The sequence below is a fragment of the Vibrio sp. Vb1127 genome, assembly GCF_033338735.1.
GTDB lineage: Bacteria > Pseudomonadota > Gammaproteobacteria > Enterobacterales > Vibrionaceae > Vibrio > Vibrio alginolyticus.
On record NZ_JAWOTF010000003.1, the window covers coordinates 331550 to 386184 of the forward strand.

Genomic DNA, 54635 nt, shown 5'->3' on the forward strand with positions numbered 1-54635 from the left:
GACTTGGTTTATCAACCGAGAACGTCGTTTTGGCTGTACAGGTGAACAAATAAAGGCATTGATGGCAGCTCAATAAGGACTAGTTAGTTTGAAACAGAGAATAATAACAGCACTAATTTTAGCTCCCCTGGTTATTTTAGGCATTTTTAAATTACCGCTAATGGGCTTTATTGCCGCTTTAACTGCAATAACGCTATTAGGTTTTTGGGAGTGGACTCAGTTTACAGGAAGCAACTCTCGCATTGCTGCCCTTGTGCCGGCAATCATTATTACCGGACTTAGTTTTCTATACATCTCGCCTGATGCATATAGCCTCAATCACTTAACGACACCTCATTATGTCGTCTTGGGTATTGGTTTTGTTTGGTGGATTATTGCTAGCTTAATGGCGATTACTTACCCCAAAACGACGAAATCTTGGCAAAGTAATTTTGTTTTACGTCATGTATTTGGTTTTCTGACATTAATCCCATTCCTTTGGAGTGTGATTATTCTCAGAGCGTATGACATCACTGTAGATCCATACCACGGCGCAAAGCTTGTGTTGTACGTTTGTTTCTTGGTATGGGCTGCAGATAGCGGCGCCTACTTTGCAGGCAAAAGCTTAGGCAAACGTAAGATGGCTCCTCATGTAAGCCCCAATAAAACTATTGAAGGGCTAATTGGTGGCATTATCACGGCATTAATCGTAGCGTGGGCATTTGCTGATTGGTTCGACATCCAGTTCACTAGCCCTGTCCATATGGTGCTGATTACGCTGGTTACTGTCGTTATTTCAGTGCTTGGTGATCTGGTTGAAAGTATGTTCAAACGTGTCTCAGGCATTAAAGACAGCAGTAACATTATCCCAGGGCACGGTGGTGTGCTAGATCGTATCGACAGCCTAACCGCAGCATTCCCAGTTTTTGCTCTTCTTTACTACGTATTCTAATTTATCAGGAGCGGCGTCGTCGCTCCTGAGCTTTCTAACGGTCTTACAACATGCAAAAGTTAACGATTCTTGGTGCTACTGGATCAATTGGTGCAAGCACGCTTAAAGTGGTCGAACAAAACCCAGATCTGTTTTCTGTCGTTGCCTTAGCGGCAAGCACTAACGTTGAAAAGATGATCGGTCTATGTCGTCAGTGGCAACCTAAATATGCGGTCATGGCAGATAAAGCTGCGGCGTCTCAACTTCAAGCTGAGCTACACTCGGTTTCGCCAGGTACCGAAGTGCTAGGTGGTACTGATGCGCTATGTCATATAGCTTCGCTGGACGAGGTCGACAGTGTAATGGCTGCTATTGTAGGAGCCGCTGGCTTATTGCCTACCATGGCTGCCGTGAAAGCAGGTAAGCGAGTCTTGTTGGCAAATAAAGAAGCACTTGTAATGTCAGGCCAGCTATTTATTGATGCTGTAGAAGAATTTGGCGCAGAGCTACTTCCCGTCGACAGTGAACACAACGCCATTTTCCAATGTTTACCACAGCAAGTGCAAACCAATCTAGGTCGTTGCAATTTACAAGAACATGGCATTTCTCATATTTTGTTGACTGGATCTGGTGGTCCTTTCCGTTACACTGACATCGCAGAACTGGAGCAGGTGACACCCGCGCAGGCGATTGCTCATCCAAACTGGTCGATGGGGCCAAAAATTTCTGTTGATTCTGCCACGATGATGAATAAAGGCCTTGAGTATATCGAAGCTAAGTGGCTATTTAATGCTGCTCGCGAACAACTGAAGGTGGTTATTCATCCTCAATCGGTAATTCATTCTATGGTTCAGTATCGTGATGGTTCGGTCTTGGCACAAATGGGAGAAGCGGATATGGCGACGCCAATTGCGCTCACCATGTCATACCCGTCAAGAGTGGAAGCTGGGGTTAAGCCGCTAGACTTCACGAAAGTTGGTGAGCTGACGTTTTTGCAGCCTGATTTTGCTCGTTACCCATGTTTAAAGCTCGCAATTGATGCCTGTTATGAAGGTCAACACGCAACAACAGCATTGAATGCAGCTAATGAAGTCGCTGTTGATGCATTTTTAAATAACAGACTAGGTTTTACCGATATTGCTCGCATCAATGAGTCTGTGTTGAATAAAATCAACGCAAGCTGCAAAGCTGAGAATGCGAATAGCTTGGAAAGCTTGCTCGAGCTAGATAGAATGGCACGAACTATTGCCCTAGAAACCATACGCGAGCGTAGCTGATGACTGGTATATTGTGGAATCTCATTTCTTTTATCGTCGCACTGGGCATTCTTGTTGCCGTGCACGAATTTGGGCATTTTTGGGTTGCTCGCCGTTGCGGCGTTAAAGTTGAAAAGTTTTCAATCGGTTTCGGCAAGTCTATTTGGAGTAAAGTAGGCAAAGACGGAACGGAGTACAGCATCTCAATGATCCCTCTCGGCGGCTATGTGAAAATGGTTGATAGCCGTGTCGATGAGGTGCCAGAACATGAGAAGCACCTAGCGTTTGATAAGAAGCCGTTATGGAAACGAACCTCTATTGTTGCGGCTGGCCCCATCTTTAATTTTCTTTTCGCAATTTTTGCCTATTGGCTGGTATTTCTAATTGGTATCCCAGCAGTTAAGCCTGTAATTGGTGAAGTTACGCCCAATTCGATTGTTGCGGAAGCTGGAATTGAATCTGGAATGGAACTTAAATCGATATCTGGTATCAAAACTCCGGATTGGGAATCAGTAAATATGGGATTGATTTCTCATATTGGCGATGATTTGATGACGGTAACACTAACGTCAGCGAATGAAGTTGGTTCAGAAGTAACGAAAACGCTCGATTTACGTGAGTGGAAGTTCGACCCAGAAACTCAGTCAGCGATGCAGTCGTTAGGTTTTGCTCCGTATACACCGGAGGTGTATCGAGTTATCGAGCAGGTCTCGCAAGGTGGAGCGGCGGAAAAAGCCGGTGTGCTTCCAGGTGATGAGGTTGTCGCAATTGGTCAACAACGCGTAACCGAATGGAAGCAAGTGGTTGAGGCGGTTCGTTCTAATCCTGATACACCGCTTGAATTGACAGTGTTACGTCAGGGTTATGAGCAAACATTGACGCTGACGCCCGGTAGCCGTGAGCTAGCTAACAAAGAAGTCGTTGGTTTTGCAGGTATTGCACCTAAAGTCGCAGAATGGCCAGAAAGTTATCGCTTCGATCTTCAGTTTGGTGTATTCGAGTCAATAGGTAAAGCAGTAGACAAAACTGGCCAAGTCATTGGTTTGACAATCAGCATGCTTAAGAAGCTGATTGTTGGAGACGTTGGTCTGAATAATCTGAGTGGACCAATATCAATAGCCAAAGGCGCAGGCGCGACAGCAGATTATGGTTTGGTCTACTTTTTAGGTTTTCTCGCTCTAATTAGTGTTAACCTAGGTATTATTAACCTCGTTCCTTTACCAATGTTGGATGGCGGTCATTTGTTGTTTTTTGCAATTGAAGCAGTCATTCGACGTCCTGTTCCTGAGAAAGTGCAGGAAATGGGCTTTAGAATTGGTGGTGCGATCATCTTCTCGCTCATGGCGTTAGCGCTATTTAATGATTTTACTCGTCTGTGATAGTTCAGAGACAAAAGCAGTAGCAAGGAATAATTAGAACAAGTATGGCGATTAAGCGAATTCTATTTGCAAGTTTACTGGCGACCAGTGTATCTGCAAATGGAGCAGAGAACTTCGTAGTTCAAGATATTGAAATCGATGGATTGCAGCGTGTAGCACTGGGTGCTGCATTGTTGAAAATGCCTGTACGTGTCGGTGATACCATTGGCCAAGGCGATGTTGCAGAAATTATCCGCGCCCTGTATGCATCTGGTAACTTTGAAGATGTGAAAGTGTTGCGTGACGGTGGTGTTCTGATGGTTCAAGTCAAAGAACGTCCTACCATTGCAAGCATCTCTTTTTCAGGTAACAAAGCAATCAAGGACGAGCAGCTACAAGAAAACCTGAACGCGTCTGGCGTTCGTGAAGGTGAAGCGCTTGACCGCACCACGCTAAGCAACATTGAAAAAGGCTTAGAAGACTTTTACTACAGCGTAGGTAAATACAACGCAACAGTAAAAGCGGTGGTGACTCCACTACCACGTAATCGTTCTGATCTTAAGTTTGTCTTTACTGAAGGTGTGTCGGCAAAAATTCAGCAAATCAACTTTATCGGTAATGAAGTGTTCAGTGATGAAGAACTGCTTTCGCGCTTTAACTTAAATGTTGATGTGCCGTGGTGGAATTTCCTTTCTGATGAAAAGTATCAAAAGCAAGTTCTTGCAGGCGATATTGAAGCACTCAAATCATTCTACCTGGATCGTGGTTACTTAAAATTTAACGTTGATTCGACACAAGTTGCAATCTCTCCTGACAAGAAAGGGGTATACATTACTCTTGGTCTAGAAGAGGGCGAGGTTTACACCGTTAAGGACGTGAAGTTCCGTGGTGATTTGATTGGCGAGGAAGCGACGTTCGAAAGACTTGTGCCATTTGAAGACAATGAGACATACAACGGCTCGTTGGTTACTTCAATGGAAGAAGGGATTAAGCGTGTGCTTGGTGAGTCCGGTTATGCTTATCCTCAAGTGAATACCATTCCAGAGTTTGACGACGAGAATCAAGAAGTTTCTTTGGTCGTTAACGTAGACCCGGGTAACCGAATTTATGTTCGTGATATTCGCTTCACGGGTAATAACTCAACCAAAGATGAAGTCCTTCGTCGTGAAATGCGTCAGATGGAAGGCAGTTGGTTGAACTCGAAATCGATTGAAACGGGTAAAACTCGTCTAAATCGTTTGGGCTACTTTGAAAATGTTGAAGTACAGACGGTTCGAGTTCCTGGTAGTGATGATCAAGTTGACCTAGTTTACTCTGTCAAAGAAGCGAACTCTGGTAGCGTTAACTTCGGTGTTGGCTACGGTACAGAATCGGGTGTGAGCTTCCAGGTTGGCCTGCAACAAGATAACTTTATTGGTAGTGGTAACCGTGTTGGTATCAACGCGATGATGAATGACTACCAGAAAAACATCAGTCTAGATTACCGTGATCCGTACTGGAACTTAGACGGTGTAAGCTTAGGTGGTAAGGTTTTCTATAACGAATTTGAAGCGAAAGAAGCCAATATCGTTGACTATACCAACGAAAGCTATGGCGCGAGCTTAACGTGGGGTTTCCCATTCGATGAGTTGAACCGTTTTGAATTCGGTGTCGGTTATACGCACAACAAGATCGGTAACTTATCGCCTTACTTACAGGTAGAGCAGTTCTTACGAGCACAAGCAGACAACATTGATTCTAGTGGAGCGTTGAACACAAACGATTTCGACTTCAATATCTCTTGGACACGTAATAACTTAAACCGTGGCTACTTCCCTACGGCAGGTAACCATCAGCGTGCATTCTATAAAATGACCGTACCTGGCTCTGACGTTCAATACTTCAAAATGCAGTACGATGTTCGTCAGTATGTGCCATTGACTAAAAAGCACGAGTTTACCCTCTTGTTCCGTGGCCGCTTAGGTTACGGTAATGGTTACGGTCAAACGGATGGCAACGATAACTTGTTCCCATTCTACGAAAACTACTACGCAGGTGGCTTTACATCGCTTCGTGGCTTTGGCTCAAACTCTGTTGGTCCTAAAGCGGTTTACCGTGATACATCTGGTTCAAACAATGGCGCAGATACAGCAACAGATGACTCTGTTGGTGGTAACGCCGTAGCGCTAGCAAGTGTTGAGTTGATTGTCCCAACACCATTTGCATCAGAAGAAGTACAAAACCAAATTCGTACCAGTATCTTCTTTGATATGGCAAGTGTTTGGGATACGGAGTTTGACTACCGCGATTCAGGTGCGGAATATGGTGACCGTTACTACTACGATTACTCAGATCCAACCAACTACCGCTCTTCTTACGGTGCGGCGTTGCAGTGGATGTCTCCAATGGGGCCACTAGTATTCTCACTAGCGAAACCAATTAAGAAATTTGATGGCGATGATGAAGAGTTCTTCACATTCACTATCGGTAGAACTTTCTAAAGAGGAAAATATTTTGAATAAAATGATCAAAGCGGCTGGGATTGGCCTTCTTGTACTGAGCTCTTCAATGTTTGCAAATGCGGCAGAAGCTGCACAGAAAATTGCTTACGTAAATACAGCTCAAGTTTTTCAAGCTCTTCCTCAACGTGAAGTTGTACTACAAAAAATGCAGAAAGACTTCAAAAGCAAAGCTGATGAACTGAAGTCAATCCAAGCACAAGCTAAAACAAAGATTGAGAAGCTACAACGTGACGGCGAGCTTTTGGGTCAAGACGAAGTTGAAAAGCTACGTATCGATATCGCGAAGCTCGACAGCGAGTACAAAGTGAAAGCACAAGCACTTGAAAAAGCAAGTGCGCGTCGTGAAGCTGAAGAAAAAGCGAAGCTTTTCAAAACGATTCAAGATGCAGTTAAGAAAGTCGCAGACAAAAATGGTTACGATCTTGTGATTGATATCTCTGCTTTGCAGTACGGCAAGCCAGAATACAATATCTCTGAAGACGTAATTAAAGCTCTAAAATAAGAAGTTATGAAGACATTAACATTAGCCGAATTGGCGACAATTACCGGGGGTGAGCTGTTTGGTGACGAGTCTCTCGTTGTAAGCCGTGTTGCTCCAATGGATAAAGCACAAGAAGGTGACGTAACCTTCTTGTCTAACCCAAAATACGCAAAACACCTTTCTGAGTGCCAAGCTACCGTTGTTATGGTAAAGGCTGAGCATAAAGATCAATGCGTTGGAAATGCGCTAGTGGTTTCAGACCCTTATGTCGCATTTGCTCGTGTGGTCCAAGCGATGGATACCACACCAAAACCGGCAGACGATATTGCACCAAGTGCTGTGATTGCCGCTGACGTTAAGATGGGTGAGAACGTTACAATCGGCGCTAACGCTGTGATTGAAACGGGCGTGGAACTCGGCGACAACGTAAGTGTTGGTGCTGGTTGTTTTATCGGTAAGAACGCCAAGCTAGGGAATAACACCAAGCTTTGGGCTAATGTCACTATCTACCATGAAGTGTCATTGGGTGATGACTGTCTCGTTCAATCGGGTACCGTCATTGGCTCTGATGGCTTCGGTTATGCGAATGACAAAGGCGAGTGGATTAAAATTCCTCAGCTTGGTTCAGTGCGTATCGGTAACCGCGTTGAGATTGGTGCTTGTACTACGATTGACCGCGGTGCACTCGAAGATACTATCATTGAAGACAATGTCATTCTGGATAACCAACTTCAAATCGCGCACAACGTGCAGATCGGATATGGTACCGTGATGCCTGGTGGTACTATTGTCGCGGGCAGTACAAAAATTGGTAAGTACTGCCAGATTGGCGGCGCGTCTGTTCTGAATGGCCATATCACTATCGCAGATGGTGTGGCTATTACAGGTATGGGCATGGTAATGCGCAGTATCGAAGAAAAAGGCCTTTACTCATCAGGTATCCCACTACAAACGAACAGAGAGTGGCGTAAGACCGCGACTCGAGTTCACCGTATTGATGAGATGAATAAGCGCCTAAAAGCGGTTGAAAAACAGCTGGAACAGAAAGAAGAAATTTAGAACAAGTTATCTTTCGCTCTGTATTTAATACGAAGGCTAACAAGCTCTAGTTCCATATTCTGTAAGAAGACTCGCGAAATGCGGGTCTTTTTCTTCTATAATGACGCGCTCTAAGTAGATTTAACTCCAAGATGGTGCGTATTTTGCTAGTATATTGCAAAGCGATTCGGCTTTACGACCTGTTGCCACGTTTGCCATCTTGGCGGCAAAAAATTGATATAGGAAGACGACTTTGACTACTGAAAAGAAAACGATGAACATCTCTGAAATTCAAGAGCTACTACCTCATCGCTACCCATTCTTATTGATCGACCGAGTGATAGACTTCCAAGAAGAGAAGTACCTTCACGCGATTAAAAACGTGTCGGTTAACGAACCTCAGTTCACAGGTCACTTTCCTCAACTACCAGTATTCCCAGGTGTTTTGATTTTAGAAGCAATGGCTCAGGCAACAGGCTTACTTGCATTTAAATCATTTGGTGCACCAACAGAAAATGAACTGTACTACTTTGCAAGCGTAGACGGCGCGAAATTCCGTAAACCAGTGGTTCCGGGCGACCAATTGGTTATTGAGGTAGAATTTCTGAAAGAACGTCGCGGCATTGCTGCATTTAGCGGTGTAGCAAAAGTTGACGGTGAAGTGGTATGTTCTGCAGAACTGAAGTGTGCTCGTCGAGAGTTTTAATATGATTCATGAAACCGCTAAAATCCACCCGGCAGCGGTGGTAGAAGAGGGCGCCAAAATTGGTGCTAACGTAACAGTAGGTCCTTTTACGTACATCACCTCTACGGTTGAAATTGGTGAAGGCACAGAAGTGATGTCTCACGTTGTGATCAAAGGTCACACAACTATTGGCAAAGATAACCGTATTTTCCCACATGCTGTCATTGGTGAAGAAAACCAAGACAAAAAATACGGTGGTGAAGACACAACTGTGGTTATCGGTGACCGTAACGTCATTCGTGAAGCGGTCCAAGTTCACCGCGGCACAGTGCAAGACAAAGCAACCACGATCATTGGTGATGACAACTTATTGTGTGTGAATGCACACGTTGCGCATGATGTTGTTATTGGTAACCACACTCATATCGGTAATAACTCGATTCTTGGTGGTCACGTTACTGTTGATGATTATGCCGGTGTGATGGCACTGTCTGCGATTCATCCGTTTTGTACAGTGGGCGCTTACGCATACATTGGCGGCTGTTCAGCTGTGGTGCAAGATGTCCCAGCTTATGTACTCGCGCAAGGTAACCACGCTACTCCATTCGGCTTGAACCTTGTTGGCTTGAAGCGTAATGGCTTTGAGAAACCAGAGATTCGTGCGCTACAAAAAGCGTATAAAGAAATCTACCGTTCAGGTAAGACGCTAGAAGAAGTGAAGCCTATTCTGGCTGAAATGGCTCAAGAGTGGCCGGCTGTGAAGCGTTTCTCAGATATTCTGGAAACGACGGAACGTGGCATTATTCGTTAATTGGCGAATGAACCAATAAATAAAAAGATCGTGACCAAATTTGAGGTTACGATCTTTTTGTGTTTTATGGATAAGGCAAACCGTTATCCATAGCGCACAGGAAAAATAGCGAAGTAGATATGGAAAGACCATTACGTATTGGCATCATTGCCGGAGAATTGTCTGGCGATACGCTAGGTGAAGGCTTTATCAAAGCAGTAAAGCAACAATATCCAGACGCAGAGTTCGTAGGCATTGGTGGTCCGAAAATGATAGCCCAAGGTTGCGAGTCTCTGTTTGATATGGAAGAGCTTGCGGTGATGGGATTAGTCGAGGTTTTAGGCCGCTTACCGAGACTTCTTAAAGTGAAAGCTGAGCTCGTTCAGTATTTTACTCAGAATCCGCCTGATGTTTTCATCGGGATCGATGCTCCTGACTTCAACTTACGCCTGGAGCTTGACCTCAAGCAAGCGGGCATTAAAACCGTTCATTACGTGAGTCCGTCTGTTTGGGCTTGGCGTCAGAAGCGCATCTTTAAAATAGAAGCGGCAACGAACTTGGTGCTAGCATTTCTTCCGTTTGAGAAAGCGTTCTACGACAAATTTAATGTACCTTGCGAGTTCATTGGTCATACCTTGGCTGATGCCATCCCACTAGAATCAGAACAAGCGCCTGCACGTGAGTTGCTTGGTTTAGAACAAGATAAAAAGTGGCTTGCTGTCCTGCCAGGCAGTCGTGGTAGCGAGTTAAAAATGCTCTCAGAGCCATTTATTGAAACCTGCAAGTTACTCCATAACAAATTTCCAGAACTGGGGTTTGTTGTCGCGCTTGTTAATCAAAAACGCCGTGAGCAGTTTGAACAAGCATGGAAAGAGCTAGCGCCAGAGTTGGACTTCAAGTTAGTTGATGACACCGCACGCAACGTCATCACCGCATCCGATGCCGTGATGTTGGCCTCCGGTACCGTAGCGTTGGAGTGTATGCTTCTCAAGCGTCCAATGGTGGTGGGTTATCGTGTGAATGCATTTACTGCTTTTTTAGCTAAACGTCTATTGAAAACGAAGTATGTGTCATTGCCGAATATCTTGGCGGATGATGAGCTCGTCAAAGAATATCTACAAGATGAGTGCACACCAGACAATTTGTTTACTGAGGTTTCTCGCTTATTGGAAAGCGACAATAAACCGATGTTAGATAAGTTTACGGAAATGCATCATTGGATTCGTAAAGATGCGGACCAACAAGCCGCAAACGCGGTTCTAAAACTGATTGAGAAATAGAGATTTATCATGGCTGTTAAACCAAAAGCGACCAAAACCAAAGTTGAACTCCCTCCGTTTGAATATCCGCAAGGTTATCAGCTTGTGGCCGGAGTCGACGAGGTCGGACGTGGCCCTTTGGTAGGAGACGTCGTCACCGCTGCGGTTATCCTTGATCCTAACAATCCTATTGAAGGGTTGAACGATTCGAAAAAATTGACCGAAAAGAAACGCATGGCGCTGCTTCCTGAAATCAAAGAAAAAGCATTGGCGTGGGCGGTCGGGCGTTGTTCTCCTGAAGAAATCGATCAACTGAATATTTTACAGGCGACTATGGTTGCGATGCAGCGTGCAGTGGCGGGGTTACAGGTTCAACCTGATTTGGTGTTGATTGATGGTAACCGGTGTCCGGAGCTGCCAATGGATGCTCAAGCTGTAGTAAAAGGCGATCTACGTGTTGCTGAAATCAGTGCGGCTTCAATTATTGCCAAAGTCGTGCGTGACCAAGAGATGGAAGAGTTGGATAAACTTCATCCACAATTTGGCTTCGCGAAGCACAAAGGTTACCCAACTAAAGTGCACTTTGAAGCGATTGAGCAACACGGAGTGATCAGTGAACACCGCAAGAGTTTCAAGCCAGTAAAAAAAGCGTTAGGCATAGAATAATCAAACGATCTAATTGGTGTTATAAACCCAACCTCTTTAGGTTAGAATCCCCAACAAAATAGAGTTACACGGTACCTGTTAATGTCAGATCCCAAATTCATCCACCTGCGTGTTCATAGTGACTTCTCGATGGTGGATGGCCTCAACAAAGTTCCGCCAATCGTAAAGAAAGTTGCTGAGCTCGGTATGCCCGCAATGGCGTTGACCGACTTTACCAACCTATGTGGTTTGGTGAAGTTTTACGGTACGGCGCATGGCAGTGGTGTTAAACCGATCATTGGTGCTGACTTTAAAATGCAGTCGGACGAGTTTGGTGAAGAGCTGACACAAGTGACTTTGCTTGCGGCGGATAATGTAGGTTATAAGAACCTGACGTTATTGATATCAAAAGCGTACTTACGTGGACATGTCCAACACCACCCAGTGATTGACAAAGCCTGGTTGGCTGAAATGTCTGAAGGCCTGATTGTATTATCCGGCGGTAAAAGCGGGGAAATTGGTCGCGGCCTTTTGAAAGGCAACCGTCAAATAGTGCAAGGGTGTGTTGATTTCTATAAACAGCATTTTCCAGATCGCTTTTATCTTGAGCTACTTCGTACCGGTCGTCCAGATGAAGAAACTTATCTTCACTTTGCGGTTGAATTGGCAGAGCAGCAAGACTTGCCAGTAGTGGCGACCAATGAAGTTGTATTCCTGAGTCCAGACCTATTTGATGCTCATGAAATACGCGTAGCGATTCACGATGGTTACACATTAGAAGATCCGCGCAGGCCAAAAAACTACAGTCCGCAGCAATATCTTCGTACAGAAGAAGAAATGTGCGAGCTGTTTGCTGATATTCCTGAAGCGTTAGAAAACAGTGTCGAGATAGCGAAGCGTTGTAACGTGACTGTGCGCTTAGGGGAGTACTTCCTACCAGCCTTCCCAACCGAAGGGATGAAAGAGACTGAGTTCCTAGTCATGAAATCCCGAGAGGGGTTGGAAGAGCGTTTAGAGTTCCTATTTCCAGATGAGGAAGAGAGAAAACGTCGCCGCCCTGAATATGATGAACGTCTTCAGATAGAGCTAGATGTTATCAACCAAATGGGATTTCCTGGTTACTTCTTGATCGTAATGGAGTTCATCCAGTGGTCAAAAGATAATGGAATTCCTGTCGGTCCTGGACGTGGTTCCGGTGCTGGTTCTTTGGTGGCTTACGCACTAAAAATCACCGATCTGGATCCACTAGAATACGACTTGCTGTTCGAACGTTTCTTGAACCCAGAACGTGTTTCGATGCCCGATTTCGACGTCGATTTCTGTATGGATAAACGTGACCAGGTTATTGACCACGTTGCGGAAATGTACGGTCGCGACGCGGTATCTCAGATCATCACGTTTGGTACCATGGCGGCAAAAGCGGTAATCCGTGACGTTGGCCGCGTATTGGGCCACCCATTTGGTTTTGTTGATCGTATTTCAAAGCTGATCCCGCCCGATCCAGGCATGACGCTAGATAAAGCGTTTAAAGCTGAACCTGCACTACCTGAATTGTATGAGGCCGATGAGGAAGTTAAAGAACTCATCGACATGTGTCATATTTTGGAAGGCTGTACGCGAAACGCCGGTAAACACGCTGGTGGTGTTGTAATTTCACCTACAACAATTACCGATTTTGCGCCAATTTATGCAGACGCTGAAGGTCACTTTCCGGTTACTCAATTTGATAAAAACGATGTTGAGACCGCTGGCCTAGTTAAGTTTGACTTCTTAGGTTTACGTACCTTAACCATTATTGACTGGGCGTTAGGGCTGATTAACCCACGCCTAGAGCGAGAAGGTAAAGAACCGGTTCAAATTGAATCCATACCGTTAGAAGACCCCGCCTCTTTCCGTTTGTTGCAAAACTCTGAAACGACAGCAGTATTCCAGCTTGAATCTCGAGGCATGAAAGAGCTGATCAAACGACTTCAGCCAGACTGTTTCGAAGACATCATCGCATTGGTAGCACTCTTCCGTCCGGGTCCTTTGCAATCGGGCATGGTAGATAACTTTATCGACCGTAAACATGGTCGAGAAGCGATCTCTTATCCAGATGAAAAGTGGCAACACGAGTCGCTAAAAGAGACGCTAGATCCAACCTACGGCATCATCCTGTACCAAGAGCAGGTAATGCAGATTGCGCAGATCTTAGCAGGTTACACGCTAGGTGGTGCGGACATGCTTCGTCGTGCAATGGGTAAGAAAAAGCCAGAAGAGATGGCAAAACAACGTGCTATCTTTGAAGAAGGTGCGATAAAGAACGGTATCGATGGCGAGTTGGCGATGAAAATCTTCGACTTGGTAGAGAAGTTCGCCGGTTATGGTTTTAACAAATCGCACTCTGCTGCTTATGCATTGGTTTCTTATCAGACTCTTTGGCTGAAAACACATTACCCTGCCGAATTTATGGCTGCGGTAATGACAGCCGATATGGATAACACGGAAAAAGTCGTTGGCTTGGTCGATGAGTGTTTCCGTATGAAGCTTACCGTGCTGCCACCAGACATCAACTCTGGCCTATATCGCTTTAATGTTGATGAAAATGGCGCAATTGTTTACGGTATTGGTGCGATAAAAGGGGTTGGTGAGGGTCCTATCGATGCGATTCTTGAGGCGAGAAATAAAGGTGGTCACTTTAAAGACCTATTTGATTTCTGTGCTCGAGTTGATCTAAAACGCGTCAATAAACGAGTGATAGAGAAGCTGATTTACGCGGGCGCGTTGGATCGACTAGGCCCACACCGTGCGGCGATGATGGCGTCACTCAATGATGCGGTAAAAGCAGCAAGTCAACATCACCAAGCTGAGGCGTTTGGTCAAACGGATATGTTTGGTGTGCTAACGGATGCACCTGAAGAAGTAGAGCATAAGTATACGCAGGTTCCGCCTTGGCCAGAAAAAGTGTGGTTAGAGGGCGAGCGTGATACCCTAGGTCTATATTTGACAGGGCACCCAATTAACGCCTACGTAAAGGAACTAAACAAATACACCAGTTGTCGACTAAAAGACGCAACGCCCACTCGCCGCGATCAATCTGTCACGGTAGCCGGCCTGGTTATTGCCGCTCGTGTAATGACGACCAAGCGTGGTACACGAATTGGTATTATGACACTGGATGACCGAAGTGGTCGTATGGAAGTGATGTTGTTCTCCGATGCGCTGGATCGATACGCTGAACTTCTCGAAAAAGACAGAATTTTGGTCGTTTCTGGACAGGTCAGCTTTGATGACTTCAACGGTGGCCTTAAAATGTCGGCGCGTGAAGTTATGGATCTCGGCAGTGCGCGCGAGAAATACGCTCGTGGTTTGTCGGTATCGATAGATGCAAATCAGATCAACGATCAGTTTTTTGAGCAGTTCAGCCGTATTTTAGAACCGCACAAAGCCGGAACCGTACCCGTCAATGTATACTACCAGCGTGCCGACGCCAGAGCGCGGTTAACATTGGGCACCGAGTGGCGAGTTACGCCAAGTGATACATTACTCGACGATTTAAAACAGTTGCTTGGCAAAAGCCAGGTAGAACTCGAATTTAACTAAAAATTCAGCGCAATATGTTAGACGCTGAGTAAACAAGGATTCATAGATGAGCCTAAACTTTCTTGAATTTGAAAAGCCAATTGCAGAACTAGAAGCGAAAATTGAAGCATTACGTGATGTCTCTCGTCACGGTGGTGATTCTGCGATTGACCTGGATAAAGAAATCGAACAGCTTGAGAAGAAAAGCTTAGAGCTGAAGAAAAAAACCTTCAGTGACCTAGGTGCATGGGAAACAGCTCAACTGGCTCGTCACCCACTACGTCCTTACACGCTGGATTACATCCAACACGCTTTTGAGGAGTTTGATGAATTAGCGGGTGACCGCGCGTTTGCAGACGACAAAGCGATTGTGGGTGGCATGGCTCGCCTTGAAGGCCGCCCTGTGATGATCATTGGTCACCAAAAAGGTCGTGAGACCAAAGAAAAGGTGAAACGTAACTTTGGTATGCCGAAACCAGAAGGTTACCGTAAAGCGCTACGTTTGATGGAAATGGCAGAGCGTTTCAACATGCCGATTATCACATTTATCGACACGGCTGGCGCGTATCCAGGTGTGGGCGCAGAAGAGCGTGGTCAATCTGAAGCTATCGCGAAAAACCTAAAAGTGATGTCTGGTCTTAAAGTGCCAGTAATCTGTAACGTTGTTGGTGAAGGCGGTTCTGGTGGTGCACTAGCAATCGGTGTAGGCGACTACGTGAACATGCTTCAGTACTCTACGTACTCAGTAATTTCTCCTGAGGGTTGTGCTTCAATCTTATGGCGTGATTCAGACAAAGCGCCACAAGCGGCAGAGGCAATGGGTCTAACTGCTCCGCGTCTTAAAGAGCTTGAACTGATCGACGAAATCATTGAAGAGCCACTAGGCGGCGCTCATCGCGATCATGTTCAAATGGCAGCGAATATGAAAGCGACACTACTTCGTCAGCTAGAAGATCTAGAACAATTGGATGAAGAGACGCTACGTGAGCGTCGTTACCAGCGTCTAATGAGCTACGGTTACTGTTAATTTCGGTGATTGCTATTAAGCGTTAGCTGATATCTCAAGTGATAACAGTTAAAATAGAAAGGGTTGGATGAGAGTCCAGCCCTTTTTTTGTACCTATCGGATCGCTTATGGAATCGCTTTACCCGCATTTTGCTCAAGTTCTCGGCCGCTACTATCAATTAGGCACTAAGGTTGTCTTGGCGTTTAGCGGAGGAGTGGATTCACGTCTTTTACTCGAATTACTCAGTCGCTACCAACAAGCGCACTCTGTAGAGTGTCACGCTGTGTATGTGCACCATGGTTTAAGCTCGAATGCCGATAATTGGGCCGATAAATGCTTACTTTGGGCACAACAAGTGGGGATATCGTGCTCGATCGAGCGAGTGAGCTTAGACATCAGCAATGGTGAAAGTATTGAACTTCTTGCTCGTGAAGCTCGCTACCAAGCCTTAACTAAGTACATTCAAGAAGGCGATATACTGTTGACTGGTCAACATGCCGACGATCAAATAGAGACTTTTCTCCTTGCGCTTAAGCGCGGCAGCGGGCCTAAAGGGTTATCTTCGATGGCGGAGAGTATGCCGTTTTCTTGCGGATCTCTAGTTCGACCATTGCTTACTATCAAGCGGAAGACCATCGAAGAAGCCGCTACTAAATTAGGCTTGGAGTGGGTGGAAGACGAAAGCAATCAAGATACCCGTTATGATCGTAACTTTCTTCGTCATTGTGTTATTCCTGAATTGTCTGGTCGCTGGCCGAGTATCCATCAAGCGGTTCAGCGCAGTGCAAGTTTATGTGCTCAACAAGAAGCGCTATTGGATGAACTATTGAGCGCGGTGTTTGAACGCGCTTTACAAACGGATCTTAGTTTGAGTATTGAAGAACTGGCTAAGCACAGTGGATTAGCGCGTGCGCGCTTGATTCGTATGTGGCTGGCTAAGCTTAATACTAGTATGCCGACTCAGGTACAACTCAATCTTATCTGGAATGAAGTCGCATTAGCTCAGCAAGATGCCAACCCCAAACTACAACTTAAACAAGGTGAAGTGCGCCGTTTTCGAAATCGTCTCTATTGGGTAACGGAAATGGCTGATGTCACTGAGTGGCAAAGTACGATTCAAGTTGATGCGACTTTGTCGCTGCCTGAGCGGCTAGGGGAGCTGATCTTAACGACGAGTTCTAGCAACGCAACGATTGCGCTACCGAGTCAGCCAGAGTTGCTTCGCGTGACCTTCAATCCGGAAGGCTTATCAGCGCATCCAACCACGCGTAATCACAGTCGAAAACTGAAGAAGTTATTCCAAGAATACAATGTGCCAAGCTGGCTGCGTCGTCAAATTCCGATTTTAATGTGCCAAGACCGAGTCGTTGCTGTGGCAGATCTGTTCGTTGATCAGGCGTTTAATGGTCAAGATTGTGAACTTATTTGGCGCAGGTAATGAAAATTCATGCCACAATGTCGATTATAAAATATAAAAATCCTTAAATAATAATTGATTAGGTGAAGCAATGAAGAAAACAATCATGGGTGCAATGGTGGCGTTAACCATGTTTAGTGGGCAAGCTCTAGCTGCGGGAGATGCTACAGCAGGTCAAGCAAAGTCGGGAGTATGCGCGGCGTGTCATGGCGCTGATGGTATTGCTGTCATTCCGGGTTACCCAAATCTGAAAGGGCAAAATGAGCAATATATTATCAGTTCAATTAAAGCTTATAAAAATAAAGAGCGAACAGGTGGGCTTGCTGCTGTGATGCAAGCTCAAGCTTCATTGTTGTCTGATGAAGATATCGCTAACCTAGCGGCTTACTACGCAAGTTTGAAGTAAACGCGAGTCTGAAAAAGCTTGGACGATTGGGCATTGAGCAGTCCTCACTGGGGTTTTATCAACTCACGATATTCGCTATGTTAATTTGCTCAATCTGGATTTTCGCTGGTGGATCAGAGACAAACATTGAATGTTGCGAAACGCTAAACGATAATAAGCGCAATCGATTGAAGCTTAAGGGATGAACATGAAAAAAATTGAAGCGATTATCAAGCCATTTAAACTGGATGATGTTCGAGAAGCGCTAGCTGAAGTTGGCATTACAGGGATGACCGTCTCTGAAGTGAAAGGTTTTGGTCGCCAAAAAGGTCACACAGAGCTTTACCGTGGTGCAGAGTATATGGTGGACTTTCTACCTAAAGTGAAGCTCGAAATCGTTGTAACGGAAGATGTGGCTGATAAATGCGTAGAGACAATCATTGAAACCGCGCAAACTGGTAAGATTGGTGATGGTAAAATATTCGTCACTGATATTGAGCGTGTGGTTCGTATTCGTACTGGTGAAGAAGACGAAGACGCGATCTAAGGTTTCTTGTCACCTGTTTCGTATTTATTATGCTAAAAGGGAGCCAAGTGGCTCCTTTTTTGTTGTTTGCTTATTAGTGAAATCATTTAACCCGAGATTGGTTGTTCTAGATTTCGGGTGCCTACATTCAGGTTTGTCGTATGTTCAAGCGTTTTTTTCTGGCGTTAGCTTTTCTTATTATGGCGGTATTGGTCGGCTTCCAGGTTATTTTCACCGTACCAGATCAGCCGCAAATCATTACTCAAAGAGGCTCAGAGTTGACGCAGGATATTAGGTGTATCGAATTTAGCGGCTCAAAAGCTCTGGATCAGGGCGGTGAAATCAATGTACTTGTCTGGAATATCTACAAACAGAACCGAACGAATTGGCAAAGTGCACTCAATGAATTCTCTGCTGATAAGCAGCTGCTGTTATTGCAAGAAGCCAGCATGACACCATCATTTAAACAGTGGTTGGTGGATGGTCGCTGGGTTAGTAATCAAGTGAGTGCTTTTAAGGCGCTGGGTAGCGGTGCCGGTGTAATTAGTATTGCTCAAGGGCAACCAGAAAAAGCCTGCGCTTACACCTCTAAAGAGCCGTGGCTTCGCTTACCTAAGTCTGCATTATATAGCCAGTATCACTTGAGTAATGGCGAGAAACTCGCAGTGGTGAATGTACATGCGATTAACTTCACCGTAGGTACAAAAGAGTATATATCTCAGTTAACGGCGCTTGAAATGCTTTTAAAGCATCATGTGGGGCCAATTCTATTTGCTGGAGACTTCAATAGCTGGAGTAAATCTCGCGTTAATGCGATGAGGCAGGCCTTAAAGGCTGCGGACTTACAAGAGGTGACGTTCTTGCCGGATCATCGAGTCCAATTTATAACAGGGTTACCACTGGACCATGTGTTTTACCGAGGTCTGACGCTTAAGTACGCAAAAGCGCCGCAGAGCGACGCTTCCGATCATAACCCATTGTTATTGTCATTTACGTTAAATGACTAGCTTAGGTTACCACAATATAAAGTGCCCAAATAACGTAGAAGAATACCCATGGCAGGCTTGCAATCACCAAAGCTTGGCCACGTTCAAACTCCGTCCACGTCAGTACAACGCCGTAGCCGAGCACAATGTACCAAGGCAGAAGCAAAGGTAACGAGCTAGCGAAATGAGACCATTCGTTAGTAAGAGGCAGCTTTAATAGACCATTGAGGCTATTTAAATCGGCAGCGTAAGTCATTACCTGACCATGCTTGAGTAGCAAGCTCGCGTAACTTGCTACATCGCCCAATACTGCTGGGAATAAGATAACACACGATGCGGCAAACCATTTCCAGTAACCGTATTGTTGTTTGCTTGCCTTTGTTGCAAGAAAGAACCAAAGCGCGAGCAATAGTAAGGTGGCAAAGCGGTTGAATACATCATTGATGATCGCGCTTGCCATTAGCGTGTTTGGTTCTAATAGCTCAATCTGCTTCGGGTCGATTTGCTGAAATTGCGCAGCAAGTTGGTCACTGAGCCACGTGAAATCGACATTCGAAAAGTAAGCACCCCAGAATAAAAACGGACTAAGCATCAGGAAGATGAACGGTTGCCATCCCCATCCACCGCGTTGATAAAGCGCGAGAAAACAAGATGTTGGAGAACGAAAAATGTCCAACAGCATCACAAGTGGATTGCTTGATGGGTTCATACACTTACCTTCGTTACGTCAACGTACAACTTAAGCTTTTGACCTGGTTGTAAGTATTTTTTCTTGTGTAGCGAGTTCCATTTCACGATGTCGTTCGTTTTTACTTTGAACTTGCTTGCAATGCCGCTAATGGTGTCGCCAGAGCGAACGTTGTAGAAAACGGTACGGATCACAGAACCTTTGTCTGAGTCCTTCCATATCACTAGCTTTTGACCCACACGCAATGGATCTTTAGGGCTCATACCATTCCATTTAGCTAACGATTTATACGACACTTTATTGTTACGTGCGATTGACCACAAACTTTCTCCAGACTGAACGACATGGGTGAGCTTGAGTTGACCACGAGCACTAGATTGAGTCTTGTTTAATCGGTTTTGTGCCGTTAATGCGTATTTTGCATCGTCTTTTGTTGATGTCGGAATCAACAGGTATTGACCAATACGAATATTGTTATTCGATAGGCCGTTGGCACGTCGAATGACTTTCGTGGTTGTGCCGTATTTATTAGCTAGCACGCTTAAAGAGTCGCCAGATTTCACCTTGTAGCGAGCGACCTTCATCCCTTTACCGCGATTTTTCTCCACCTTGGTGAGAAAAGTCTCTTTTTTCTCTACGGGAATCAAAAGTTGGTGCGGCCCCTCAGGCGCTGTCGACCACTGGTTGTATGCTGGGTTGTAACTCTGCAACTCTTTTACGCTAATGCCGGCATAATCTGCGGCAATAGCCAGATCTAACTGCTCTTCTGGATCAACAAGCGTTAGAACAGGCTTGTTTGGAATTGCAGGAATATTAAGTCCGTACTTGTCTTGGTTTGCGATAACGTCAGCCAAGGCCAATAGCTTAGGAACGTAACTACTGGTCTCTTTTGGTAAGTCTAATGAGAAGAAATCGATAGGTTTACCGAGCTTTTTATTCTTACGAATTGCGCTAGAAACACGGCCACCACCGCTGTTATAAGCGGCGATTGCATGTTCCCAGTTACCATCAAAACGCTCGTTTAGTTGTACTAGGTAGTCCAGCGCTGCATCCGTTGCTGCTGCCACATCTCTGCGACCGTCATACCAGTAGTTTTGCTCTAGTCCCATCATTTTTCCGGTGCCAGGGACAAATTGCCACAACCCAGCCGCGCTACCATGTGAGTAGGCAAAGGCATCGAATGAACTTTCCACTACAGGAAGTAATGCAAGCTCCATTGGGAGTCCGCGCTCTTCGATACGTTTTGTGATCATGTATAGAAAAGGGGTAGCACGCTTAGATACCGTGTAAAGGTGATTTGGGTGCTTTAAATACCACGTACGGTAGTAGTCCACTTTCTTGTGGTTTGGGATATCCATGTCCAGCTGCATGGCGATACGTTGCCACACATCTTCTTGTTCTTGGGGGGAGAGAACTTTAGGCGCGTCGTTAGCGGATTTTTTTGCTAGTGACGATTTATTGCCCGGTTGAGCTTTTACTGCATTTTGCTTTGCAGTCTGCTCAGATTTATTGGTTTCTGGTGTAGAAGACGTTGAATCTGACTGAGTCAATTGACAGCCAGATAATAACAACGCCAACGCCCAAGTATACTTCAAACGCATGGATTCAGCCTATTTAGGGCCTGTTTATCTTCACCTGCCTGTCGCGCAACGTAATGTGCGTGGCAGTCGCAAGATAATAGACATCTTTTAAACACTAACTAATTTATAGAGGCAAAGAGCTTCTAATTATGCAATGGGGAGAAATTCAAATAGATTTATATCAACCCCAAACGTAAGAGAAGCGCCAGTGGCGCTTCTCGAAAAATCAGTCCCTGATAATACTGGGGTCTTGCAAACTTACAAGCAGAAAATGGTTAAAATTCGTTCTTCCACTCGCGTAAAGCAGTAAAAACCGAGCATGGATCGCTATTTTTAATGCGACTAGCAACAGATTGAACCACGTCAGGGTTAGAGGTTCGCAAGAACGGATTAATCCACTTTTCTTTGCGTATTGTTGTTGGAAGTGTCGGAATGTTGAGTGCTCGCAGTCGGTTTACATCGTCGCGATATTGGCGAAGTTGCTCATTGTCAGGTTCAACCGCTAGAGCAAACGCCACGTTACTCGCCGTGTATTCATGTGCGCAGAAGACTTGAGTTTCTTCTGGTAGAGACGTTAGTTTGCTCAGTGATTCAAACATTTGCTCAGGCGTACCTTCAAAAATACGACCGCAGCCAGCAGAAAAGAGCACATCACCGCAAAACAGTTTTCCGTCCCCAACGTAACCGATATGGCCCAAAGTATGACCGGGTAACCCAAGTACTAAGAAAATCTCACCAAACAACTCTAGCTTGTCGCCTTCTTCCATTGGTGTCGTTAGGGTTGGAATTGGCTCTGATTTTGGGCCCACAACGGCGACGTTAGGAAATGCACGCACTAAGTCTGGAACGCCACCAATGTGATCGTTGTGGTGGTGCGTAATTAAAATCGCTTCTAAAGTTAATTCGTTAGCCTGCAGAAATTCTAATACTGGCTTCGCATCGCCCGGATCAACGACTGCGCAGCGCTTATCGCTATTTTGTATCAGCCAGATGTAATTATCATTAAATGCGGGTATGCTTTTGATCTCTAACACGATTCGTTCTCCGTCACCCATTTTAGTCAGGTGGTTAATGAAACCAGCACTCAGCAACAAAACTATACCACACCCGTCGACTTGGTCAGCAATGAACAACGGTCCGTGGGTGCTTGAGTCAATCCAGACCCGACTTGATGAATGGTGCCCGAAACTCTTCGGCTACCATATGCTCAAACTGGGCGGGTTGAGCTGTGAGCTAACCAGCTGTAATTGTAACATTCAACACCAAGTCAACGTAGATATCCAGAACCCGTTGCATAATGTGATTGCAGATGGTTACGAATTACCCTTTTTGGAAAAAAGCTTTGATGTTGTGATACTCGCTCATCAGCTCGACTATGCAAGCGATCCACACCGTTTGTTGCGTGAAGTCGATAGAGTGATGATGGATGATGGCTATGTAATTATTACTGGATTCAACCCATTAAGCTTGACTGGATTAGCGAGTTTGCTTCCATGGCGTAAACATAATTTGCCTTGGAGTGGACGAATGTTTACGTCGAGCCGCATCAAAGATTGGTTAGGGTTACTTAATTATCAAGTGATTCATTGTGATCGTTATGCGCTGTTTCCGATGAAACGTTACCGTACGATGTGGACATGGTTGGAAAATAGTCTTGGTGATTGGGCATCACCCGCTGGGAGTTTGTATTACATAGTCGCGCGGAAACGGACATACCCTCTCAAGCCTATCAAACCGCATTGGCGCTTGAAGAAAAAGCTCACACCACTTGGGGTGATGAATCGAGAGGGTAACACTATGAGGAAAGAATCTCGCTAAGAGGGTTGGTAACCTGTATCTTCCTCAGTTGGGTTTTCTGCAGCAGTACGGGCTAGCTCATCACACATTTCGTTCTCACGATGGCCTGCGTGGCCTTTTACCCAATGCCATTCAACTTGATGGCGTGCGGTTTCTTTGTCTAGAGCTTGCCATAAATCGGCATTCTTCACGGGTTTTTTATCCGCTGTTTTCCAACCACGCTTCTTCCAGTTATGGATCCACTGAGTAATACCTTGGCGCACATATTGGCTGTCAGTCGTTAAAGTGACTTTACAAGGTTGTTTTAACGTCTGTAGCGCGACGACAGCCGCCAACATTTCCATGCGGTTGTTGGTAGTTAACGTATAGCCTTTGGAAAGTGTCTTTTCTACGTCTTTGTAACGCAATACTATGCCGTAACCACCTGGTCCTGGGTTACCTAAACAAGAACCGTCAGTGAAAATCTCAACGTGTTTGGTCATATTTTTTGGTACTATTAGCCGAAACATTTAATAAAGCATAGTCTGACATACATAACCTTATGAATACCAGCAGCAATTCTGAATATAACCGCATTGTCGTTCTCGATACCGAAACCACAGGTATGAACCGCGAGGGTGGTCCTCACTACATGGGACACCGCATTATTGAAATCGGTGCCGTGGAGATCATCAACCGTAAGCTGACTGGTCGTCACTTCCACGTTTATTTAAAACCCGATCGTGAAATCCAACCAGAAGCGGTTGAAGTTCACGGTATTACGGATGAATTCTTGGTTGATAAACCGGAATACGCGAGCGTGCACCAAGAGTTTCTTGAGTTTATTAAAGGCGCAGAACTTGTTGCCCACAACGCGCCCTTCGATACCGGATTTATGGATTACGAGTTTGGCATGCTCGATTCTAACATCGGCAAAACGGACGACTACTGCAAGGTGACCGACACCCTTGCAATGGCGAAGAAAATCTTCCCTGGCAAGCGAAACAACCTTGATATCTTATGTGAACGTTACGGTATTGATAACTCGCACCGTACACTCCACGGAGCTTTGCTCGATGCGGAGATTCTAGCCGACGTTTACCTCTTTATGACGGGTGGTCAAACGAGTCTAGAATTTAACGCGAATAAACAAGAGGGTGGAGTAGAAACCATTCGTCGTATTGAAGGAAGAAAAGCGCTAAAGGTTTTGCGCGCAAGTGCCGATGAACTAGAAGCTCACCAAAAAAGATTAGAGTTGGTGAACGACTGTATTTGGCATCAATAGGAGAAGCTATGTTGAGGGCTTTGTTGGTCGCGTTTTTAGCGATATGGAGTAGTCTCTCGAGTGCTGCGAGTGAATCTACAATGTCTTTGTTAGACAATCGCTTTCGAGTTGATCCAACCATCGAGCAGATCACGTTTTTGGTTTATCGTGAGCAAAGTTCTCAGCCAGTTGTTTTAGTCCGTCCTGACGGTAAAAAATACTATGCTTGGGGCTCTTACGACAATGTACGTTGGTATCAAGAAGCCTCACTCGATATTATTTCCGTTGATAACCCTATGCCAGGTCCATGGCAGGCTGTGGGGAAAGTTACGCCTAAAAATAACATCCGCTTAATTTCTCACCTAAAGCTCAGTACGGATCTGTTCCCAAACCGATTATATAATGGGGAAGCGCTTAAGTTTACAGCTCGCCTGACCTCCGACGGCAAACCTCTTGTACTGCGCGACTTCCTTGATCGCGTGAATCTGCGCGTGACATTTACCAAGTTTGTCGAAAATGAAGATGAGCTGATCAAAGAAGCACGTCCAGTGCCGATGGTTGTGGGTGAGTTTTCTGATGACGGCCGAGGCTTGGATGAAAAAGCAGGGGATGGTGTGTTTACGGTTCAGCTCCCAATAGACGTTGAGCCTGGTAAGTACCGCGCGCGCATCACGTCTGGCAATGGCGTATTCTTACGAGCGCAAGAACAAGTCATCTTGGTTTATCCGAACCCAATCTCTCGTACTTTTATTCAGGCTCGTAATCCCGATAAGCCACACCAATTAGTGGTGAGTGGCGAGCAAGGTATGATTGCACCAGGCTCTATTGCAGTCACAGTGAAAAAGGACGCTCCCGATGGTTTCATTAGTTACCGCCAAGGACAGGTCTCTAAAGATGGAATGAGAGTTACGTTGAACCTCAATAACGATGCTGAGCTTGGTAAGTACGCATGGCGCGGCGAGATCTTTGCCACTGATTTTGCAACCCAGCGTCCGTTGGTGTTTCCTATTCCAGAGCAAACCTTCAGTGTTGTTGATGAAGTTGATCTAGAAGCTGCTCGAATTGCAAAAGAAGCTGAATTAGCCGAGCAGCGCCGTATTGAAATGGAAAAGCAAATTATCGCTGAGCGGGAGGCTGAGCGTAAGCGCAGCATGATTATTATCGCGGTGGGTAACGTGATAATGCTGCTGATTGTGATCATTGGATGGATAGTCTGGCGCAAAATTAAAGCGAAGCGCGATGCCATGCCAGAGATGCAATTAGAAGTACCAAAGAAATAGTAGTAACACACACATAAAGCGAGAAACGGAGCCAATCGGCTCCGTTTTTTTCAAGTTACCAAATTGGAAGAAGAAAAATGGATAAATTATGAATATTTAAGTTTACTGTACTCAAATATATGTTTGGGATTTTATATAAATAATATATCATTTTTACTTTCTAAATTGGTTGCATTTTTAATGTGACTAACTTTCAAAATAATCAATTAAAGATAAAGAAATAATGAATAAAATTTTAGCTTTTTTTTGTGCAGTGATAATTGTAGGTTGCTCTTCTATTGGTAATGGTATTAATAATCCAGATGCGGGAAGTAATAATTTAAAATCACTTGATACCTTCACTTTTGATCCCTTAAGTAAAATCCAAAAAGTAGAAATACCAACTTATTATGATGGCTTGTTTGATACAGCAAGACCCTATTTAGATGAAAAGTACCCTTACACTTATGTCAGTAAACCTCAAGCATACATAATTGATGACGAGATTATTTCTTTTGCTCCCTGGTTTCCTGTCGAAGGAAGGTTTACGGTTTTTCCGACCGCTCACTATATAGTTATAACTCAAGAAACCGAGAGTGGCTTAGTCTCCGCACGATTTAATCATGAACAAGTAATTAAGCTGTTAAGTGAAGAGTATAAAATTACTGAGCATACAAGTCCGTTTTTTCATTATGTTCTAGAGGTTTCTCCAAGTGAACAAGCCAATTTTGTAGAAGATATCCATAAAAAATTGAGTAGACTTCCTTCAGAATAAGGATTGCTGGTTGAATTTTGATCAATAAAGTCAGGGATTCTGGCTTTATTGATTGCATGGAGTTCTATTTATATTGATTTGGGCTTTGTAATAGGTAGTACGCCATAATAACAAGAGCCGATCTTGTAGGGTTTCTGGATAAATATTCAGCTGTGCGTGATAAATAAGAATAAGTAAACGCGAGGTCTCTGATGAAATACAAAAAGCGTCAGAAGTATAAATACACTCTCCATTCTGAAGAAAAGATTGAGACTCACATTTCAGTGAGTAACGCGTATGACAGCCCTTTTCTTAGTTTGTCCAAACAAGGCGTGTTAACGATTAAAAAGGGCTATGCATGGGATGGAGCGAGTGGGCCAGCGTTAGACACAAAAAACATTATGAAAGCTTCTTTAGTGCATGATGCTCTTTACCAACTCATGAGGGAAGAGGTGTTGCCACAAAGTGCTCGAAAGCATGCGGATACGTTGTTGAGAGAAACATGTTTAGAAAAAGGAATGTCTAGCTTCAGAGCAACTTATATCTATTATGGCGTCAGAGTTGTCGGTAGCTTCTTTTCTAGACCTGATACTTTGTGTGCTTAATGGGAACATCTTTCCAACGTTTAACTGTTTATTCATACAGTTTAGTTATGTAAGCTCCAAGGTGATACAAAGGAGTAGTACATAATGACAATAAGATATGAAGAGCATGTGCCAAGCCCGAAAGAATACTGTGATATGCGTATCAAAGCCGGGCTATCACCCAAATCGTTGAAAGCTGCTGAAATTGGTCTACCCAATTCGTTATATGGCGTATCTGTTCGGGATGAAGGAAAGCTCATTGCAATGGGTCGGGTTGTTGGTGACGGGGCGTGTAACTTCGAAATTGTCGACGTTGCCGTTGATTCTGATTATCAAGGCAACGGTTTAGGTAGAAAAGTCATGGAATACATCGACGGTTATCTTTCATCTGTTGCACTTGAAGGCTCTTACGTTTCTATGATTGCTGATGAACCGGTCTTTTACGAAAAGCTTGGTTATAGGCTGGTGGCTCCTAAAAGCCAAGGGATGACAAAAAAGTTTAAGCCAAAGGCGTAACACGTATTCAGCTGTGAAGATAAGCACTAGAAAACAGGAGTTTAATTTCCTGTTTTCTATATTAAATTTGTATTTAAGCCACTTCTGGAATTGGTTTGGGTGGCTGCTCTAAATCAGGCTCTTTTTGAACAGTAGGAATTTGTCCCTCACCCACAGCACTGATGTAACAGCCACTAAGTTTAATGGCAAGGTACATATCAGCTCGCAGTAAGATGCCTCCTTCACTGGTGCTGATACCAGTAAGCTCACACCATTGACGAAGACGTCGTTTCCTTCCTGCGAGGATTAAGCGTACACCTCTCTTTTTCAAAGTATTGTGAATATCTGCCAGTGTTGCCATCACACTGAGATCCAAGTGAGTAAAGCTCGATACGGCGTCGATGACAACGCAACTTGCGTCTTTGTGATGCTCTGCCTGCTCTAACACTCTACGTTTAAAGTAAGGAGCATTGAAGTAAGTTAGCGGTGAGTTAAAGCGGTAAATCACCATTCCAGGAATAGGCGAAGCTTTTCCTGAGTCGTCGATGGTCCGAATGGTACCTTTTTCATCCAAGCCAAGTAGCTGATCACTCGGTCGCATGACAATCCGTAAAAATTGAAACAGCCCTAGCAATACCGCCAAAGTGATCCCCGGTATTACACCCACGATCAACACAGAAATAAAAGTAATGATGGCCAGATAAAATGCATCTTTGTCACGAGATTTTAATTTCCAAATTGCTTTAAGATCGAGCAGCGATAGGGACGCAATGATCAATACAACACCAAGTGAAGAGATAGGGATGAACTGCAAAGGCTCGTAAATAAATACCGCAATAATGGCAATGGTGATTGCGGCGACAATCGAAACTAATTGAGATTTACCGCCATTTGCATCATTGACGGCTGTGCGTGAGTCAGCGCCGCTTATCGCGAAACCTTGCGAAAACGCTGAGGCAATGTTGGCAAAACCCAACGCCTGAAACTCTTTATTAGCATCAATATCATAACCGTTTTTAGCAGCGAAACTGCGGGCGGTGAGCATCATGCTAACAAAACTGACAATCGCAAGGTTGAGAGCCGGGACCACTAGTTCACGAACTTCACCTAGCTCAAACTCCGGTGTTTGAAACTGAGGGAAGCCACCTTGAGTGAGTCCGACAACCGATACGCCCATCTCTTGTAAATGGAAAAACCAAACTGACGCAGTAGTTACGAGGATCGCCAGCATGGCAGCAGGCCAAGTTGGTCGGTAGCGTTTGGTGAGCAAATAAACGACAACTGTCACGATACTCAGAGTTACAGTAGGCCAATGAAGATCGGTTAATCGTTGTGGAGCTTCCCATAAACGTTCCAGTAAATAACGTTGCTCGTATTTCAAACCGACTACTTTCGCAAACTGACCAACGATAATTGTGAGAGCAACACCGTTGAGTAGACCCAAAAGAATCGGACGAGAAAGGAAATCTGCAAATACCCCTAGCTTGAAACGACTTGCCAGTACACACCAAATCCCCGTCATCGCTGTCATGGTCATAACCAACTGCCAATGTTTTGTGGGGTCACCTGCGGCAAGTGGTGTCACAACAGCAGCAATCACTGCACAGGTTGCTGCATCGGGTCCGACAATGAGTTGTCGAGATGTGCCCATCATGGCGTAAACCAACATTGGCAGTACACACGAATACAGACCGACAATTGCGGATACACCAGTTAACTGTGCGTAAGCTATGGCAACTGGCAGTGCAACCGCGACAACAGAAAAGGCGGCTCTAAAGTCGTTAACAAACCATTCTTTTTGATAATGCTTAAGCTGAACAAGCCCTGGGAACCACTGTGCGAGTAATATTTTAGCCAACGGATTTACCATATATGTGAGTGAGTTACTTAAAGTATACACCGCTTAGTTGGAACGTCTGTGAGTTAGTTATCACTGGAAATCGGGAGAAAGATTGGAGTGCGAGGATTTTATTGCGCAGGGGGGCTTTGTAGTGTGAGGTGTTATGAATCCGATTCTGGAAGCAATAAAAAACGGGAGCTGATACTCCCGTTTGTGGTCTCAGATTCTAGAGTTACGCGACACTATCCATCTGAGGGTATAGCGGCTTTGCGGCAAGCAGTTCCGGCTCAAAATCGTCAACGTTGATTGTATCTAGACGATGCTGCTCCGCTTCTCTGAGTAGATCGGCTTCTTCTTGCGTGATAAAGCCTTGCTCTAGCCCTTCCTGAGCAATCATATCCAAACGTAAGAATGGGCGACGCTTACCTTGCGCTTTACATACTTTGTCAAACACAGGTTCAGCTTGAAGAATGACTGACAGCGCAAGCTCAATCTTACCTGCTGCGTTGTGCTCGGTTGGTTCAAGGTATTGACCGCGACCAATGCGTGAGCGCGTTGCACTTGGCGTTTGTAGAATGCGCGCCACTTTACTGTCTAGTTTATCGCTTGGTGCTTTGCGTACGCGACCAAATGGCATGATTAATACGCGTAGCGCACGGCCAATTACTTTGTTCGGGAAGTTTGCTAAGAATTCATCTACTGCCACTTCCGCTTGTTTCAAACTGTCTTGTAGACCCCAGTGTACTAATGGTAAATCTTCGACTGGACGGCCATCTTGCTCAAAACGTTTCAACGTCGCAGAGCTCAAATATAGCTGGCTTAGAATGTCACCAAGACGTGCTGATAGACGCTCTTTACGCTTCAAAGAGCCACCTAGCACTGCCATTGAGATATCCGATAGCAGAGCAAGGTTTGCACTGTAACGGTTCAATTGTTGATAGTAACGCTTGGTTGCATCTTTGGTTGGTGATGAAGAGCCCAGACCGTCGCTCAAACCAAACCAGATACTGCGCACTAGGTTACTCATTGTAAAGCTCACGTGACCAGCAAGCGCTTTATCAAATTTCTCGACAGCATTACTTGCTTCAGAATACGCCGCGTTCATTTCTTCAAGAACGTACGGATGGCAACGGATTGCGCCTTGGCCAAAGATGATCATTGAGCGTGTTAGAATGTTAGCACCCTCAACCGTTACTGCGATTGGCGCACCTTGGTAACCACGAGCTAGGAAGTTAGAAGGTCCCATACAGATACCTTTACCGCCTACGATGTCCATTGCATCGATGATGCTTTGCTGGCCGCGGTGCGTACAGTGATACTTCACGATAGCTGAGATTACTGATGGCTTTTCACCTAAGTCGATACCCGCAACGGTTAAGTTGCTTGCTGCATCCATCACGTAAGCATTACCACCCAAGCGTGCTAATGGTTCTTCAACTCCTTCCATATGGCCGATCGGCTGTTTGAACTGACGGCGAATACGTGAGTAAGCACCGGTTGCCATTGCCGCAGTTTTGATGCCACCTGTTGAGTTTGAAGGTAGCGTGATACCACGTCCAACCGACAGACACTCAACCAGCATACGCCAACCTTGGCCCGCCATTTTTTCGCCACCGATAATGAAATCGATAGGAACAAAGATGTCTTTACCGCGCGTTGGACCATTTTGGAATGGCACATTGAGTGGGAAGTGTCGGTTACCAATCTCAACACCTTTGACATCAGTTGGGATAAGCGCACAAGTGATGCCAAGATCTTCTTTGTCGCCTAGCAAACCTTCAGGATCGCGAAGTTTAAATGCTAAGCCTAGTACCGTTGCGACTGGCGCTAGGGTGATGTAGCGCTTGTTCCAAGTCAGGCGCATACCCAGTACTTCTTTTCCTTCCCATTCGCCTTTACAGACCACACCGTAATCTGGAATAGATCCAGCGTCAGAACCCGCTTCTGGACTTGTTAGGGCGAAACAAGGGATTTCCTTACCTTCAGCTAGACGCGGTAAGTAATGATTTTTCTGATCTTCAGTACCGTAGTGTTGCAGTAGCTCACCTGGGCCCAAAGAGTTAGGAACACCAACGGTAGACGATAGAACGCCAGAAACACCCGTTAATTTTTGTAGTACCAAAGATTGCGCGTATGCTGAGAATTCCAGACCACCGTACTTTTTCTTAATGATCATGGCGAAGAACTTATGATCTTTCAGGTATTGCCAAACTTCTGGCGGTAAGTCCGCGAGTTCATGGGTCACTTGGAAATCACTCACCATGGCGCACACTTCATTCACAGGGCCGTCTAAAAAGGCTTGTTCTTCCGCACTTAACTTAGGTGCTTGAATCGCGTGTAGCTTTTGCCACTCTGGTTTGCCTTTAAATAGTTCGGCTTCCCACCAGACGGTACCTGCGTCTAACGCTTCTTTTTCGGTTTGAGACATAGCTGGCAGCACTTTCTTGAAAAGCACTAACGCTTTGCGGCTAATTAAAGACTGACGTACGCCAGGAACCGCTAGCACAGCTGCGGCGAGAACGTAAATCGCCCAACCAATAACGCCGACAGTACCAGCTACTGTAAGAGCCAGCATGGCTGCGGTGAGTAAGCTAATAGATTTCACGAGAGACATGCGGTGGTAGAGCGTAATGCCTAGCACGATCGCCATCGTGATGATTGAGAGCAAGATGTCCATATGTATTTTCCTTTTCAGACTTTATAAGTTTTGTACGTCTGTATGTTAGGTAAGAGGTCTAACCAGTTGGTTTAAGTGTAATCAAAATATTAAGGAAATGTAAAACATAAGATTGGATAAAAAGTGATCTAAGTAGAGTTAAAATTCTAAAGTTGAGATTTGAGTGATGGTTTCATGAGCAAGTTGACAAGTTTATTACCATCACTAATCTAAATCTGTTGGTTCACTATCGACACTAATTCTCGTTTGTGGGTAAACTCAGAGTAATCAAACCCGAGTTCAGGTTTATGAAATGTCCGATACCAAATTGGTATCAGAACAATTTGCTCAGTGAGTCAAGAGCTGACTGAAGCCGAAATAATAAAGAGAACGTCTTATGTACCATGATCTGATTAGAAGTGAATTAAACGAAGCTGCTGAAGTGCTCAACAAATTTTTAAGCGATGACCATAACATTGCGCAAATCGAAGCAGCGGCGAAAATGATTGCTGACTCATTCAAGCAAGATGGTAAAGTATTGTCGTGTGGTAACGGTGGTTCTCACTGTGATTCAATGCACTTTGCCGAAGAGCTAACAGGCCGTTACCGAGAAAATCGTCCTGGCTATGCTGGTATTGCTATTTCAGATCCAAGCCACCTTTCTTGTGTGAGTAATGACTTTGGTTATGACTTCGTGTTTTCACGCTATGTAGAAGCGGTTGGTCGAAAAGGTGACGTACTGTTTGGTCTGTCGACGTCAGGTAACTCAGGTAACATCCTGAAAGCGATTGAAGCAGCACAAGCGAAAGGCATGAAGACGATTGCGCTAACAGGTAAAGATGGCGGCAAAATGGCAGGCCTTGCAGATATTGAAATCCGCGTGCCACACTTTGGTTATGCAGACCGCATTCAGGAAATTCATATTAAGATTATTCATATCATCATTCAGTTGATCGAAAAAGAGATGGAATAATCGTTTACGGCCACCGTTTCGAGCTGTGTTGTTAGGGAGTTTTTTAAACCATGTGTGAATTGCTCGGTATGAGCGCTAATGTTCCAACGGATATTTGTTTCAGTTTTACTGGGCTCATGCAGCGTGGAGGTCGAACCGGCCCACACCGTGACGGATGGGGGATCACCTTCTACGAAGGGAAGGGCTTTCGAACCTTCAAAGATCCCAAGCCAAGTTGTGAGTCTAAAATTGCAGAGTTGGTACAAAATTATCCCATCAAAAGTCGTGCGGTCGTTAGTCATATCCGACAGGCGAATCGTGGTGGTGTTAATTTAGAAAATACTCATCCCTTTACACGTGAGCTGTGGGGTAGGTATTGGACGTTTGCGCATAACGGTCAGCTTTCTGGCTATCAAGACTTGCATACAGGTCGACATCGACCTGTCGGTGAAACAGATAGTGAACTGGCATTTTGCTGGTTATTGAAGCAAATGGAAGATCGATATCCTGAGCCACCAAAGGATATGGAGTCGGTATTCTTATATGTTGCTAAATGTTGTGATGAGCTAAGAGAGAAGGGTGTATTTAACATGCTTCTGAGTGATGGTGAGTATGTAATGACGTATTGCACCAATCATTTGTATTGGATCACAAGACGCGCACCGTTTGGAAAAGCCGCGTTGCTTGATGAAGATGTGGAAATTAACTTCCAAGAAGAAACAACGCCACACGATATCGTTTCTGTGATCGCAACTCAACCTTTGACGGGCAACGAAGCTTGGCAGCGTATGAAACCTGGCGAATACGGCTTGTTTCACCTAGGTGAACTAGTCAAAAATAATGCCTCTGAACTGGTAAATGTGCCGTTTGCGGCGGCTAAGCCGGGCAATCAAGCGCCAACCGAACCGTTAGAGTGATGGTCTCTTACTCTGAATATAAAAATAAAGCTCGCGATTAAGCGAGCTTTATTTTTATGCGTTTTAAACCGAGGGCGGATACGGATGAGCATTCTTACTTTCTAGAGTGCTGGTAGTAGAGTCCTAGTCTCGCTAAGGCTTGCTGTAAAGACGTAACTGATAGAAATTTCTCATAAAACACCTCGTCAGTCTGAACGGTGAAGAACGAACCAGATTCAGAATCTACTTTCCGAGTGTTATGTTACTCAAGTGGTTATGGGATTTTTTAGAATGTTGGGTTTTAGGTTTCTAGTCTCACCATGGTTTTCTTGAATCAAGTTTATAAGTATTAAAACAACCAAGAGCAGCCCTCAGGCTGCTCTTTTGTGCCTGGAGTTTATTATTCAGGGCTACTCATCTGAGGCGTACCCATGTACGCCAAGCTCTGCGCCATCTAAATAGGCTTTACCATCCTTCATGATCAACCGCTCGTCTACCAGCCACTTAGCCACCATAGGGTAGATTCGGTGCTCCTGCGCCTGAACACGTGCCGCAAGTACACTAGCATCATCGTCTTCGAACACAGGAACTTTTGCTTGCAGTATGACAGGGCCACCATCAAGCTCTTCCGTTACAAAGTGCACACTCGTACCATGTTCTTTATCGCCAGCATCAATTGCTCTCTGGTGTGTGTGTAGCCCAGGATATTTTGGTAGAAGAGAAGGGTGGATATTGATCATCTTACCCATGTAATGAGAAACAAATGCGCTGCTCAGAATGCGCATGTAACCAGCAAGAATAATCACGTCTGGTTGGTATTCATCTATTTGACTCATTAGCTCTGCATCAAAGCTTTCACGCGAGCTGAATGCTTTAGGGTCGACAAAGTGACCGTCTACATCAAACTTTTTTGCACGTTCTAAACCAAAAGCATCTGCTTTGTTAGAGAACACGGCTGCCACTCGTGCGTTTGGCATGCTGTCTTCGCAAGCTTCCAAGATAGCTTGCAGGTTACTTCCGTTACCCGAGATGAGGACCACAAAGTTTTTTAGGGTATGGTTTTTCATGATGTCGAGAGCGCCTTGGTATTGTAGGTTGGAGTTATGTAGCTTCTAAACTACCTACTAATAGAATGGTTTTTAGTGTTCTAGATAGCAAAATGAGGACCTAGTCATCTAGTGTCCTCATTCTTCTTATCTTTTGAGCTCGATTTGCAAATTATTGGATTTCAACTTGCTCTTCGTTCGCGTCTGCTTGTGCGACTTGACCAATCACCCACGCGTTTTCGCCTTCTTCTTTAAGAAGAGCAACTGCTGCGTCTGCCTGGTCTTTCGGTAGTGCGACGATTAGACCTACACCACAGTTGAATGTGCGGTACATTTCGTGTGTGTCGACGTTGCCTTTCTCTTGTAGCCACTTGAAGATAACTGGCCATTCCCAACTGTTACCATCGATAACTGCTTTCGTGCCTTCAGGCAGTACGCGTGGGATGTTTTCCCAGAAACCACCACCAGTGATATGAGAAATCGCATGGATGTCGTGTTTCTCAATCATCTTAAGTGCTGACTTGATGTAAATTTTTGTTGGTTCTAGTAGGTGCTCACCAATAGTGCGGCCTGCTAGCTCTTCGCTCTTATCTGCACCAGATACTTCTAGGATCTTACGGATAAGGGAGTAACCGTTTGAGTGTGGGCCGCTTGAGCCAACAGCGATAAGTGCATCACCAGCAGCGACTTTCGTGCCGTCAATCACGTCTTCTTTTTCTACTACGCCAACACAGAAACCAGCTACGTCGTAGTCTTCGCCTTCATACATGCCCGGCATCTCCGCAGTTTCGCCACCAATTAGGGCACAACCTGCTTGAACACACCCTTCTGCGATACCTGAAACAACATCCGCTGCGGTATCAACGTCTAGTTTGCCTGTTGCATAGTAATCTAGGAAAAACAGTGGCTCTGCCCCTTGCACGATAAGATCATTTACACACATTGCCACTAGGTCGATGCCAATCGTGTCGTGCTTATTCATATCCAGTGCTAGGCGAAGTTTGGTGCCAACGCCATCAGTACCAGAAACCAGTACAGGTTGTTTGTATTTAGTTGGCAATTCGCATAGCGCGCCAAAACCACCGATACCACCCATAACTTCAGGGCGACGAGTACGTTTTACCGCACCCTTAATACGATCCACAAGCGCGTTGCCTGCATCAATATCTACACCAGCGTCTTTATAGCTAAGAGAAGAGTTGTTACCACTCACAGGGAAGTCCTCGGTATTAAGTTGGATATGAAAACGGCGCTATTCTAACAGTGCTTAAACATAGATAGCAAACGTTTGCGTCTGTTTTTTTCTTTAGTGATTTATCCTGATATCCCTGTGAAAATCATGTATAATCTGAAGGTTTGTTTAAATATTGCCAACTATAGCCGGAGATGGACATGAAAGTTGTTGAAGTAAAGCACCCTCTAGTAAAACATAAAATTGGTCTAATGAGAGAAGGTGACATCAGCACAAAACGTTTTCGTGAGTTAGCGACTGAGGTCGGTAGCCTACTTACTTACGAAGCAACGTCAGACTTTGAAACAGAAAAAGTGACCATTGATGGTTGGAACGGTCCGGTAGAAGTAGACCAGATTAAAGGTAAAAAAGTAACCGTAGTGCCAATCCTACGTGCAGGTCTAGGCATGATGGATGGAGTTCTTGAGCACATGCCAAGCGCACGTATCAGTGTTGTGGGTATTTACCGTGATGAAGAAACGCTTGAGCCAGTTCCTTACTTCAACAAGCTTGCTTCAAACATCGAGGAGCGTATTGCGCTTGTTGTTGACCCAATGCTTGCAACAGGTGGTTCTATGATTGCTACGATCGATCTCCTAAAAGAGAAAGGTTGTAACCAAATCAAAGTGCTGGTACTTGTTGCTGCACCAGAAGGTATTGAAGCGCTAGAAAAAGCACACCCAGATGTTGAGCTATACACTGCGGCAATCGATGAGAAGCTTAATGACAAAGGCTACATCGTTCCGGGTCTAGGCGATGCAGGTGATAAGATCTTCGGTACTAAGTAATTCTTTGATGTATTACTATGACTGAACAGAAAAAGGCTTGGTGAAAACCAAGCCTTTTTTGTATCTACAAGAGGAGAAGAGTAAGACACGCCAACTAATAAAGCGGCGCAAACGAACTATTTCGCGCTTTCTTCTTCCATTTGTGCGTTATCCACAACGTGGTTTTCACCTAAATCGTTTGGTAGCACAAGGTTAAGAATAATTGCCACGATACCGCATAGGCTCACACCCTGTAGACTGAACTCACCAATACCGAAAGCCATACCACCAATGCCAAACACAAGTGTTACGGCAACAATCACTAGGTTACGAGACTTATGTAAATCAACGTTATTCTTGATCAGTGTGTTGAGGCCTACCGTTGCGATGGAGCCGAACAGCAGAATCATGATGCCGCCCATGACAGGAACTGGAATCGTTTGAAGAACCGCACCTAGCTTACCTACCAATGCAAGTACGATTGCGGTGATTGCTGCCCAAGTCATGATCACAGGGTTAAATGCTTTGGTTAGCATTACCGCTCCTGTTACTTCACTGTAAGTGGTGTTTGGTGGAGCACCCACCATCGAAGCTGCGATAGTTGCCACCCCGTCACCTGCGATTGTGCGATGAAGGCCTGGTTTTTTCAGGTAGTTTTTACCTGTAACGTTTGAGATGGCAAGCATGTCACCTACGTGCTCAACCGCAGGTGCGATAGCGACAGGAATCATGAACAAAATTGCGTTGATATTGAACTCTGGCGCGGTGAAGTTTGGCATGGCTAGCCAAGCCGCTTGTTCTACGGGAGTGAAATCAACCACCCCGTAGAATAGAGAAACAGAGTAACCAGCAAGAATACCACCAACAATAGGAACGAGCTTCAAAAAGCCTTTTGCAAAAACGCTGAGTACAATGGTTGTGAGCAGTGAGACCGCCGAGATAATGATCGCAGCATCACCATTAACTAGCTGTGCAGCTCCATCACCAGTTTTACCTACCGCCATGTTCACTGCTGTTGGGGCAAGGCCAAGGCCGATAACCATGATCACAGGGCCAACGACAACGGGCGGGAGAATTTTATGGATAAATCCAACACCACGCACTTTGATCATCGCCCCTAGAGCCACATAAACTAAGCCAGCTGCCATCAAGCCGCCCATCGTTGCACCGATACCCCAAGTTTGGATACCGAACATAATAGGAGCAATAAACGCAAAAGAAGAGGCAAGGAAGATGGGAACAGAACGTTTAGTCATTAATTGGAAGAGGAGGGTACCGACACCGGCACCAAAGAGGGCTACGTTTGGATCAAGGCCAGTTAGGAGCGGCACAAGCACCAAAGCACCAAAAGCGACAAAGAGCATTTGAGCGCCTTGTAACGCGTTTTTCATAATAATTCCCTATTTTCAAGATACGCAGACAAATCCGGCGAATACTATCATCCTGCAATCGTTTGCAATGTTGCATAGATCAAACTTTCGATTGAATTTTTCCCATAAATAGCACTTTTGAGAGTTGCTTGCTTGCAAATTGTCCTCTTTTACGTGTCTTGCGTGAAGATGAAAAATGGACAGCCTAACTTGTTGAGATAGCTTAATAAGCAATGAGTTTATTATAAAAAATAGCACTGAAGTGCTGGTTGAGGCCCGAGTTAACAAAGCTGGTCATAATACAGACAATTTACTCAGTACTTACCTTGCTCAAGATTTGATAGTTGCTTATTATTCGGGTTCTTGTTCAGAGGATTATAAAAACTATGCGCTATTTAGCTCTCTTACTGATAGGTTGGTTGTCCCTACCAGTACATGCATTAACTCAGGTGGATATCTATCGTGCCGAAGTGGTTATCGACAGTGAGCAGAACGACGGTGAGTCTTTGGCTCGTCAACAAGGTATGCAGGATGTGATTGTTCGAGCGACCGGTTCTCAATCCTCTTTAAGCAATCCAGTGATTAAAAAGGCACTCAGCTCAAGTGCGCGTTACATTTCTCAACTGAGCTATGGGCAGGTTGATGGAAAAGCGAGCCTAAAAATGTTGTTTAACAACGACCAAATCAGCTCTCTTTTAACACAAGCACAATTGCCATCTTGGTCGCCAAATCGTGCCAATATTTTAGTTTGGATGGTTGAAGAACAGGGTTACGATCGTAACATCGCGTGGGAGCATTCTGAATCTTCAAATGTTGCAGCACTTCGTAGCGCAGCGAAATTAAGAGGCCTACCAATCACTATCCCGGTTGGGGATTTTGATGATGTGACCGGTGTTAATGTCTCTGATCTTTGGGGCGGCTTTATTGAGCCAATTGGTCAAGCCAGCCAGCGTTACCCAGCTGACGCCGTTTTGGTTGTACGCGCTCAAGGTGAACAAATTCGTTGGACACTCTACGACCAGTCGCCAACGAGAATTGTAGAAGCGCAACGTTCTCCGCGTAGCGGTTCTGCATCAGGTGCTAATGCTATTGCAGAAATGGTGGATGGCATCGCAGACTACTATGCAAGTAAGAGTGCAGTTGTGGTTTCAGGAAAGTCTTCAAAAGCGCTAGCAGTGAAAGTCCTTAATGTAACCTCTGCCACGGACTTCTTCCGTTTAGAGAATGCGTTAAAACAACTTAATTCGGTTGCGGGTACAGAGATTAAGCGTGTTCAAGGGGACGAGTTAACGCTCAACATCCACCTTTTGGCATCACAACAAGCTTTTGAGAAAGAAGCTTCTTCTATTTCTCAGTTAATGGTTTTTGAAGATCCTTTAGGTGAAGTTGATGCCCCAGCTTCAACTCAAGAAGAAGAGCCATTGGTTCAGAGTAATGAAGCAAAAGACGCCGCGACGCCAAAAGAAGCGCAGCCTGAAGTACCAGTAGATATTGTGGCAGAAGCAAGTGACGAAACACAGCCAACTCAGCCGATGATTGTGGAGCCTGTCCGAGAACAGTATGACTTGATCTACGAGTGGCGCTCGGCATCGTAATCTCCTTGGTAGCGTTCCAGGCGTGAAACGCAAGGATCAAAGACCAATGTGGTAAGCATAAAAAAGAGTCGCAATAGCGACTCTTTTTGTTTTCTAAATTCGTATTCGAACCAATGATCAGTGATTGACTGCGATTGGCGTTATTTATTGAATTTCGCTTTTTCTTCTTTTTCTACTTGAGAGAGGCGTTTCAACTTAAGACCTAGCTCTTTGCCTCTCGCTCTAGCAAACAAAATATTACCAGCGAAACCGAGTGAAGTCAGTATCAGTTCCACTGCCGCAAGCCAGCGTTCACCCCCATCCACATAAAGGATGGTCAGCGCATGCAAGAAATACAGCATAAGAACAAAGTTAGCCCAAGCATGAGTGTAAGGCTTACCAGCTAAAATACCAGGCAACGGAAGTAGTAGCGGAATACACCAAGCAATAGCAAGTGTTGTGCTGCTGAGGTGAGGGTGAGGGGATAACGCAAGCTGCCAAATAGCGACCCAGGCTAATAAGGCTAAGTTGCCAAATAAAGCCAGGTAACGATAGGTTTTAGCCTGTGTACCGAGTGGTGTTTGGTCTAAAGAGTCAGACATCGATTAACTATCCTTGATTTTACTAACAGACTTTTAGTTTTAACGCTGCAGTTGCCAGCCTTTTGCCTAATTGTTGTGCCAGGCGAATCTCTTCACTGCTCAGGGTCGCCTCATGGCCTACACTGCTGGCGCCATACGGAGTGCCTCCGGACTGCGTAGTGTGTAACTCTGGCTCGGAATAAGGAATGCCCAAAACCATCATCCCGTGATGCAATAAAGGGGTCATCATGCTTTGTAACGTTGTTTCTTGACCACCATGCATCGAGGACGAAGAGGTAAAGACACAAGCAGGCTTATCGATTAAGTCACCACTGACCCATAAAGATGTAGTCTGATCCCAGAAGTGCTTTAAAGGCGCAGCCATGTTGCCAAACCAGACGGGGCTGCCAAACGCTAGACCGTCGCACGTTTTCAGTTCCTCTAGAGTAACAATTGGATCAGAAGGGGAGTGTGAGTGAGGTGACAATTCTTCAACTGTACGCAAAATTGCTTGGCATTGAGGAGTCGATTCGACTCCTCTTGCTATTTGTCTTGCCAGTTGTTTTGTCGAGCCATGACGGCTGAAATACAAAATAAGGATCTGGCAATCCATTTATAAAATATCCAACACTTGCTCTGGTGGGCGACCAATTTTTGCTTTGCCGTTAGCAACGACTACCGGACGCTCAAACAACTTTGGATTTTTCGCCATTGCTTCGAATAATTGCTCATCGCTGACGGAGTCTTCGCCTAAGCCAAGCTCTTTATATTCACTTTCTTTAGTGCGCATCATTTCACGTACAGATGAAAAGCCAAGCTGGGCGTACAGCGCTTTTAGTTCATCCACGTTAAGTGGTGTGTCTAGGTATTTGACGACTTCCGGTGTAACACCATTTTGCTCAAGCAGTTCAAGTGTTTGACGGCTCTTTGAGCAACGAGGGTTGTGATAAATCACGACTGACATGGTTTTCTCCATTTCGTTATTGTAATGCCATGAATCGATCTCTTTGGATCATGAGTTGGTCGATACGGGCATCGTATCGCGCTTGCTCTAAGCTGCCCAACTTGGCCATTTTACTTGCTTCACTATAATATTGAATCGCTTTATTCCAATTTGCTCGCAATGCCAAAATTTCTGCTCGAGCAGCCAACTCTTCATCGCTACGCCCCAGCGCGTGGTAGCTCTTCGATATTAGGTGCCAGCCATTTGTATCTTCAGGATAGTCATGAGTGTATCTTTGAAGAACTCGCGTGGCTTGATCGTTTTTATTGTCCTCAAGTAGCGCATTGGCGTAGTTAATGGTCAATACTTTATTTTGAGGGTTACGAGATAACGCTTTGCGGAGCATCTCGGTTGCTTTTTCTGGCTGCTTCTTCTCGATGTATAAATCCGTCATAGCGTCCAAGTAAAACGGGTTACTTGGGTCTTGTTCCAGTAACTTTTTCAAAATTGGTTCCGCTTGAGATAAGCGTTTATTGTCTAAATGCACGAGTGCTCGACCATAATCAAAAGCAGGTGTAATGTCCGCAGAGGCTTTCTTTTGGGTTCTCTCAAACCAGCTCAGGGCGGCTTGTCCATCAATGCCAGCGTAACGAGCCACAATGCGCGCGCGAGCTAGATGATAGTCTATTGAAGGCACAACACGCATTGGAGGATAGGTTCTTGCTCGCGCACGGCTATCGGTAATTCGATCTTCAGGCAAAGGGTGAGTCAGGAGCATTGGTGGCGGTTTACTCGCATAACGATACTCATCAGCAAGACGGCCAAAAAACCTTGGCATTGCTTGAACATCAAAGCCGGCTTTTGCTAGTGTCGAAATACCAAAGCGATCCGCTTCTTTTTCGTTTGCACGAGTGTAGTTGATTTGACTTTGCATGTTGCCCGCGGTTGCTGCTGTAATTGCAGCCATCCCCGCTTCGGGTGAGGCAATTGAAAGTAGTAGTGCCCCCGCAAGTGCGGCTAATGTGGCCGGAGAGCGACGCGCTTGTTCTTCCATACTCCGAGCAAGGTGACGTTGTGTGACGTGCGCTATCTCGTGAGCGACAACAGAGGCCAGCTCACTTTCTGAACGAGCATGAAGAAACAACCCAGAATGCAGCGCTACATAGCCACCAAAAAACGCGAATGCGTTGATATTACGGTCGCGAATCATAAAGAAGTGGAACGGCGTTTTTACATCATTCGCATTGGCCACTAATTTGTGCCCAAGAGAGTCAATATATTCATTGATGACAGGGTCATTAACGATAGGTTTACTGGCTCTGAGCATACGCATATAGGCGTCGCCATAAATCAACTCTTGGTCTATTGAAAGCGTGCCACCAGCAGCTGTGCCAATGTCTGGCAAATCAATGCTATTGGCATAAGTTGTCGGCGAACTGATGGCAGCAGCAAGACATAAGCAAACTAGCGAGCGAGTGCGTTTTAACATACGTTTACAAGGTTCTCCAAAATACATAAGCATGTGGTTACAGGTCGAGAGCCTATTAACAGCGCCACATACGTTTTGGTTATCCGTGAGGATATAAGCTAACAGTAAGACCGGAAATAAATGAATTGGTTTCGTAAATTATTTTATATCCGAGCTATTTCAGCATGTGGTTAAATCATGTCAGAAGTGCTAGCACCAGCTCAAAAAGCCGTTACAATACAACCCTATCATAAGTGCAGAGCAATACAATGGAATCCATGTTACTTGATTTGCGTGAGCAACGTTGTCCTATGGCACTGTTACTTGCAAAGCGTCATGCTGCTGAGGTCTTTCAAGGAGAAGCAAAGCAGTATCATCAACTTGTCATTCAAGTGGTGGACAACAGCTCTAAACGAGACATTGTGAACTATCTTAGTGCCCAAGGGTACTCAGTTGATTGCCAATCTACATCAGAGCACTACACATTGACTGTCTTCAATAAGGAATCCGCATAAGATGTTTGAAATGGTTAGTCGTTGGTATAAACGACGTTTCTCTGACCCTCACGCAGTAAGTCTCGTCGCGATCTTGCTGTTTGGCTTTATCACCATTTACTTCTTTGGACACTTGATTGCGCCATTACTTGTCGCGATCGTTTTGGCTTATCTACTTGAATGGCCAGTTGTCAAAATGTGTCGTATAGGCGTGCCGCGCACCTTGTCGGTTATTATCGTTATCTTGGTCTTTGTCGGGTTGATGTTAATTGCGTTGTTTGGCTTGGTTCCGACGATTTGGACTCAGGTCGGTAATCTAATTAACGATATTCCGAACATGTACAACGGGCTACAAAAGTTTATTGTCACATTGCCAGAGCGCCATCCTGAACTAGCCAATTTAGAAATAGTAGAAACCGTGGTGACGAACGCCAAAAACCAAGCACTGGGGCTGGGTGAAAGTGTCGTCAAAGGGTCGCTTGCTTCATTAGTTAGCATTGCAACGCTAGCGGTATATTTGATCTTAGTGCCACTCCTTATCTTCTTTTTGCTTAAAGACAAAGAAGAAATGCTGCGAATCGCAAGCGGTATTCTGCCGAAAAACCGTAAATTGGCGAATAAAGTTTGGCATGAAATGAACGAGCAGATATCAAATTACATTCGCGGTAAAGTGTTAGAGATTTTAATCGTGGGCGGTGTGAGCTACGTGACTTTTGCCCTTTTAGATCTTCGTTACTCGGCGTTGCTTGCCGTAGCCGTTGGTCTGTCGGTTTTGATTCCTTATATCGGTGCGGCGGCTGTTACTGTACCTGTTGCTATCGTTGGTTTGTTCCAATGGGGTTTAACGCCTCCGTTTTATTGGTTGTTGCTTGCTTACGGTATTATCCAGGCGCTGGATGGTAATGTGTTGGTTCCTGTTCTGTTTTCCGAGGCAGTAAACTTACACCCAGTTGCTATCATTGTGGCTGTATTAGTCTTTGGTGGGCTGTGGGGTTTTTGGGGGGTGTTCTTCGCCATTCCTTTAGCGACATTAGTCAAAGCCGTATGGCATGCATTACCAAGCACGGAAGAAAACGAACCTGTCGAACAAGAGTAGTTGTTACCAAAGGTACGATGGTTAAAAGAAAGCCCAGCAGTTTGCTGGGCTTTTTGTTTGTAGAAAAACAATAGCGTTTAAGCGTTTTCGTTTAAGTAGTTTAATACGACTTCGTGGTGATCTTTGGTTTTGAACTTGTTGAACACATGTTCGATCACGCCTTCTTCATTGATCAGAAAGCTAATGCGGTGAAGACCGTCGTATACTTTGCCCATGAATTTCTTTTCGCCCCAAACGCCGAACTGGTCAGCAACGGCATGGTCTTCATCAGAAAGCAGAGTGAAGTTTAAATCATCGCGCTCGATGAACTTGCCTAGGCGCTTTACAGGGTCGATGCTTACGCCGAGTACCACCACGTTATGTGCATCGAGTTCAGCTTTGATGTCACGAAGGCCTTTTGCTTGTGTAGTACAACCCGGCGTCATCGCCTTAGGGTAAAAGTAGAAAAGTACTTTCTTGCCTTTAAAGTCTTCAAGAGAAACGGTATTTCCGTCTTGGTCGAGCAAAGAGAAGGCTGGCGCTGGCGAGCCTGCTGTCAGCGTATTCATTTTGATTTCCTTTACTTTATAGTGTGTTTTTAATGAAATTCAGAGAACCTTGTACGTTGAGCGACTTACAAAGTTCATCGAAGTCTTCTTGTAACTGCATCAAATTAAAATCCGCGCTTACAGATGCAGTAATCGCAATGTGAAACTGGTCAGAATCGAGTTGAATTTTCGACTTGCTGATGGTTTGCGCGCTAAGAGAGTCTAAACCAATCTGCTGATCAGCGAAGAACTTAGTAAATTTTTCAGTTAACCCAGGGCGGTCTTCAGACTCAATAAACACTTCCATGGTGTAGCTGTTATCGAGCAGTTCGTGCGCCGCTGTGCGTTTCATGATCGTAATAAGGTCATGTTCTTGGCCAAGCAGGGGCAATTGCGTTTCAACTCGAGTCACGCTGCTGGCGTTCCCAGTCAGGAGCATGATCAGCGTAAATTCGCTGCCAAAGATAGCGATACGGCTATCGACTATGTTACAACCAGCTTGAGTAACGAGCTGTACGACTTGGTTACAAATGCCTGGACGGTCCGTTCCAACTGCTGTAAGTACCAGATGTTGCTTCATAAATGAGCTTCTTGTCCTTTCTTCAATAGAGAGATGTTAGCACAGATATTGCGAAGAAATATCGAGCCAGTTCTTTTTAGTCTATAAAAAGCAGGAGGATGTTGAGGGGAGTGGTGGGAAATAAACAGTAAATGCAGGCTGTAGGATAAACAAAACGTTTGCATGATGTGCTTGCCTATTGTCTGGCCGTTTTATTCACTTAGATCTGACTTGGCTAACAAGACCAAAGAGTATATTTTCCTTGCTTGTGCTCTTCAGTATTTTCCAAATCACTGATAGATTCTAAAGTCACTCGAAAGCCCAACACGATTATCAATATTGCCGTTAATCAAACCAAATAGAGCAATTAAGTTGCTAGACCTCTAACAACTGGTAATTATTCATTCATTTGTACTTTGTAAGCGAGTTTACGCTCTTGTGTTTTTCAATCGCATTACAGTACCATGCAGAAAGAGTTAAATGAGGGAGATAAACATGTTTTCAGGAAGTATCGTAGCGCTGATTACGCCATTCAAAGCAGATGGCGAAGTAGACTTTGACGGTCTGCAAAAGCTAGTAGAGTACCACGTTGAAGCGGGTACAGACGGTATTGTGGCAGTAGGCACAACAGGTGAGTCAGCGACACTGACCATTGAAGAGCATGTAAAGGTCGTTAATAAAACTGTTGAGTTTGCCGACGGTCGCATCCCTGTGATTGCTGGCACGGGTGCAAATGCAACCCATGAGGCAGTAACATTTAGCAAATTACTGGCTGATTCTGGTATTGCTGGCTTCCTGAGTGTGACACCGTATTACAACAAACCAACTCAAGAGGGTTTGTTTCTACATTACAAGGCAATTGCCGAAGCGAGTGATGTGCCTCTAATTTTGTACAACGTACCAGGCCGTACTGCTGTTGATATGCAGCCAGAAACAGTGGCACGCTTGTCAAAGCTTGATAATATCGTAGCTCTAAAAGATGCAACGGGCGATTTGGAACGAATTGCAATTCATCGTGAACTTTGTGGCGAAGATTTTATCTTACTAAGTGGCGATGATGCGACAGGGCTGGATTTTGTGAAACTTGGCGGCAATGGTGTTATCTCGGTAACGAACAATATTGCAGCTAAAGACATGGCAGACATGTTCCATTTGGCAAGTGAAGGTAAGTACGAAGAAGCAGAAGCGATTAACCAACGCTTGATGACTCTACACAAAAACCTTTTCATCGAAGCAAGCCCTATCCCAGTAAAATGGGCAGCGCAAAAGCTTGGTTTGATTGAAGAAGGTGGTTTGCGTCTTCCTTTAACTACGCTTTCTGAAAAATCGCAGCCGATCGTCGAGCAGTCGCTAACAGACGCCCATATTTATTAAGATTGAGCTATTAAGATTGAGTTACTAGGATTGAAGTTCATACTGGGGGCCAAAGCGCCCTCGGTGTTTTAGGAGTATAGATGAAGCTTTCAAGCCAGTTAGTGTTAAGTTCATTAGCTGTATTCGTATTGACTGCCTGTTCAGGTGGTGCCAATCAACGTCGTCAAGCAAAAGATGACTTCGAGTATTTGAACTCCCCAAATTTGGGTGAGTGGAATGTCCCACAGGGTGCACAGCCTCAGTTTTACCCTAACTACGAGATCCCTCAGGGTAACTACGCTGGTGGTGTAGGTAAAGATGTCGACATTCGTCCACCTCAACAAGTCCTAGAGCTTATTCCCGGTGCACGTCTAGACCGCAGTAGTGATGGTGAAGTGACACTTTGGCTACTTCGTAAAGATGAACTAGATAAAGTTTGGCAAACGGTGCAAAACATGGTCGCGGCCAACGAGATTCCAGTTGAAAGCCAAACAGACTCTCGCATCGAGACAGGATGGGTGACTTGGGATTCGCCAGATGAAGAGCTAGAAATTGGCAGCCGATATGAAATCGTACGCGCTGAAGCAAATGGTCGACACGGCTTTAAGGTGAGCCTTATTGACTGGCGTGAAGGCAATCAAGTGAAAGAAGTAACGGCGACCAACCGTGAGCGCTACAATGTGTTCATGACGAACTTGGTCACCGCTCGCTACGATCAAGAAGTGCGTGAAGAAGCACAGCGTAAAGCGCAAGAGTTGGTTAAACAGATCCCAATCACAATGGGTAAAGACCGCAGCGGACTTCCTGTGATTATCGCGCGTGCGCAATACAACATGCTTTGGCAACGTCTGCCTAATATTCTACCTAAGATGGGCTTTAAGATTGAAGAGCGTAGCCAGTCTCAGGGCACAATCACTGCGAAATATGCATCTCCGGATGATGAATTCTGGAACGATATCGGCGTTAAACCAGTGGAGTTAGCCGCTGGTAAGTACACATTCTTACTTGGTGATTTAGGCAACCGTACGTCTATCAATATCACCGACTCCTCTGGCAAGCCAGTAGAAGAAGAGTTTTTGAAATCACTAGCGCCTGTATTGGCTGCAACAGTGAAGCAGTAAACAAAGCGAGCTTAACGCGGCGTGTTTACTTAATGATAGAAAAGGGACCTAGTGGTCCCTTTTTTGATGTTTAGATTAAATGTGTCGAGATGAAGCTGGTGAGTAACTAACGAGGCTCGTTTTTGTTTTTATCTTCTTCAGCGTAGCGCTGTTTATCCAATGTGTTCAGCTTATCTAAATCGTTCTTACGGCTTTTATCCATCTGACCAAACTTCATTTTTGCGGTATATTTGAGTGCGGCAATATTACCAATGACCACGCTCAACACTACAATAATAATGACCCAAGGATTGGTTAGTATTTCTATCATAGAGCCTCCGGCGGCGTGATATTGTGAATAAATTTGGCAACGACGTTATCCAAATTATTCAGTATGACGTCAATCCCTGCAATGTTGTCGGTCTGATTTTGTTTAATCAACTGGCTTCTGAGTACATCAAGCGTCAACTGCTCGAGGCATTGCTGCCCGACAGCGCGGTGACTAATGTGCCAAGGCTCAATCGAAACGCCACCTAAATCATGCTGATAAGGGAAGAAGAAACCGAACCGACCAAGGTTGGCTTTTAACCATTGGTAGAACGCTTGTTGGTGGCCTTCAAGATACTCCCAAGGTTCCAACTTGAGTTTGGTGTCAGCAGGCAATAAATTGCGCGCATAGACATCAAAATCACAACCCCAATGATGACGACTTCCTCCGGGCAATGCCGACCAGCGCAAAATGGCCATCAATTTCTCTTCGTCATTTAACTCTGCTTTATTCAAAGGGCGGGAGTTTATGTCGAGAATTGGCAACTCACCAGAAAACTTCCCGTTCCAGATGGCTTTTTGGCGATTAAAGTCACGAAAACCACTGGCGATTTCCATTTTGAAACCTGCTTCGGTTGCGGCATTAATCATCTTCAATAAGTCATTGACTACTTTAGGGTGAAGCATAAATGCCTTTTGCCCCACTAGTGTGGATTGAAGATGGGAATCAGTGATTCCGGTGAGTTGCTCTGGTGTCATTGTGTTCTCGCTGATTACTTCGCCAATAGGTGTTTCAACGTGTTTTCGTACATGTCCGTCAACTTTTCAAGATCGTCGACTTTCACACACTCGTTCACTTTATGAATCGTAGCGTTAACAGGGCCTAACTCTACGACTTGACCTCCCATTCGAGCAATAAAACGACCATCAGACGTACCGCCAGTTGTAAGTAGCGCTGGCTTCGTATCATTGACTTCGGCCACAGCAGCTACAACCGCGTCTAGCAGTGCGCCCGTATCGGTCAGGAATGGGTCTCCGTTGAATGTCCATTTTAGGTCGTAGTCCAGCTCATGCTTGTCCAATGTTTCGGTAACACGCTGAACAATTGCGTCATTGTTAAGCTCAGTACTAAAACGTAGGTTGAACTGAACATGGAACTCGCCAGGAATAACGTTAGACGCACCAGTGCCAGCCGATACATTCGGGATCTGGAAACTAGTCGGTGGGAAGTAATCATTCCCTTTGTCCCATTCTGTCGTCGCGAGTTCATGAATCGCGAGTAGAGACTCGTGCACTGGATTGCTGGCTAGGTGAGGGTAGGCCACGTGACCTTGTGTTCCTTTTACCGTTAAATCACCAGTGATGGATCCACGGCGTCCATTTTTCACTACATCGCCAACCACGTCGGTGCTGGATGGTTCACCAACAATACACATATCGATGTTCTCACCACGTTCCATCAACGTTTCTACAACGCGAACGGTACCATTGATAAATGGCCCTTCTTCATCTGACGTAATCAAAAAGCCAATTGAGCCTTTGTGGTCTGGGTTTTCTTCAATGAAGCGTTCGACAGCAACGACCATAGCAGCTAGCGACCCTTTCATGTCAGCTGCGCCGCGGCCATGCAAGTAACCATCAATAATGGTCGGTTCAAACGGATGTGTATTCCAGTGTTCCAATTTGCCTGCTGGTACCACATCGGTGTGGCCAGCAAACGCAAATAGCGGCGCTTCTGAACCACGTCGAGCCCAGAAGTTCGTGGTGTCTTCAAATACCATCACTTCAATTTCAAACCCGAGTGCTTTTAAGCGCTCGATCATCAAATCCTGACAACCTGCGTCTTCCGGCGTTACGGACTGTCTACTGATCAGATCTTTAGCAAGTGCCAATACTGGACTGTCTGTCATCCTTGAGTATTCCTTTATTTAAGAGTTGAAAATGCTAGCGTATTGATCAGCTTTAAAACCGATATGAAGTTGATCATTCACTTTTAAAATTGGGCGTTTAATCATCGCAGGGTTTTCTACCAAAAGAGCGATGGCGTTTTCCTCGTTAAGTGTGTCTTTCTGCTCTTGCGCTAATTGGCGGTAGGTTGTGCCACGTTTATTGAGCACCTGTTCCCAACCTAAAGCGCGACAAAATTCACTTACCATTTCTGCATCAATGCCTTGCTTACGGTAGTCATGGAAGTCGTAAGCAATATCCTCGGCTTCTAACCATTTCTTGGCTTTTTTGATCGTATCGCAGTTGGGAATACCAAACATGGTAATCGACATAGTGTTTCCTTTTTCTTTGTTCTATTTTTCACTGGCGCGGTTAAGACGCACTTAAGTGATTTGGGCTGTTAAAGCATCCTATCAAGAAGCAATCAAACTGACAAAATGCGGTGGAAAATATTTTCAGATAGATTGAGATAACTAATGTTACATAACTTATTTACGATGAATGCGCTATAAATCGAATAAAAATTCGTCTAAATCAAATGGAAAAGTCGAGTTATTGATCAAACGCAACACCTCGCTGAGCAAAAACGAAATAATGAATCAGCACAATTTTAGGAGGTGTCAATGGAATTGAGTCCTGTTTTTGCAAGGCGGCTATATTTGGCCTTGTTGGTGGAAAACCTAGAAAGGCCGAATGTGCCAAAGTTGATCGAAAAAACGGGGTGGCCTCGTCGTACTATTCAAGATGTACTCAAGGCGTTACCTGGGATCGGCATTGAACTCATATTCGTTCAAGATGGCCGACGTCATAATGACGGCTATTATCAACTTTCAGATTGGGGGCCTTTTGATAGCCAATGGGTTCTAGAGCGGGAGAGAGATATCGCTAGCAGTCTTGGATTTCGTGCATAAGCCAGCAATTGCTGGCTTTTTTCATATTCAGGCCTCATCCATTGCAGCGGTAGGCGGAACCCAGCACGCTAAATGAAGTGATAAAATCTTGTGGGGAAACCATAAAAACGGTGTCCGCATCGATAGCCGCTGCATTGTTTTTTAAATCGTTCATCGCGCCTTGCATCATCGCGTCATTAGTCATGAAAATGTAGTTATACCAATGGCCTTCACTTCCGGTGACTTCGCCTTTGTATTCGCATCGCTCAGGGTCGAATTGCGCGTCAATGCGAATATGAACATCTTGACTTTGAGCATGAGTAAGGTGAGAAGGCATCGTGCAACCCGTTAGAAGCACGACAAAAAGTCCAAGTAACAGGCGTTTCATTAGCTATTTCCCCAATACTATGTAAGCGGCAAAGCCAATCCAGCTCAGGACAAGTAGTGTCCAAGGCAGTTTGCTTGATGAATGGTTTGGCGCATCGTCGGTGATATTGTCTTGTTCGATAATCTCTTCATGCTGACGTTGTTTTTCACGTTGCTGTTTTTTCTTCGCTTTATCGGCTTGGCGGTTGCGCTCTTTTTGTTGTTTCTTATATTGCGCGATGCCTTTTTCGATACCTTGAGCGATGAGCTTGGTTTGCTCTTTGGTTTGGCCGGGCTTTTGCGTGGATTTAGCAGTTCTCATCGCTTCGGCTTGTGTTTCTTGAGAAGGCACAGGGGTGGCAGGAGTTCTTTTTTTCATGTTTCTCATCAACGTCGCTGTAAATCTTTGTTTAGTTTACCTGTGTAAGGTGCTGAAATGAACTTCAGTTCTCATCTTTGTTGGCTTGCAACTCTGAAACGATAGGTTAAAGTGACGTTTTTATCACATAAAGAAGAAGATGTTGTGCGCTATTCGTTTGACCAATATGACGCTCATGGATTTTTAAAGGCACCGATCATTTTATGGGTGGGATGGATGTTTCTTGTGCGTTCATGGGTGGTGTTTGCCATGGCTGGTGTAAGTCGTGATAGTGGCAGCAAGCTACTCGCTATTGTTTACCCAGATTCAAGTACGTTGTATTTAGGTTTGGCGATGGGCATTCCAAGTTTGCTTCTTATGTGGTTAATGGGGCTTCGTCATCCCGACAGAGGATGGGTAAACAGAATTACTCGCTATGGTCGCGAGATCACTTTGATCTTGTGCGGTATTCAACTTGCTCAGACCATGTATCATGTGTACCTAGAACATGGAGTGTTTAATTGGGCAAACGCCCTTACCATTACCTTATTAGCTTGGTTTATGATCTATCTTCTAAATGGAAGATGGGTAAAAGACTGTTTTCAAGTGCCACAATTGGCGCACGATGAACAGCAGCATTCAAAGAATTAAAAACAATAACTTCCCACTCTGGGGCAAAGTAATAGAGGAAACCTCAATGTCACAAGCTCAAACGGCGATCGTGCCAGAAGCCGGGCCATTTGCACTGTACACTCAACTCAAAGTGAACCAAAACCGTGAAAACGTATTAGAAAAACTGAAAGCACTGCCAAAGTTGGTGGAAGAGTTAAACATTACCCAGCCGGGTGCAGCGCTGACGCTTTCTATCGCATTCACAAAATCGTTTTGGGAACACCTTAATGTAGACGCGCCAGAAGAGCTTATTGATTTTACTCAACTTGGCGAAGGTGACATCGTTGCTCCAGCAACAGACATAGATGTGCTGATTCACTGTCACTCGACTCGTCACGACTTGCATTTTTACGTGTTGCGTAAGTTCCTAGAAGAGACGGCACAAGATGTCACCATTGTGGACGAAACATATGGGTACCGTTACCTTGATGCTCGTGATATGACAGACTTCATTGATGGCACAGAAAACCCGAAAGGGGAGGCTCGCGCTGATGTGGCTCTAGTAAAAGAGGGCCCATTTGCTGGAGGCAGTTATGTTATGGCTCAGCGCTTTGAACATAACCTTGCCGCTTGGAATCGATTGAATGTCAAAGCGCAAGAAAAAGTGATTGGTCGTACCAAGCCAGACTCTATCGAGCTAGAAGACGTTCCTGCTGCATCACACGTTGGTCGAGTTGATATCAAAGAAGAAGGTAAAGGTTTGAAGATTGTTCGCCACAGCTTACCATACGGGACGGTGACAGGGCCTCATGGCCTGCTGTTTATTTCTTACTGCAATACACTTCATAACATTAAAGTGATGCTAGAAAGTATGTACGGCGTGACAGATGGTAAAACAGACCAAATGCTTCGTTTCACAACAGCGGTAACTGGTGCGTACTTCTTCGCTCCTTCGCAAGAAATGCTCGCGGAGCTAGCCATCAAGTAAGTTGTCAGACTTCATTTCTTAAGCCCTCCAATGGAGGGCTTTTGTTTTCTATTTCTATTCCAATCTCTTTTCAAAAAACACTAAACTTTTCTGTTACTTGGTCGATAAGTATCCAAAGCCTTAATTTATTTGGAGTCTGTGTCTCGTGGCGATCACCGTTAATACCAATGTGGCAGCACTCGTCGCACAGCGTCATTTGACCAGTGCAACTGACATGCTGAACCAATCCATGGAGCGTTTGTCTTCAGGGAAGCGTATTAACAGCGCAAAGGATGACGCTGCGGGTCTGCAAATCTCCAACCGCTTGCAATCGCAAATGCGTGGTTTAGATGTTGCGGTTCGCAACGCGAATGACGGCATTTCCATCATGCAAACTGCGGAAGGCGCGATGAATGAGGTGACCAATATCATGCAACGTATGCGTGATTTGTCGCTACAGTCAGCCAATGGTTCAAACAGCAAAGCGGAGCGCACTGCACTGCAAGAAGAAGTCTCTGCTTTAAATGATGAGTTAAGTCGTATTGCAGAAACCACATCTTTTGGTGGACGTAAATTGCTGAACGGCACATTCGGTACATCGTCTTTTCAAATCGGTGCAACGGCTGGTGAAGCGGTACAAATTGGCCTGCGGACCATGCAGCCGGAATCTTTAGGTAGCTTTTCAATGAGCTCATATCAAAGAGTCAGTTCAGATTGGACGGTTCAAAACGGAAATAATGAAATTGTTATCAGCTACCGTGATAACAATTTTGAAGAGCAGGAGATCCGTATTGAAGCTAAAGCTGGCGACGATATAGAAGAACTCGCGACTTACATTAATGGGCAAACCGATAAAGTGAAAGCGTCTGTTAATGAAGAGGGGCAACTGCAGTTACTCATGTCCCACAAGGACGCCATAAAATACCCTGGACCAACCTTCAGTGGTGGCCTGGCTGATGAGTTAGAACTTGGCAAGTATGTCACCGTAAATAGAACGGTAGATAGTATTGATATTAGCACGGTCGGTGGCGCTCAGATGGCGGTCGGCATTTTAGATGATGCTTTGAAAACGGTAGATGGCAGTCGTGCGGAGTTAGGCGCGTATCAAAACCGCTTTAATCACGCGATCAATAATCTCGATAACATCCACGAAAACTTAGCTGCTTCCAACAGTCGTATCCAAGACACTGACTACGCGAAAGAAACCACGCAAATGGTGAAGCAGCAGATTTTGCAGCAGGTCAGTACTTCTATTCTTGCACAAGCAAAACAAGCGCCCAACCTAGCATTAACTTTACTTGGCTGATGAACGGCCTTGCCCGAATTTAACGTAAAACCTGCCTGTATCGACAATTCGAAAAGAAGCTTTAGCGAAAAATGAAAGTTTTTTTGCTTTTTTATCCGCTTTGTCACGATTACCCCTCCAAACGAATTATTTTCAAAAAAATCCAAAATTTTCTCTAAAGAAAACAGGGCATGCGCCGTTAATAAAAGTAACTTTGAGAGAACTACTTGGTTTTCCGAGACGTCGGAAACCGCTACACCGGAAAATCAATTGGAGAAATCACCA

Annotated in this window: 56 protein-coding genes (1 of these 56 cut by a window edge); 35 read left to right on the forward strand and 21 right to left on the reverse strand. The window is 45.0% G+C overall.

The window, feature by feature from the left end:
- The 17 genes from R7H07_RS07620 to R7H07_RS07700 all read left to right on the forward strand — a co-directional run.
- Positions 1-76, forward strand: partial view of an isoprenyl transferase gene (locus R7H07_RS07620; RefSeq protein ID WP_005380331.1) — the 3' end only. Its footprint begins 680 nt before the window's first position; 76 of the gene's 756 nt are visible here — the last part of the coding sequence; the start codon falls outside the window, past its left edge; its stop codon occupies positions 74-76.
- A gap of 12 nt (positions 77-88) precedes the next feature.
- Positions 89-931, forward strand: coding sequence for a phosphatidate cytidylyltransferase (locus R7H07_RS07625; protein WP_005385351.1), 843 nt, complete (start codon positions 89-91; stop codon positions 929-931).
- 50 nt (positions 932-981) lie between these two features.
- Positions 982-2187, forward strand: a complete 1206-nt coding sequence (ispC, locus tag R7H07_RS07630; protein ID WP_005391796.1) for a 1-deoxy-D-xylulose-5-phosphate reductoisomerase — start codon at positions 982-984, stop codon at positions 2185-2187.
- The gene (rseP, locus tag R7H07_RS07635) at positions 2187-3545 is read left to right on the forward strand and encodes a sigma E protease regulator RseP (protein WP_005380334.1); all 1359 of its coding nucleotides are present in this window, start codon (positions 2187-2189) and stop codon (positions 3543-3545) included. The genes ispC and rseP overlap by 1 nt, the downstream gene beginning before the upstream one ends.
- Positions 3546-3589: 44 nt before the next feature.
- On the forward strand, positions 3590-6004 hold the full coding sequence (gene bamA / locus R7H07_RS07640; protein ID WP_005391802.1) for an outer membrane protein assembly factor BamA: 2415 nt from the start codon (positions 3590-3592) through the stop codon (positions 6002-6004).
- A 13-nt stretch (positions 6005-6017) separates the two neighbouring features.
- Entirely contained in the window at positions 6018-6527 is a 510-nt protein-coding gene (locus tag R7H07_RS07645; RefSeq protein ID WP_005391804.1) for an OmpH family outer membrane protein, read from the forward strand.
- 6 nt (positions 6528-6533) lie between these two features.
- Positions 6534-7565 (forward strand): UDP-3-O-(3-hydroxymyristoyl)glucosamine N-acyltransferase, encoded by a 1032-nt coding sequence (lpxD, locus tag R7H07_RS07650; protein WP_005380347.1) that lies wholly within the window; start codon positions 6534-6536, stop codon positions 7563-7565.
- A 232-nt stretch (positions 7566-7797) separates the two neighbouring features.
- Entirely contained in the window at positions 7798-8250 is a 453-nt protein-coding gene (gene fabZ, locus R7H07_RS07655) for a 3-hydroxyacyl-ACP dehydratase FabZ (protein ID WP_005380349.1), read from the forward strand.
- 1 nt (position 8251) lies between these two features.
- Entirely contained in the window at positions 8252-9040 is a 789-nt protein-coding gene (gene lpxA, locus R7H07_RS07660) for an acyl-ACP--UDP-N-acetylglucosamine O-acyltransferase (protein ID WP_005380357.1), read from the forward strand.
- A 119-nt stretch (positions 9041-9159) separates the two neighbouring features.
- A complete protein-coding gene (gene lpxB, locus R7H07_RS07665) occupies positions 9160-10299 on the forward strand; it encodes a lipid-A-disaccharide synthase (protein ID WP_053306717.1) in 1140 nt (379 codons plus the stop codon).
- A gap of 9 nt (positions 10300-10308) precedes the next feature.
- On the forward strand, positions 10309-10944 hold the full coding sequence (gene rnhB, locus R7H07_RS07670; protein ID WP_033905509.1) for a ribonuclease HII: 636 nt from the start codon (positions 10309-10311) through the stop codon (positions 10942-10944).
- An 81-nt stretch (positions 10945-11025) separates the two neighbouring features.
- Positions 11026-14505 (forward strand): DNA polymerase III subunit alpha, encoded by a 3480-nt coding sequence (gene dnaE, locus R7H07_RS07675; RefSeq protein WP_005385364.1) that lies wholly within the window; start codon positions 11026-11028, stop codon positions 14503-14505.
- A gap of 46 nt (positions 14506-14551) precedes the next feature.
- Positions 14552-15511: an acetyl-CoA carboxylase carboxyl transferase subunit alpha gene (gene accA, locus R7H07_RS07680; protein ID WP_005380365.1), complete on the forward strand. Its 960-nt coding sequence runs from the start codon at positions 14552-14554 to the stop codon at positions 15509-15511.
- Positions 15512-15618: 107 nt separating this feature from the next.
- Positions 15619-16929 (forward strand): tRNA lysidine(34) synthetase TilS, encoded by a 1311-nt coding sequence (gene tilS / locus R7H07_RS07685; RefSeq protein ID WP_005391814.1) that lies wholly within the window; start codon positions 15619-15621, stop codon positions 16927-16929.
- Positions 16930-16999: 70 nt separating this feature from the next.
- Positions 17000-17314, forward strand: a complete 315-nt coding sequence (locus R7H07_RS07690) for a c-type cytochrome (RefSeq protein ID WP_005391816.1) — start codon at positions 17000-17002, stop codon at positions 17312-17314.
- A 187-nt stretch (positions 17315-17501) separates the two neighbouring features.
- Positions 17502-17840 carry a nitrogen regulatory protein P-II gene (gene glnB, locus R7H07_RS07695; RefSeq protein WP_005380372.1) on the forward strand — a complete coding sequence of 113 codons (339 nt, stop codon included), beginning with the start codon at positions 17502-17504 and terminating at the stop codon, positions 17838-17840.
- A 140-nt stretch (positions 17841-17980) separates the two neighbouring features.
- Complete coding sequence (locus tag R7H07_RS07700) at positions 17981-18826, forward strand: endonuclease/exonuclease/phosphatase family protein (protein ID WP_005391818.1); 846 nt, start codon at positions 17981-17983, stop codon at positions 18824-18826.
- A gap of 1 nt (position 18827) precedes the next feature.
- Here R7H07_RS07700 and R7H07_RS07705 read toward each other — a convergent pair whose 3' ends face one another.
- The 3 genes from R7H07_RS07705 to gloB form a co-directional block, all read right to left on the reverse strand.
- Positions 18828-19514 (reverse strand): YIP1 family protein, encoded by a 687-nt coding sequence (locus R7H07_RS07705; RefSeq protein WP_206959573.1) that lies wholly within the window; start codon positions 19512-19514, stop codon positions 18828-18830.
- A complete protein-coding gene (locus R7H07_RS07710; RefSeq protein WP_206959571.1) occupies positions 19511-21094 on the reverse strand; it encodes a LysM peptidoglycan-binding domain-containing protein in 1584 nt (527 codons plus the stop codon). The genes R7H07_RS07705 and R7H07_RS07710 overlap by 4 nt, the downstream gene beginning before the upstream one ends.
- Positions 21095-21348: 254 nt before the next feature.
- Positions 21349-22107, reverse strand: coding sequence for a hydroxyacylglutathione hydrolase (gene gloB / locus R7H07_RS07715; protein ID WP_005380380.1), 759 nt, complete (start codon positions 22105-22107; stop codon positions 21349-21351).
- Positions 22108-22144: 37 nt separating this feature from the next.
- Here gloB and R7H07_RS07720 point away from each other — a divergent pair, with 37 nt between their 5' ends.
- Positions 22145-22891, forward strand: coding sequence for a class I SAM-dependent methyltransferase (locus R7H07_RS07720; RefSeq protein ID WP_005391820.1), 747 nt, complete (start codon positions 22145-22147; stop codon positions 22889-22891).
- On the opposite strand, the gene rnhA is transcribed toward R7H07_RS07720, so the two are convergent.
- Positions 22888-23352 (reverse strand): ribonuclease HI, encoded by a 465-nt coding sequence (rnhA, locus tag R7H07_RS07725; RefSeq protein WP_005380384.1) that lies wholly within the window; start codon positions 23350-23352, stop codon positions 22888-22890. The genes R7H07_RS07720 and rnhA overlap by 4 nt on opposite strands.
- 59 nt (positions 23353-23411) lie before the next feature.
- Between rnhA and dnaQ the strand changes: the two genes are divergently transcribed.
- The 5 genes from dnaQ (at position 23412) to R7H07_RS07750 (ending at position 27226) form a co-directional block, all read left to right on the forward strand.
- Positions 23412-24134 carry a DNA polymerase III subunit epsilon gene (dnaQ, locus tag R7H07_RS07730; protein ID WP_005391821.1) on the forward strand — a complete coding sequence of 241 codons (723 nt, stop codon included), beginning with the start codon at positions 23412-23414 and terminating at the stop codon, positions 24132-24134.
- Between the two features lie 8 nt (positions 24135-24142).
- Entirely contained in the window at positions 24143-25393 is a 1251-nt protein-coding gene (locus R7H07_RS07735; protein WP_005391822.1) for a TIGR03503 family protein, read from the forward strand.
- A gap of 223 nt (positions 25394-25616) precedes the next feature.
- Positions 25617-26147, forward strand: coding sequence for a hypothetical protein (locus R7H07_RS07740; protein WP_206959565.1), 531 nt, complete (start codon positions 25617-25619; stop codon positions 26145-26147).
- 191 nt (positions 26148-26338) lie between these two features.
- On the forward strand, positions 26339-26731 hold the full coding sequence (locus R7H07_RS07745) for a DUF1353 domain-containing protein (protein ID WP_031780223.1): 393 nt from the start codon (positions 26339-26341) through the stop codon (positions 26729-26731).
- Positions 26732-26815: 84 nt separating this feature from the next.
- A complete protein-coding gene (locus R7H07_RS07750) occupies positions 26816-27226 on the forward strand; it encodes a GNAT family N-acetyltransferase (RefSeq protein ID WP_005391824.1) in 411 nt (136 codons plus the stop codon).
- Positions 27227-27299: 73 nt separating this feature from the next.
- Here R7H07_RS07750 and R7H07_RS07755 read toward each other — a convergent pair whose 3' ends face one another.
- Both R7H07_RS07755 and fadE read right to left on the reverse strand, forming a co-directional pair.
- Complete coding sequence (locus tag R7H07_RS07755; RefSeq protein ID WP_005391826.1) at positions 27300-29075, reverse strand: SulP family inorganic anion transporter; 1776 nt, start codon at positions 29073-29075, stop codon at positions 27300-27302.
- A gap of 202 nt (positions 29076-29277) precedes the next feature.
- Positions 29278-31722, reverse strand: a complete 2445-nt coding sequence (gene fadE, locus R7H07_RS07760; RefSeq protein WP_005385392.1) for an acyl-CoA dehydrogenase FadE — start codon at positions 31720-31722, stop codon at positions 29278-29280.
- Positions 31723-32098: 376 nt separating this feature from the next.
- On the opposite strand from fadE, the gene lpcA reads away from it, so the two are divergent.
- Positions 32099-32674 (forward strand): D-sedoheptulose 7-phosphate isomerase, encoded by a 576-nt coding sequence (gene lpcA / locus R7H07_RS07765; protein WP_005380392.1) that lies wholly within the window; start codon positions 32099-32101, stop codon positions 32672-32674.
- A gap of 50 nt (positions 32675-32724) precedes the next feature.
- Complete coding sequence (locus tag R7H07_RS07770) at positions 32725-33570, forward strand: class II glutamine amidotransferase (protein ID WP_005380394.1); 846 nt, start codon at positions 32725-32727, stop codon at positions 33568-33570.
- Positions 33571-33959: 389 nt separating this feature from the next.
- Here the strand turns inward: R7H07_RS07770 and purN are convergent, their stop codons facing one another.
- Together purN and purM are read right to left on the reverse strand one after the other, a co-directional pair.
- The gene (gene purN, locus R7H07_RS07775; protein WP_025768256.1) at positions 33960-34616 is read right to left on the reverse strand and encodes a phosphoribosylglycinamide formyltransferase; all 657 of its coding nucleotides are present in this window, start codon (positions 34614-34616) and stop codon (positions 33960-33962) included.
- Positions 34617-34767: 151 nt separating this feature from the next.
- Entirely contained in the window at positions 34768-35808 is a 1041-nt protein-coding gene (gene purM / locus R7H07_RS07780; RefSeq protein ID WP_130545964.1) for a phosphoribosylformylglycinamidine cyclo-ligase, read from the reverse strand.
- A 179-nt stretch (positions 35809-35987) separates the two neighbouring features.
- Here purM and upp point away from each other — a divergent pair, with 179 nt between their 5' ends.
- Positions 35988-36614, forward strand: a complete 627-nt coding sequence (gene upp, locus R7H07_RS07785; RefSeq protein ID WP_005380401.1) for a uracil phosphoribosyltransferase — start codon at positions 35988-35990, stop codon at positions 36612-36614.
- 116 nt (positions 36615-36730) lie between these two features.
- On the opposite strand, the gene R7H07_RS07790 is transcribed toward upp, so the two are convergent.
- Complete coding sequence (locus tag R7H07_RS07790) at positions 36731-37984, reverse strand: uracil-xanthine permease family protein (protein ID WP_005389855.1); 1254 nt, start codon at positions 37982-37984, stop codon at positions 36731-36733.
- A 365-nt stretch (positions 37985-38349) separates the two neighbouring features.
- Here R7H07_RS07790 and R7H07_RS07795 point away from each other — a divergent pair, with 365 nt between their 5' ends.
- On the forward strand, positions 38350-39558 hold the full coding sequence (locus R7H07_RS07795; protein WP_206959564.1) for a DUF2066 domain-containing protein: 1209 nt from the start codon (positions 38350-38352) through the stop codon (positions 39556-39558).
- Between the two features lie 140 nt (positions 39559-39698).
- Here the strand turns inward: R7H07_RS07795 and R7H07_RS07800 are convergent, their stop codons facing one another.
- From R7H07_RS07800 to R7H07_RS07815, 4 genes are read right to left on the reverse strand one after another with little or no spacing between them, the layout of a single operon-like run.
- Complete coding sequence (locus R7H07_RS07800; protein WP_005380407.1) at positions 39699-40139, reverse strand: DUF2069 domain-containing protein; 441 nt, start codon at positions 40137-40139, stop codon at positions 39699-39701.
- Between the two features lie 22 nt (positions 40140-40161).
- On the reverse strand, positions 40162-40731 hold the full coding sequence (gene wrbA / locus R7H07_RS07805; protein ID WP_005380409.1) for an NAD(P)H:quinone oxidoreductase: 570 nt from the start codon (positions 40729-40731) through the stop codon (positions 40162-40164).
- Entirely contained in the window at positions 40732-41082 is a 351-nt protein-coding gene (gene arsC / locus R7H07_RS07810) for an arsenate reductase (glutaredoxin) (RefSeq protein ID WP_005380410.1), read from the reverse strand.
- Between the two features lie 16 nt (positions 41083-41098).
- On the reverse strand, positions 41099-42550 hold the full coding sequence (locus R7H07_RS07815; protein WP_005394337.1) for a tetratricopeptide repeat protein: 1452 nt from the start codon (positions 42548-42550) through the stop codon (positions 41099-41101).
- A 257-nt stretch (positions 42551-42807) separates the two neighbouring features.
- On the opposite strand from R7H07_RS07815, the gene R7H07_RS07820 reads away from it, so the two are divergent.
- Together R7H07_RS07820 and R7H07_RS07825 are read left to right on the forward strand one after the other, a co-directional pair.
- Complete coding sequence (locus R7H07_RS07820) at positions 42808-43044, forward strand: sulfurtransferase TusA family protein (RefSeq protein ID WP_005380414.1); 237 nt, start codon at positions 42808-42810, stop codon at positions 43042-43044.
- A 1-nt stretch (position 43045) separates the two neighbouring features.
- Positions 43046-44119 (forward strand): AI-2E family transporter, encoded by a 1074-nt coding sequence (locus tag R7H07_RS07825; RefSeq protein WP_005380416.1) that lies wholly within the window; start codon positions 43046-43048, stop codon positions 44117-44119.
- 77 nt (positions 44120-44196) lie between these two features.
- Here R7H07_RS07825 and bcp read toward each other — a convergent pair whose 3' ends face one another.
- Both bcp and R7H07_RS07835 read right to left on the reverse strand, forming a co-directional pair.
- Positions 44197-44667: a thioredoxin-dependent thiol peroxidase gene (gene bcp, locus R7H07_RS07830; protein WP_005380418.1), complete on the reverse strand. Its 471-nt coding sequence runs from the start codon at positions 44665-44667 to the stop codon at positions 44197-44199.
- Positions 44668-44683: 16 nt separating this feature from the next.
- Positions 44684-45226 carry a glycine cleavage system protein R gene (locus R7H07_RS07835; RefSeq protein WP_005380420.1) on the reverse strand — a complete coding sequence of 181 codons (543 nt, stop codon included), beginning with the start codon at positions 45224-45226 and terminating at the stop codon, positions 44684-44686.
- 474 nt (positions 45227-45700) lie between these two features.
- Here R7H07_RS07835 and dapA point away from each other — a divergent pair, with 474 nt between their 5' ends.
- Positions 45701-46579, forward strand: a complete 879-nt coding sequence (dapA, locus tag R7H07_RS07840) for a 4-hydroxy-tetrahydrodipicolinate synthase (protein ID WP_047102853.1) — start codon at positions 45701-45703, stop codon at positions 46577-46579.
- Between the two features lie 80 nt (positions 46580-46659).
- The gene (gene bamC / locus R7H07_RS07845; RefSeq protein ID WP_005380424.1) at positions 46660-47679 is read left to right on the forward strand and encodes an outer membrane protein assembly factor BamC; all 1020 of its coding nucleotides are present in this window, start codon (positions 46660-46662) and stop codon (positions 47677-47679) included.
- Between the two features lie 106 nt (positions 47680-47785).
- Here the strand turns inward: bamC and R7H07_RS07850 are convergent, their stop codons facing one another.
- The 4 genes from R7H07_RS07850 to R7H07_RS07865 are packed head-to-tail and all read right to left on the reverse strand — an operon-like array spanning position 47786 to position 50204.
- Positions 47786-47989 carry a DUF2897 family protein gene (locus R7H07_RS07850; RefSeq protein WP_005380425.1) on the reverse strand — a complete coding sequence of 68 codons (204 nt, stop codon included), beginning with the start codon at positions 47987-47989 and terminating at the stop codon, positions 47786-47788.
- A complete protein-coding gene (locus R7H07_RS07855) occupies positions 47986-48684 on the reverse strand; it encodes a M15 family metallopeptidase (protein ID WP_025768261.1) in 699 nt (232 codons plus the stop codon). Before R7H07_RS07855 ends, R7H07_RS07850 begins: the two co-directional genes overlap by 4 nt.
- A 14-nt stretch (positions 48685-48698) precedes the next feature.
- Positions 48699-49835 carry a succinyl-diaminopimelate desuccinylase gene (gene dapE, locus R7H07_RS07860; RefSeq protein ID WP_005380429.1) on the reverse strand — a complete coding sequence of 379 codons (1137 nt, stop codon included), beginning with the start codon at positions 49833-49835 and terminating at the stop codon, positions 48699-48701.
- Between the two features lie 18 nt (positions 49836-49853).
- Positions 49854-50204, reverse strand: coding sequence for an ArsC family reductase (locus tag R7H07_RS07865; protein WP_005380431.1), 351 nt, complete (start codon positions 50202-50204; stop codon positions 49854-49856).
- Positions 50205-50495: 291 nt separating this feature from the next.
- On the opposite strand from R7H07_RS07865, the gene R7H07_RS07870 reads away from it, so the two are divergent.
- A complete protein-coding gene (locus R7H07_RS07870; RefSeq protein WP_005380433.1) occupies positions 50496-50783 on the forward strand; it encodes a winged helix-turn-helix domain-containing protein in 288 nt (95 codons plus the stop codon).
- A gap of 34 nt (positions 50784-50817) precedes the next feature.
- Here the strand turns inward: R7H07_RS07870 and R7H07_RS07875 are convergent, their stop codons facing one another.
- Positions 50818-51150: a DUF4156 domain-containing protein gene (locus tag R7H07_RS07875; protein WP_005380435.1), complete on the reverse strand. Its 333-nt coding sequence runs from the start codon at positions 51148-51150 to the stop codon at positions 50818-50820.
- Between the two features lie 3 nt (positions 51151-51153).
- Complete coding sequence (locus R7H07_RS07880; protein WP_053306707.1) at positions 51154-51507, reverse strand: DUF2956 domain-containing protein; 354 nt, start codon at positions 51505-51507, stop codon at positions 51154-51156.
- Positions 51508-51651: 144 nt separating this feature from the next.
- Here R7H07_RS07880 and R7H07_RS07885 point away from each other — a divergent pair, with 144 nt between their 5' ends.
- From R7H07_RS07885 to R7H07_RS07895, 3 genes are all read left to right on the forward strand, one after another.
- Positions 51652-52137 (forward strand): DUF2919 domain-containing protein, encoded by a 486-nt coding sequence (locus R7H07_RS07885; RefSeq protein ID WP_031779045.1) that lies wholly within the window; start codon positions 51652-51654, stop codon positions 52135-52137.
- Between the two features lie 46 nt (positions 52138-52183).
- Complete coding sequence (locus R7H07_RS07890) at positions 52184-53086, forward strand: Dyp-type peroxidase (protein ID WP_053306706.1); 903 nt, start codon at positions 52184-52186, stop codon at positions 53084-53086.
- A gap of 145 nt (positions 53087-53231) precedes the next feature.
- Complete coding sequence (locus R7H07_RS07895) at positions 53232-54371, forward strand: flagellin (RefSeq protein ID WP_005380443.1); 1140 nt, start codon at positions 53232-53234, stop codon at positions 54369-54371.
- Positions 54372-54635: the final 264 nt, after the last annotated feature.

Coding starts and splice junctions, on each gene's coding strand:
- ispC (WP_005391796.1), top strand. CDS start 982: ATGCAAAAGTTAACGATTCTTGGTGCTACTGGATCAATTGGTGCAAGC.
- rseP (WP_005380334.1), top strand. CDS start 2,187: ATGACTGGTATATTGTGGAATCTCATTTCTTTTATCGTCGCACTGGGC.
- bamA (WP_005391802.1), top strand. CDS start 3,590: ATGGCGATTAAGCGAATTCTATTTGCAAGTTTACTGGCGACCAGTGTA.
- lpxD (WP_005380347.1), top strand. CDS start 6,534: ATGAAGACATTAACATTAGCCGAATTGGCGACAATTACCGGGGGTGAG.
- lpxA (WP_005380357.1), top strand. CDS start 8,252: ATGATTCATGAAACCGCTAAAATCCACCCGGCAGCGGTGGTAGAAGAG.
- lpxB (WP_053306717.1), top strand. CDS start 9,160: ATGGAAAGACCATTACGTATTGGCATCATTGCCGGAGAATTGTCTGGC.
- rnhB (WP_033905509.1), top strand. CDS start 10,309: ATGGCTGTTAAACCAAAAGCGACCAAAACCAAAGTTGAACTCCCTCCG.
- dnaE (WP_005385364.1), top strand. CDS start 11,026: ATGTCAGATCCCAAATTCATCCACCTGCGTGTTCATAGTGACTTCTCG.
- accA (WP_005380365.1), top strand. CDS start 14,552: ATGAGCCTAAACTTTCTTGAATTTGAAAAGCCAATTGCAGAACTAGAA.
- tilS (WP_005391814.1), top strand. CDS start 15,619: ATGGAATCGCTTTACCCGCATTTTGCTCAAGTTCTCGGCCGCTACTAT.
- R7H07_RS07690 (WP_005391816.1), top strand. CDS start 17,000: ATGAAGAAAACAATCATGGGTGCAATGGTGGCGTTAACCATGTTTAGT.
- glnB (WP_005380372.1), top strand. CDS start 17,502: ATGAAAAAAATTGAAGCGATTATCAAGCCATTTAAACTGGATGATGTT.
- R7H07_RS07700 (WP_005391818.1), top strand. CDS start 17,981: ATGTTCAAGCGTTTTTTTCTGGCGTTAGCTTTTCTTATTATGGCGGTA.
- R7H07_RS07705 (WP_206959573.1), bottom strand. CDS start 19,514: ATGAACCCATCAAGCAATCCACTTGTGATGCTGTTGGACATTTTTCGT.
- R7H07_RS07710 (WP_206959571.1), bottom strand. CDS start 21,094: ATGCGTTTGAAGTATACTTGGGCGTTGGCGTTGTTATTATCTGGCTGT.
- R7H07_RS07720 (WP_005391820.1), top strand. CDS start 22,145: ATGAAACCAGCACTCAGCAACAAAACTATACCACACCCGTCGACTTGG.
- rnhA (WP_005380384.1), bottom strand. CDS start 23,352: ATGACCAAACACGTTGAGATTTTCACTGACGGTTCTTGTTTAGGTAAC.
- dnaQ (WP_005391821.1), top strand. CDS start 23,412: ATGAATACCAGCAGCAATTCTGAATATAACCGCATTGTCGTTCTCGAT.
- R7H07_RS07735 (WP_005391822.1), top strand. CDS start 24,143: ATGTTGAGGGCTTTGTTGGTCGCGTTTTTAGCGATATGGAGTAGTCTC.
- R7H07_RS07740 (WP_206959565.1), top strand. CDS start 25,617: ATGAATAAAATTTTAGCTTTTTTTTGTGCAGTGATAATTGTAGGTTGC.
- R7H07_RS07745 (WP_031780223.1), top strand. CDS start 26,339: ATGAAATACAAAAAGCGTCAGAAGTATAAATACACTCTCCATTCTGAA.
- R7H07_RS07750 (WP_005391824.1), top strand. CDS start 26,816: ATGACAATAAGATATGAAGAGCATGTGCCAAGCCCGAAAGAATACTGT.
- R7H07_RS07755 (WP_005391826.1), bottom strand. CDS start 29,075: ATGGTAAATCCGTTGGCTAAAATATTACTCGCACAGTGGTTCCCAGGG.
- fadE (WP_005385392.1), bottom strand. CDS start 31,722: ATGGACATCTTGCTCTCAATCATCACGATGGCGATCGTGCTAGGCATT.
- lpcA (WP_005380392.1), top strand. CDS start 32,099: ATGTACCATGATCTGATTAGAAGTGAATTAAACGAAGCTGCTGAAGTG.
- R7H07_RS07770 (WP_005380394.1), top strand. CDS start 32,725: ATGTGTGAATTGCTCGGTATGAGCGCTAATGTTCCAACGGATATTTGT.
- purN (WP_025768256.1), bottom strand. CDS start 34,616: ATGAAAAACCATACCCTAAAAAACTTTGTGGTCCTCATCTCGGGTAAC.
- upp (WP_005380401.1), top strand. CDS start 35,988: ATGAAAGTTGTTGAAGTAAAGCACCCTCTAGTAAAACATAAAATTGGT.
- R7H07_RS07790 (WP_005389855.1), bottom strand. CDS start 37,984: ATGAAAAACGCGTTACAAGGCGCTCAAATGCTCTTTGTCGCTTTTGGT.
- R7H07_RS07795 (WP_206959564.1), top strand. CDS start 38,350: ATGCGCTATTTAGCTCTCTTACTGATAGGTTGGTTGTCCCTACCAGTA.
- R7H07_RS07800 (WP_005380407.1), bottom strand. CDS start 40,139: ATGTCTGACTCTTTAGACCAAACACCACTCGGTACACAGGCTAAAACC.
- wrbA (WP_005380409.1), bottom strand. CDS start 40,731: ATGGATTGCCAGATCCTTATTTTGTATTTCAGCCGTCATGGCTCGACA.
- arsC (WP_005380410.1), bottom strand. CDS start 41,082: ATGTCAGTCGTGATTTATCACAACCCTCGTTGCTCAAAGAGCCGTCAA.
- R7H07_RS07815 (WP_005394337.1), bottom strand. CDS start 42,550: ATGTTAAAACGCACTCGCTCGCTAGTTTGCTTATGTCTTGCTGCTGCC.
- R7H07_RS07820 (WP_005380414.1), top strand. CDS start 42,808: ATGTTACTTGATTTGCGTGAGCAACGTTGTCCTATGGCACTGTTACTT.
- R7H07_RS07825 (WP_005380416.1), top strand. CDS start 43,046: ATGTTTGAAATGGTTAGTCGTTGGTATAAACGACGTTTCTCTGACCCT.
- bcp (WP_005380418.1), bottom strand. CDS start 44,667: ATGAATACGCTGACAGCAGGCTCGCCAGCGCCAGCCTTCTCTTTGCTC.
- R7H07_RS07835 (WP_005380420.1), bottom strand. CDS start 45,226: ATGAAGCAACATCTGGTACTTACAGCAGTTGGAACGGACCGTCCAGGC.
- dapA (WP_047102853.1), top strand. CDS start 45,701: ATGTTTTCAGGAAGTATCGTAGCGCTGATTACGCCATTCAAAGCAGAT.
- bamC (WP_005380424.1), top strand. CDS start 46,660: ATGAAGCTTTCAAGCCAGTTAGTGTTAAGTTCATTAGCTGTATTCGTA.
- R7H07_RS07850 (WP_005380425.1), bottom strand. CDS start 47,989: ATGATAGAAATACTAACCAATCCTTGGGTCATTATTATTGTAGTGTTG.
- R7H07_RS07855 (WP_025768261.1), bottom strand. CDS start 48,684: ATGACACCAGAGCAACTCACCGGAATCACTGATTCCCATCTTCAATCC.
- dapE (WP_005380429.1), bottom strand. CDS start 49,835: ATGACAGACAGTCCAGTATTGGCACTTGCTAAAGATCTGATCAGTAGA.
- R7H07_RS07865 (WP_005380431.1), bottom strand. CDS start 50,204: ATGTCGATTACCATGTTTGGTATTCCCAACTGCGATACGATCAAAAAA.
- R7H07_RS07870 (WP_005380433.1), top strand. CDS start 50,496: ATGGAATTGAGTCCTGTTTTTGCAAGGCGGCTATATTTGGCCTTGTTG.
- R7H07_RS07875 (WP_005380435.1), bottom strand. CDS start 51,150: ATGAAACGCCTGTTACTTGGACTTTTTGTCGTGCTTCTAACGGGTTGC.
- R7H07_RS07880 (WP_053306707.1), bottom strand. CDS start 51,507: ATGAAAAAAAGAACTCCTGCCACCCCTGTGCCTTCTCAAGAAACACAA.
- R7H07_RS07890 (WP_053306706.1), top strand. CDS start 52,184: ATGTCACAAGCTCAAACGGCGATCGTGCCAGAAGCCGGGCCATTTGCA.